Source organism: Rhodococcus sp. NPDC056960, assembly GCF_042674125.1.
Lineage (GTDB): Bacteria > Actinomycetota > Actinomycetes > Mycobacteriales > Mycobacteriaceae > Rhodococcus_F.
Window position 1 is genome coordinate 57,672 of the sequence record NZ_JBHURF010000006.1, and the last position, 57,671, is coordinate 115,342.

Here is a 57,671-nt window from a genome sequence, read left to right on the forward strand (position 1 = left end):
CAATGTCCCGATCGGGTTGTACTTCGCTAGTCGGCATCGGGAACGAGCATTCCGTCGACCGTCGGGCCCGCGTGGACGAATACGAGTTCGTCGGCGCCCCAGGTCATGGTGTGGTCGTCCGCGCTGAAGTCCCAGTCCACGGGCCCGATGTACTTCTCCCGGATCTCGGCCGGAACCCGGCCGCTTTCGAGTGCGTCCGCGAGATCCGCGGCCTCGTTGCTCTCGCTGGCCTCGTATGCGCCCCACGCGAGGATCAGATCGTTGTACGTGAACCCCGGGGTCACTAGGCTCACGCCGATCGGCTGGTCGGTGTGGTTGCCCAGTGCCTGGCGGAAGGCGGCGAACGTGTCGCTCTGCGCACTCGGCTGCCCCTCGACCGCGAAGGCGTAGCAGTGGAGTTGGACGTTCGCCCACTGCTCCGGTTGGGCGATGGTGGCGAAGTCGGTTGCGCAGGTCTCACTGCTGCCGAAGATGGGCTTGTCCCATCCCGCGGTCCGGGCACTCGAGAGGTAGACGCCGGTGATCGGCCCGGCTCCGGCGAGGAACAGCGCGTCCGGCTGCTGCGCGGCGAGCTTGAGCATCGTGGGTGTGACGTCGACCGATGTCGGCGCGACCAGTTCCGAGACCACCGAGATCCCGTGCTCGCTGCCTGCCTTCTCCATCGCGGCCAAGCTCAGTCGTGCACTCGTCGTGTCTGCCCCGATGTACGCGATCTTGTGGTACCCCTCGGCTTGGAAGTGCTCGATGACGCGGGCATTCACTTCCATGAACGTCGTGCCGGAACCGAAGGCATACGGGAACTTCTCGGGATCGTTCGCATCGGTGGCACCCCCGACGTGGATGGTCAGGATCTGGTTCGCGGTGGCGAGGGGCAGAACGGCCATCACCTCCTGGCTCGTCAGGCCCGGCATGAGCATGTCCGGCCTGCCGTCATCGGTCAGGTAGGTCTGTAGCCGTTCGACACCGGTCGCGGCGTCACCGGCGTTGTCCTCGGCGTCCACGACGACGGTGCGGCCGTCGATGCCGCCCTTGTCGTTGATGATGTCAGCGGCGGCTTCGAGCCCCGCGACCTGGAGAGATCCAAGGGAGCTCAGCGGCCCGCTCAGCGGGGCCAGTGCCAGTACGTGGAACGCGGACCCGTCGTTGCCCGCACTCGGACCGGCACTGCAACCGGTCAACACGAGAGCGGTACACGACAGCCCGGCCAGGCCGGTGAGCCATCGGCGGGTGGAAGTGCAATTCATCGATTCCTACTTTCGTTGTGGCCCGGGGCACGACGCTTCGACGAGGGCCTCACGCGAGGCCCACCGCCGACGGCCTCAGACGAGAAAATCCGAAGTGATCCGATCGGGGGTCATCTCCTCGGCCGAACCCGCGAACGTCACCCTCCCTCGATCGAGGACGACCACGTCGTCGGCGATCCCGTCGAGGAGCATGTCGACGAGTTGGTCGACAAGCACGACGGCGAGACCGCGATCCCGGACGGACTTGATCAGGTCCAGGACCTGGGCGAAGGCGACAGGGGACAGGCCTGACGACGGCTCGTCGACGAGCAACACCCGGGGCTGACCGACGATCGCCTGCGCGATGGCGAGCAGTTGCTGCTGCCCACCGCTCAGGTGCCCGGCCACGCGTGCACGCATCTCGTGGAGGAGCGGGAAGTCCTCGAACACGACGTCAAGCAGTCGCCGCCGCTCGACCGACGACACCCGCGGCAGTCCGAGCAGGAGATTCTCGTCGACGCGCAAGTCACCGAAGATCCGCCGGCCCTCCTGAACCAGGCTGATTCCGGAACGGGCCCGCTTCCACGCAGGCGAACCGGACAGATCCTTCCCGTCCAGCACCACTGAACCTGCGCTGAGCGGAAGCGATCCGGCGATCCCGTTGAGCAGCGACGTCTTCCCGGCACCGTTGCGCCCCACGAGGACCGTGACCCTACCGGGCGAGGCGGTCAGTCCGGCGTCCCACACGGCCGTCATGTCGCCGTAGGCGACCTTGACGCCGCTCACCTCGAGTCGCCCACCGCGAATCTCATCGGACATCCTGCGCTCCTTGCGGATCGAACGTCTCAGGCACTGCCACGGTCAGCGGACGACCCAGGTAACTCTCGATCACCTGGGGAGAGTTGCGCACCGCCTCGGGATCACCTGACGCAATGACCTTTCCGAGGTGCATCGCGAACACTGTGTCAGCCAACGACATCACGAAGGGCACGTTGTGTTCGATGAGGACAATGGTTGCGCCGAGTTTCCGGAGCGACTGCAACAGGCGCGTCAGGTCGTTCAGCGCGGTCTCGTCGAGGCCTGCGGCAGGTTCGTCGAGCAGGATCACCTTGGGCGCACCGACCGCGGCACGGAGGACCTCGAGCAGGCGACGCGTGCCCAGGGGAAGCGTGGCCGCTTCCTGGTCCGCGAGGTGATCGAGCCCGACGAGCGCGATCAACGCTTCGGCTCGGTCGGCCTCCTCACGCCGTGCACGTCGGTAGGACGGCAGGCGGAGGATTGCCGCCAAGGGACGGAATCGGCCCGCGCGCAGCATTCCCGAAGCGACGATCTCGCGGACGCTCATCTCGTCGGGAATCGCCGGGGTCTGAAACGCGCGGGATACGCCCGACCGGGCCGCGGCAGCGGCTGTGAGGCGAGAGATGGACGTGCCGTCGACCTCGATCACTCCCGACTCCGGCCGAATGAAGCCCGAGATCGCGTTGAGCAGAGACGTCTTCCCCGCACCGTTGCTGCCGATGATCGCGGTGATACGGCCCGGCTCGGCGACGACACCGGCCCCGTCGAGCGCGGCCACGCCGCCGAAGTGCTTCGTCACGCCGCTCGCCGACAGCGCGCCCCCGCTCAAGTCGGGTAGCACCACGTCGGCGCGCTGCGGCCCGGCGCGCTTCCGGCTTTCCGGCACAGCAGCCAGCATCCGTTTCGTCAGTATCGCCAGGTAGCCCGCGATCCCGTGCGAGAACAGGACGGCCACAATGACCAGGAATGCACCGAAGATCGCCATCGAGTACACCTCGAACGAGGAGATGCGGTCCGGAACGATCACGAGAATCGCAGCACCGATCACCGAACCGTAGATGCTGCGTGTTCCGCCGAGGACCGAGGCCGCCAGAACCGCCAGAAGCATCGACAGGTTGAACGGGGCAGGTGAGATGTATCCGGCGAGGTACGCGTAGAGAACACCGCCCATCGCGGCGGGAATCGAACCCACGACATACGAACTCAGCTTCATCGTGGTGGCCGAGTGGCCCAGAGACTCCACGAGGCGCGGGCTCTCGCGGAATGATCTCAACGCCACGCCGTAGCCGGACAGAATCAGGTTGCGAAAGATGACGAGCCACACTCCTACGACCACGATGGTGGCGGTGTAGAGTTCGCCGGTCGTCAGCGGGACGCCGAGGAAGGTGGGCGGGGATATCAACTTGCCCTCCAGCCCGCCGGTGTAGTCCCGCAGCGCGACCACGACGGACGGCAACAACATGATCAGGAAGAACGACGTCAGACCGAGCGACCACTTGCTGAGCCGCAAACCGGGCAGGCCGGTGACCAGACCGAGCAGGGCGCCCGCAACACAGCCGACGACGAGATTGACTACGAGATCAGTGATCCCGTTGATGCCCAGAATCATCGCGCTGTACGCTCCGGCCGCCATTACGGCGACCTGACCCAGCGCGAGTTCACCGCCGAACCCGAAGCTGAGGTTGATGCCGGCCGTCACGAGGCAATAGACGCCGATCAGGATGATCTGGCGTTCGGACAGCATCGAGAAGCCGAGCGCGGGGAGGAGCAGGACGACGAGCCACAACACGACGGGTACGGTCCAGCCGTACTTGACGATGCGCTCCATGGGTCGATTTCTCCTAGTTCAGACGAGCCGGAGCTGACGTGTCCCGAACAGCCCTGTCGGGCGGATCAGCAGCGTCAGGAGAAGGAGGGCGAACGCGAAGATCAGTGAGTATTCCGCACCGATGTAGCGGGCCGTGTACGCCTGCAGGAGGCCGACGATCAGCCCGCCGACGAGGCATCCGTGGAAGCTGCCGATTCCCCCAACAGCGAATGCGACGAAAGCGTAGACCAGGAGCTGGATCCCGAGGTCGAACGACGAGTGGATTTTCGTGGCGGCCAGGATGCCTAGCGCACTCCCCAGTGCGCCGGCAAGCATCAGCACCTGAGCCCGGCCGCGGGTTCCGTTGATACCCCTGAGCATCGCCGATTTGGCATCGATGGTCACCGCCCGACCCTCGAGCCCCCACCGGCTCCGGCGGGTCAGGGTGTGCAGGGCCAGGATGCCGGCCACCGCGGCGAAGACGAGAACGACGTCGACGACGGCGAGCCGTCCCCCGAGGAGATCGATGCCCCGGTCCAGCCCGAAGACCGAAACCCGGTGCCCGTCGGTTCCGTACGTCGCGAAGGCGATCCCCTCGAGGACGAAGGCGACACCGACCGTGGTGATCAGGATGCCGTCACCGCCCCTGGAGATGACCGGCCTCACGGCGACCAGTTCGGTGACGTAGCCGAGTACGGCGCCAACTACGAGGCAGATCGGCACCAGCAGAACGGCGGGGATCTGAGGTCCCCGGGAAACGAATTCGTACGACACGAACGCTCCGACCATCACCGTCTGCGGCGCAGCGAAATTGAATACCCCGGATTGCGCCATCCCGATGTTGAACAGCGCCGCGACGAGGGCGTACAGAGCGCCGATCGCCAGAGCTGACCACAGCAACGTCACGTGTAATCCTTTCGCCGTGCCCCGTCGGACACGACACATCGTTCCGGGATCGTGGCGTGAGCTCCGCCACAAATTTCGATCCTATTAGTCTCAATACTTTAAGGCAGTGGTAGAGGCATCAAATAAACTTTGCCCCAGCCGATTACACAATCACACTGGTGGGGCCGATCCTGGGATCGGCCCACGACCGCGGTTCAGCCGACAAGGCTCGCCTGCAGCGCGGGATTGAAATCCAACTCGACATCGCCCAGGGCGTCGAACACTCTGTCCGAGTGGAACTCGGTTGTTCCCCAGGCATTGAGCAGGCTCCAGATCCGCATCAGGTACAGGTGGAGATCTGCTTCCATCGTGTACCCGATGGCACCGTGGCACTGCAAGGCCGCCTTGGCTGTTCGGCGGGCAGCCTTGTTCGCCATCACCTTCGCCATCGAACAGACGCGACGGGAGTCGTCGGCGTCCGTCGCCATCGACCAGGCAGCCGCTTCCGCTACCGGGCGGGCCATCTCGACCGCGATGTGCGCATTCGCCATATGATGCTTGACCGCCTGGAACGTTCCGACCGGGGCACCGAATTGTCTCCTGCTCGAGGTGTACTCGACGGTGATCTCGATCGCCCTCGCGGACAGTCCCAGCAGGAAAGAGGCCGTCATCAGCGCCGCGCGGTCCTCCGCGCGCGCGATGTGGGCGGCCACCCCGGGACCCTGCGCGACGATCTCAGCCGTGTCGAGCCGCGACCGGTCGAGGCGTCCGACCGCCCGTGACGAGTCCATCGATTCCTGCGGTTCGATACCGTTCAGATCGACGAGCCGGATGCGATCCGATTCCAGCACGAGCGCGTGCCCGGCGCCGAGGTAGGGAACGACATCCGAGACGGTCGCAGTGAGGCCTCCGCTCATCGCTGTGGAATCCGCGAGCCGGTCCGGAGCCAGTGCGGCGAGCAGCGGCACAGCGACGGCGGCGTGCTCGACGACAGGCCCGGGCACGGCGGCCCGGCCCAACTCCTCGAATGCCGACGTCAACTCCAGTTCGCTACCACCGCCACCGAGTTCCTCCGGCGCGAGCAGCGTCAGCAGGCCGAGCCCGTCGAGCCCGTCCCACAGGGCCGCAGGCGTCCGCCCGGTGGCCCATGCTGCACGGACCACGTCGGGCCGGCACTCCCGTGACACAAAACTTCTCGTCGCCTCCGCGAAGGCGATCTGTTCCTCGGTCGGTGCGAAACGCATGTCAGCTCCTCGGCATTCCAAGTACACGCTCAGCGACGATGTTGCGCTGAATCTCGTTGGTTCCTGCAAAGATCGGTGTCGCCATCGACGTGATGAACCCGTGCCACCACTTTCCGTCGATCTCGGCACCGTCACCGAGCAGGTCGAGCGCCGTCTCGTGCATGTGCACGTCCATCTCCGACCAGAACACCTTGTTGCCGCTCGATTCGGCTCCGACCTTGCCGCCCTCTGCTATCCGGGTGACGGTCTTCATCGAGTTGTATCGGTAGGCCTGGGCCGAGATCCACGCGTCGACGACGTCCCGCTTCAGGGTCGACGAAGGTCCGTCGACGGAGCCGTACAGATCGACGAGATTCTGGGCCGCAGCCATGAACCGGCCGGGCGAGCGCAGGATCAGTCCACGCTCGGAACCCGTCGTCGCCATCGCGACCTTCCAGCCGTTGCCGACCCCGCCGAGCACGTCGGAGTCGGGAACGAAGACGTCATCGAAGAAGATCTCGCCGAAGCCGGTCTCGTTGCCAAGCTTCTGCACCGGACGAACCGTGACGCCGGGTGCGTGCAGATCGATCAACAGGTACGACAGGCCGCGGTGGCGCGTGGACTCGGGATCGGTTCGGACCAGCGCGAAGAGACGGTTGCAGAACGGGGCGCGCGTGCTCCAGGTCTTCTGACCGTTGACCCGCCAGCCGCCGGCCGCCTCGTCCCTGTCCGCCCGTACCCGCACAGCGGCGAGGTCGCTACCCGCCTCGGGTTCCGACCAGCCCTGCGCCCACATGTCCGCGACCCCTGCGATACGGGGCAACAGTTCCGTCTTCTGCGCGTCGGTGCCGAACTCGAACAACGACGGCGCCAGGAGGAACAGCCCGTTCTGTGCCGCCCGGGGGCCCAGGCCCGCCGCGAAGTACTCTTCCTCGAAGATCATCCACTCCCACAGGCCGAGACCGCGGCCGCCGTACTCTTCGGGCCAGGACACCGCAGCCCACCCGGCCTCGAAGAGCGTCCGTTCCCACTCGCGGTTGAGAGCGAAGCCACGCTCGGTATCGGGGGACGGCAACCGTTCGGCCGGACGATTCGTCCGCAGCCAGTCGCGCGCCTCCATCCGGAATTCGTGGTCGGTCGAGGATTCCTCGAGATTCATTTTGCCGCCTTGGATTTGAATTGGTTACAGGTCAGGGATGCGCTCGGGGTTCGACCAGCTCGAACGGGACACCCAGCGTCGACGACGGGTCGAGGCGACGGATCCGCTCCCCGTCCGCGTTCGTCGAGGTGACACCCGTGACACCGCGATCGGCGAGCACCGTCTCCATGTAGTCGAGGTCACCGACTTCGAGGACGATGGCGTGCGGCCCCGGGCCCCACTCGCGATGGAATGCGCCGAGCTCGGAGTCCGCGCGCGGTTGGCACAGTTCGAGCGCCGCACTGAGCGGATTCCCCAACTCGTAGGTCGCGCTGACCCCGTACTCGTGTGTGCTGACCGAGGTGGCCACCAGGCCGAGGTTCGCGTCGAGTGCCCGCACCGCGCCGTCGACGTCGTCGACCAGAAACCTCCGGGCCCTGATCCTGCGCACACCCGGGCCGTCACCGGCACCGTCCTCGGCGGGCACTGCGGGCACACCCGAACTCGATGTGGGCACGACCTCGATCCACAGACCGGCGTCGACGTCGGCGTCGTATCCCAGGGGGTCGTCGGCCGTGACGCCGATCCACACCCGGGGGAAGGCGAAGTCCTCGCTCACCGGGGTGACCCGATGCCGCACGTCGTTCGTCCGGAGGTGCTTGATCACGGCCTCGACGTCGCCCGCGAGTACTGTCGCGTGCGTACGGACCGGGCGGTTGCCCTGGGCGTCGATGCGCTCCTCCACGTAGTCGTGTGGCGCGGTCCGTGGGCGTGCACCGATCAGTTCGATACGGGTCGGCGCCGACCGCAGCGACGGTTGCATCCGCAACCACGCCGCCCGGAAGCCGTGCCCCTCGGGTTCGAGGAAAGCATTCGGCCTCGGTGCGGGCAGGCCCAGTAGTTCCACGAGGGCCGCGGCCGCTCCGTCCGGATCGTCGGTCACGATGTCAGCTGACACGAGTGCGTCGTACACGGACTCGACCTCCTTTCATGTCGGCGTCTCTATATTGAGACAGCTTATGCCATAACTGTTGCAGGCGGAACTCCTCGCGGCAATTCATTCCGGACCGCACCTGCTTACCAGCGGAGAAGAGTTGAGCGGAAAGCGCTCTCGGTAGGCACCATCGCGCACTGGTACCGTCCCGCGCCACCAACTAAGCTGGCGAACATCGAATTTCTACCCAACCGCCGGTGTCGAACATGTGGCGGCTCTGCCGAGCGAGAGCGGCACGCACCTCAGACCTTGCCGATACCAGGAGAGTACGTATGACTCGAACAACGACAGGTAACCGGTCCGGCGACCGGAAGGCTCCCACGAAACGTCCGGTCGGGCGCCCGAAACTACGGATAGACCCAGACGAGGTCGCTGCCGTCGCCATTCGACTCTACGACGAACACGGCTTCGACGCGGTGTCCATCGAGGCCGTCGCTGAAGGGCTGGAGGTGTCCCGCGCGACCCTGTACCGGACCGTGCGATCTCTGGACGAGCTGCACAACATCCTCCTCGAACGCATTCTGTCGACGGTCGAGAACAGTGCAGGCAAGATTCTGAGTGCGCACGACGAGCCGGGAACCGCGCTGATCGCCCTCATCCGTTTCCAGATCGACGCGTCGGTCCGGATGAGGAATTACGTAGGCGTCTACTTCGGCTGGGGACTGTCCCCCGACGTATACGACAAGTGGCGCTCGTGGGCCGGCGGGTACGAGAAACTCTGGACCAAGGCGGTCACGAGCGCAGTCGCAGCCGGCTACCTCGAGAGCGACGACGTCAGGACCACCACGCGGTTGATCCTGGGCATGGTCAACTGGGTGTCCCGCTGGTACAGCTCGGCGAGCGGACCGACACCGGACGACATCGCGAACGCGGCGATCAAACTCGTGCTCCCCAACTGGAGCGGACCAATGCCCGATTCCTCCGCATCCTGACCGCCGGGAACGAGAAGAGGCCCTCGACGCCACCGGATGTCCGGTGGGATCGAGGGCCTCCGCTAGACGGCCGGCTCAGTAGGAATGCGCGCCCGCATCGATACTGATGTGCTCGGAAGTAATCTTCTTCGAGTCGTCCGACACCAGGAAGAGCACCAGGTCCGCGATGTCGTCCACGTCGATTCGGCGGTCCGGCAGGAATGCCGTCGCCATCAGGCCCAGCGGCGGATTGGTCTCCTCCACCTGAGCAATTCGCTGCTGCATGTCACCCGAGCCCATCGGGGTTTCGACAGCGCCCGGATGGATACTGTTCACCCGGATATTGTGCTTGCCCAATTCGGCAGCGAAGGCGCGCGCCATACCGGTGACCGCGTGCTTGCTCGCCGTGTAGGGAACCATGAACGGCTGAATCTTGACCCCGGCGTACGAACTGGTCATGACGATGGAACCGCCACCCGCATCGACGAGGTGCTTGGCACCGGCCATCACGGTGTGCCAGACGCCCGTGACGTTGATGTCCATCGTGTCACGGAACTCCTCGGGCGTCGTCGCATCCCACGTGTTCGGGATGCAGATTCCCGCATTGGCGACGATTCCGTCCAACCGGCCGAATTCCTCCACACCCCGGTCGACGAGCGAGGTCATGAAATCCAGATCGCGAACATCGCCCTGCTCGATCAGCGCCCGCCGCCCGGTGGCCTCGACCAGCGAACGCGTCTCCTTCAGATCCTCGAGCGTCGCCGAATCGTACGGAACACCGGGCAGGTGGTCGGCCACGTCGATGCCGATGACGTCAGCGCCCTCCTGGGCCGCGCGAACCGCGATCGCCCTGCCCTGACCGCGGGCGACGCCGGTCACGAATACCACTTTTCCTTGCAAGCGCTGAGTCATCAACGTACTCCATGATTCTCGGATTCATTATGGTCGGGTAGAAGGACTGGCGAATTACAGGCGCACCGTGCCGAGGCTGACCTCGTCGTCGGACTCGATGGCGATACCGAAGAGCCGCAGCGGAACACCGACGCGCAGTTCGAACTCCTTCGCCTCCCGGACCGCTTCGAAGTCTGCAGGGCTGATGCCGATGCTCTGGATGTCGAGGCCTGCATCCCGAGCCGCCGCGATGGCGGTGCGGGCGTTGTCGAGCAGCACCGCCAGAGAGACATCCTGCGTGATGCCCTGATTCACGACCTGCATTTCACTCACTCCTTGGATCGGTTACGTGTTCGGCTGGTTCAGCCGCTGGAGGTTGGCCACCTCGTCGTCGCTGAGGCACTGATAGCCCGGGCCGTCGGGGGACGTCAGTTCACCGTCCTTGACTTCGAGCGTGAAGTAGCACGGGATGTCTGCCGGGGTGCCCTCTGTGAAATTGAGCGGGATGGAGAAACCGCCGAGCGTTTCATCCTTCAGAGCGTACAGACCTTTTCGCACATCGTCCGGGGTCGACGTCGGACCGACGTTGCCAGCCTTCGCGGCGGCCTCGAACAACTCGAATCCGACCCACACCAGGGAGTTCGGCTGGCTGAACTGACTTGTTCCGCGCAGGTCGGGAAGTTGCTGGTCGACGGCGTCCAGATAGTCCTTGACCGCGGGAATGCTGTCGTCAGTGTAGTTCGCGGCCGGTGAGGACGTCAGCCTGCCCTCGAAGTTCGGATCCTTCAGCCAGTCGTCCGACAGACCGCCGGCAGTGGAGACCGTGGCGGGATGGTAACCCTGCTGCCGGCAGCTCTCCATGACTCGCGACTGCACGGGCGACGTATTCAGAATCTTCAGGACGTCGGCTCCCTGCTCCTTCAACTGAATGCATTGAGCGGTGAAGTTCGGGGAGTTCGCCGAGATCTGCATCGCCTCGAAATCGAGGTCGAACGAATCCGCGATCTTCCCGGCGAGGACTTGGGAGTCCTTGCAGGCCGGCGCCTCACCGCAGTAGAGGAATCCGAGGTTCGTTCGCCCCTGTTCCTTCGCCATCTTGTACACCGCATATTCCTGCACTGCGAGCGAAGGCCCACTGGCGAAGAAGTTCGGGCTCTTCTGGAACGGGGGCGAGAACGACAGCCCGCCGACGATCGGAATACCCTGACCGTCAACGTAGTTCACCCAGGAGTCGACGACCGGACTCGCCTCGCCGACGATGGCCACGACCTTCTCGACCTCGACGAGTTCCTTGACCGCCTGCAGCGATCGCGTCGGATCGAGGCCGTCGTCCTTCACCACGATCTCGACGGGGTGGCCGTTGATGCCTCCCTGGGCGTTGACTGCCTTCCCCCACGCCAGAGCGATCTCGTCGGTCGCGCCGAGGGCGTCCGACTGCGGACCCGAGCAGCTACACACGAATCCGATCCGGATCGGATCGCCGGACGCGGTGCTGACGGGGTCGGTGCCCGAGGACGACGCCCCGCTGCAGGCGGTGACGGCGGCCAGTGCGGCCGCGGTTCCGGCGACAGCCAGAGTCTTCTTCCAATTGCGCATTTTCACTCCTTGTGGGCGCGATGCCCGAGGGTTCGCGGGACGAAAGATTCGAGTGGTAGGTGTGTTGGTTCGAACGCAGGTCACGCGGTGCGTGCGTGCTCGGATATGTCGACGTGGAGATACTGCTGGACCAACTCGTCCTCGTCGATGTCGTCGGGCGATCCGGAGAACGCCACTTCACCCCGATCGAGGAGGTACAGGCGGTCGGCGAACGCCAGTGCGTGGCCGACGTACTGCTCCACCAGCAGCAGCGAGGTGCCCGTCGCAGCCAGTTTTCGCAGGGCCTCGAAGATCTGGTCGACGATCAGCGGGGCGAGCCCCATCGACACCTCGTCGAGGAGGACGACCTTCGGCGAGGTCATGAAACACCGTGTCAGAGCGAGCATCTGCTGCTCGCCGCCCGACATCTTGCCTGCCTCCTGCTCGAGCCTGCGGCCCAGGACGGGAAACGCCTCGAGTGCGATGTCGAGGCAGTCCTGTTTGCTGCCGGCCGGTGCGAACAGGGCCAGGTTCTCGCGGACCGTCAAGCGGGAGAAGATACCGCGACCCTCCGGCACGAGGCACAGCCCAGCCGCGGCCCGGCGATGGGGACGACGCGTCGTGACGTCCGTGCCCGCCACGGTGACGGTTCCTTCTCTGGGCTCGAGGAGCCCGCCGGCGGCGCGCAGCAGCGTGGTCTTGCCTGCGCCGTTGGGCCCGAGCAGTGCCACGACCGTGTTCGGTGGGACCGTGATGTTCACGTTGCGCAGGACCGGCGCTCCGGCGTAGCCCGCCGTGAGGTTGTTCAGTTCCATCGCGGGAACGGTGTCGTCGTTGGTCATGATGCGGGCACACCTTCCGGCAGCGTCATTGTCATGTCGTCGAGCTCGTCTGCGACGGCCTTCTCGAAGTCGTGGTCTTCCCCGAGGTAAGCGCTCTGAACGATCGGGGACTGCATGGCCTCCCGCGCAGTGCCGGAGAAGATGTGCTTACCGAAATCGAGCACGTGGATGTTCTCGCAGACGTCGAGAACCAGGGCCATGTCGTGTTCGACGAGGAGGATGCCGACCCCGCGTTCGTCGACGACGCGACGCAGGATCTCGCCGAACCGTTCGGTCTCCGCCCGGTCCAGGCCGGACGACGGCTCGTCGAGGAGCAGGATTCGGAAATCACCCACCAGGCATCGCGCCAGTTCGACGAGCCTGCGCTGACCGGTCGACAGGGACGCGGCCGGCCTGTCCGCGAGATCGGTCAGCTCGCACAGCGCGAGGGCTTCCTCGGTCCGCGCATCGACGATCCCGTGCTCGCCGCGCTTGGGCAGGATGTGCTTGATCGGGTTGGCACCGGCGAGGGCGGCCTCGAGACCGATTGCGACGTTCTCGCGCACCGTCAGCGAGTCCAGCAGCTGCATCCGCTGGAAGGTGCGTCCGAGACCCAGCCGGGCCCGTGCAGCAGGACCGAGGCGGGAGACATCCTTGCCGTTCAGAAGGACTCTGCCGCGGGCCGGCTGGTTGAGGCCCGAGCAGGCGTTGAACGTGGTGGTCTTGCCCGCACCGTTCGGACCGATCAGGCCGGTGATGGTTCCGGTCGGGGCGGCGAACCCGAGGCCGTCGACGGCGACGATTCCACCGAACTGGACACGGAGATCCTCGACCTTCAACTCCCCGCCGGGGACCCGCTCACGCTCGACCGGCACGACTGCGGCTTTCACCTTCTCGGTGTGCTTGCCCTTCGAACCGAAGATCCGATCGACGACGCGTTGCACTGCGACGGGGGCGCCGCCTGCCGAGCCGGGCTGCATCGCGGCGATGACCGCGAAGACACCGAACAGGAGCTGGAAGACGATGTTGACGGTCTCACCGTGGACGTAGGCCGGAATGAGAGTCATACCGACGGCGGCCATGACTGCGCTCCATGGCATTCCGCCGGCAGCGATCATGATCAGCACGAAGTAGGTCAGCGACAGCATCGGTGGGTAGGAGATCGCCGAGATCGACGTCTGCGCGGCCCCGACGAGTGCGCCGCCGACTCCCGCGAGGAACGCCGACAGGCAGAACACCAGGACCCGGGTCACGTTGACGGAGGCACCACTCGTCGCGAGGGCGGTCGGTGAGTCCGACATGGCCCGCAACAACTTTCCGAGCCGCCCGATGTTGAGCGCCATCACGGCGATTGCGGTGACGACGACCAGTGCGAGGACGACGTAGTAGTAGCCCGAGTCGGACTGTAACCACTCGATACCCGGACGAGGGACGTTCAGGCTCGTGACACTCGCGCCGAACATGAAGCGCTGGCTGTAGAACATCTCCTGCAACAGGACGGCGAAGCCGAACGTCGCAAGGGCGAGATACAGTCCTCCGAGCCGGCTGGCGGGGATGGCGAGGATCGCGCCGACGGGAACCGCGACGAGACCGGCGAGGATCAGCGACACGATCCACGGCAGCCCGCTGTCGAGTCCGATGCGGGAGAACGCGACCGCACCGATGGCCATGAACGCCACGTGGCTGAGCGACACCTGCCCGGCGATGCGGACGAGAAGAACGAGCGACAGGAACACGATGACCAGAGCCAGAGTGGTCGTCCATGCCGTCAGGTAGACGCCGGCGAACGTCGGAACAGCCGCCAGAACCAGGACGAGTGCGATGCCGGCGACGACATGCATGCGCATGGGCGCCGCCCAGACCGGACGCGGACGCGGAACGGTGAAGGCCGGAACCGTCAGGGCGCGCTTCGGGAAGACCAGCAGCACGACGAAGAGGACGAGGAACGGAAGCGCCGCAGGGATTCCGGCGAGAATTCCGTCGGTGAACCATTTGGTGGACAGCGAGGCGAGCACACCGATCACCAGACCGCCGAGGAAGGTGACCCACAGGTTCGAGAAGGCGCCCAACGCGGCCGCACCGAATGCGGAGACGACGAGGAACGTCAGTTGGACGGCGTCGAGCGGCAGCAGCGGCGCGAACAGCACACCACTGACCGCCGTGAACACACCGCCGATGACCCAGGCGATCCGGCGCGTCATCGACGGACTCGTGCCGACGACGTCGAGAAGTTCTGGGTTGTCGACGACCGCGCGCATCGCGATGCCGCGGCGCGTGAATTTGAAATAGACGGACAGTGCGACAGTGGCGAACAGCGCGACGGCGCAGGTGATGACGTCCGCAGTGAGAACCGTCGTGTCCCCGAGCTCGAATGTGCCGGTTCCGAGGAACTTACGCACGATCAGGAGCTGGTCCGTGCCGTAGATCAGCTGGGCCGACGCCCCGATCGCCAGGAGGACACCGACCGTGGCCGCAACCTGCAGGGGCAGGCTCGTCGCCTGGATCCTTCTGGCCAGCAGCTCCATGACCAGGCCCAGCAGCGGGCCGATCACGAAGACGGCGATCGCGGCCGCCATCTGCCACGGCAGTTTCATGGTGACGTGCAGCGAATAGAACGAATACGCGGCAACGGTGGCCAACGCGCCATGGGCGAAGTTGAAGACACCGGAAGTCTTGTAGGTCAGCACGAGACCCACACCGGCCAGGCCGTATACCGCACCGAGCGTCAGCCCGGCAATCACGAACGGCAATAAACTCGACATGCCTCTCCTAGGGGTTCCGAGACCACGCGCCATCGGGTCAGGATTGCCGCCGAAGCTGGGTCAGTGTGACGCGACCCACTCTATGAGCAGCGGTCGGTAATTGCAAGACTTATCGTCGCAAATTAGTTTCCGGAGTATTTCCGCACATCATCCAGCCCCGACTTGATTGAATCGCAACGACTTTACGCGTGAAGTTCGATCGCACGGCGGTGCCGCACCTTGCCTCGCGAGTTCCGCGAGGCCGGCGTTACCAGGCAGATCGTGACACCGGCGCATGACAGATGCCGTGATCCAGTTCTGTTGCTAAACAGCCGATCACGCGACCGGCGGCGCCTCAGCGGCGCGCGCCCGGGCCGATGGTCAGCCCGAGTGCGCGGTGGTCCCAGGTTCCGGCGGTCACTCCGCGCTCACGCAACAGGTGCTTCTGGATGCGGTCGACCTGGTTCTTCGGAAGCGTGGCGACGATCTCGACATACCTCGGTACCGCGAAGTACGGAACATGGTCCCGCATCCACTCGAACAGACCCGCCGGTTCGACCGTCTCGCCGTCCCGCACGACCAGGCATGCCTTGATGTCGTCCTCCCCCAGTTCGGACTGCACGGCGTGTACGGCGGCCTCGACGACGGCGGGATGGCGGCACAGCGCCGCCTCGAGTTCGAGACTCGACACGTTCTCGCCGCGCACCCGGAGCGCATCCTTCTTGCGGTCGACGAAGCGGAGCGCACCGGACTCGCGGATCGTGCCGAAGTCGCCGGTGTGGAACCACAATCCCTCGAAAGCGTCCAGGGTGTCCTGTGGGCGCCCCCAGTATTCGTCGAACATCGCGAATCGGTGCCGTGGACGCACGCAGATCTCACCCACCTCGCCCTGCGCCACCTGCCGACCCTGGTCGTCGAACAGCGCGATCTCCAGGTCTCGCAGCGGCTTGCCGTTGCTGTCCCGGTCACGCTGACCGTACGGGGAGTTCAGGGTCTGGAACACGCATTCGGTCTGGCCGTACGACTCGGTCCAGGGGTCGACACCGAATCGTTCCCGGAATTCCGGGTGATACGTCGACGCCAGTGGCGACACGTTGAACAGCCGGAGCTTGTGCGCCTTGTCGTACCTGCCCGGCGGCGTACCGAGCAGCATCATCCCCATCGCACCCACCGCGTTGGCGACGGTGGCACCGGCCTCTGTGGCCGTCTCGAAGAATCCACCGGCACTGAAAGCCGGGACCACCACGACGGGAATACCGGCGATCAGCGACGGCATGATCGACGCCAGTTGACCGCCCGCGTGGAACAGCGGCAGCGGGGTCAGGAAGACATCGTCCTCGGTCAACCTCATGACCTCTGCGATGGTCTGGCCGGCCCGTGCGTAGTAGCCGTGCGAGAGGACGCACCCCTTCGGCTGCCCGGTTGTGCCGGACGTGTACATGATCGCCATTGTCGATTCAGGGCCCACGTCGACCGAGGGCGCGACCCCGTGCGGCATCTCCCGGTAGAGCACGGCGGGAATGTCGGCCGAGCGGTCGTCCACGTCGTCGAACAGCACGACCACTTCGATCGACGGCACCTCGGGGAGCAGTGGCCGTAGTGCGCGCCAGCCCGGCCCGTCGGTGACGACGATCCTGGCTGCGGAGTCCCGCAGTTGGTGGCCGAGAAACTCGCCCTTCAGGTAGGGATTGAGAGGAACCTGGATGCCGCCCATCTCGGCGATACCGACGAAGAGTTCGAGTAGCTCGTATCGATTCGGCGCCAGCGTGGCGATCCGATCTCCAGGTTGCGCGCCGAGCGCATGCAGCTGACCGGCAAGTTCTGTCGCCCGGGCGTCGATCTCGGCGTAAGTGGGAGCCCACTCGCCGAACTTCGCGAAGACGCCGCCGGGTTTCGACGACACCAATTCCGTCAGAATTTCCGTGACCGGAACGTACCTGATCCCCTGCCAAGACGCCTGCATAAGACCTCCGTGTGCGCTGCGGGCCGATGCCCCGAGGATTACGAAATGCACTATCTCAAAATAGCAAACTGTCGTCAACCTCGGGTTCCACCCCTGCGCCAGGGTGCCCCGTCCTGGGATTGGAGTCGAACTTCGCATGATCTCGTATCGTGGACCCGATATCCGATGCGATGTGGAGGCACGATGCCGGGGAAAAATGCGAGGACGACCGAGGCTGTCGCCGAAGCAGACGGCGGGAAACGCCCGGTGGGGCGGCCACGGCGCGTCATCGACCTGGATGTCGTCGCGGACGTCGCGGCCAAGTTGTACGCCGAGAAGGGCTACGACGCGGTGTCCATCGAGTCCGTGGCGGAAGAACTCGGCCTGTCACGCGCAACCCTCTACCGAACCGTCCGCTCGATGGACGACCTACACACGCTGCTGTTCGAACGCAGCGCCCGCAACGTCGAGGTCGAGGCCCGCAAGCTGCTGAGGAAGATCAAGGACCCCCGCGAAGCGCTCATCGCTCTCATCGCGTTCCAGGTGGACGCCTCCATCCGCATGCGCGAGTACGCGGGTGTGTACTTCGGGATCGGCCTGCCGGCCGAAACCTACGAGAGATGGCGCAAATGGGCCAGTGGGTACGAACGACTGTGGACGAGAACGGTCGAACGCGCCATCGAGGGCGGCCACCTGCGCGCCGACGATCCCCTCGTGGCCACCAGACTCATTCTTGGAATGGTCAACTGGGTGTCCCGGTGGTACAGCAGCCGCGAGAAGTACACGAGCGAATCGATCGCACAGGAGGCCGTACGCCTGATCGTCCTTCCGGACCCGGGTGCCGAGGCCGATGCGCCGACTCGACGGACGAAGCCGACCGGTTGAGAGACGGCCGGTACCACTGACGGCAGAAAGCGGTGCCCCGTCGCCGGGGCACCGCTCCGTCTGGATGTTCAGTAACCGAGAGCCGACGTGCCGATGGCCCCGGCCGCCGCGGCGACGGTGTCGCGCTGTGAACCCGCAACCATGAGCGACACGAGGTCGAACACCACGGTGGCCGCTGCGACACAGGTGATCTCGGCGTGATCGTAGGCCGGGGCCACCTCGACGACGTCTGCGCCGACGACGTTGAGCCCGGTCAGCTGACGCAGCATCCGGAGCAGTTCGCGGGATGACAGTCCGCCGGCTTCCGGGGTGCCGGTTCCGGGGGCGAACGCCGGGTCGAGGACGTCGATGTCGATCGACACGTAGACCGGAACGTCACCGACGCGCCGACGCACCACGTCGACGGCCGCCTCGATGCCCATCACGTCCAGATCGCCGGCGCGGATGATCCGGAATCCCATCCGAGCGTCGTCGTTCAGGTCGGCCTGGTCGTAGATCGGACCGCGGATTCCGACGTGAATGGAGTGGTCCTCGACCAGAAGACCCTCTTCGAACGCGCGCCGGAAGATCGTCCCGTGCGTCACCGGTGCGTTGAAGTAGGTGTCCCAGGTGTCGAGGTGAGCGTCGAAATGTACCAGGGCAATCGGTCCGTGCTTGGCGTGCAGCGCCCGCAGATTCGGCAGCGCGATCGTGTGGTCGCCGCCGATCGAGACGATCTTGCGGTCGCCGCCACCGAGGATCTTGGACGCGTGCGCCTCGATCTGCCGGCAGGCCTCCCCGAGGTCGTACGGCGTCACCGTCACGTCTCCGGCGTCGACGACCTGCACTTCTTCGAGCGGTGCGACACCGAGTTCGACGTGATAACCGGGGCGGAGTGCACGCGCCGCCTGCCGGACGGCCATGGGGCCGAACCGGGCGCCGGGCCGGTACGACGTGCCGCCGTCGAAGGGGACACCGAGGATCGCGATGTCGTAGTCGTCTACCTCGTGGATGTCGGCGATGCGGGCGAACGTGCCCTTGCCGGCGTAGCGGGGAACCTGGGTTGCGGGCAGTGCACCGACGAGGGTTTCTCTGGGCTGGGGCATGGCTGTCTCTCCTGTATTCGGGAAGGGTGTTGTCAGGTCAGGAACGGGTCACGGGCGCCGGCCCGGGATCGGCGGATTTCGCTACTCCCGACTCGGTTTTCGACGCGGTGTCCGTGAGCGACACGCCGCGGGTCTCGGGCGCGAGGAAGATGGAGGCGACGAGTCCGACCAGGGTGACGACCGCGCCGATCATCAACGCCCCACTGGCCCCGAACGTCACCAGCGCCATCGGCATCAGATAAGTGCCTGCGGCAGAGCCGATGCGGCTGATCGCCGTGCCCATACCGACCGCGGTGGCCCGTACCTCGGTGGGGAACAACTCGTTCGGGTAAACCACCTCGAGGAAGCTCGAGGCACCGGAGCTGATGGCGAACACCGCGAGTGCGAGGAAGAAGATCTTCGCCGAGACGTCGGGGATCAGCGCGGGCACGGCGAGGGCGACGACGATGATCGCGAACGACCCGATCAGCAACTTTCGACGCCCGATCTTCTCGACGAGCCACAGACCGGGTATGCCGCCGACCACGAACAGGATCGCGATGAGAAGCGAGCCGCCGTACAGGTTGGCGTCGCCGTACAGCCCGAAGGACTCGAGAAGGTCGGGGGCGAATGTGTACACCGCGAACAGCGGGATCACCTGGGCCGTCCAGAAGATCGCCACGAAGATGGTGCGTCGCAGGTAGGGCTTCTGGAACACCCGGAAGAAGGACGTGCTGACGACGGGTTCCTCGGGAAGGTCGGCGACGCCGTACTGCTCGCCGAAGACGAGTTTGATGGACGCGTCCGCCTCCGCCATCCGCCCCTTGCTCATCAGCCAGCGGGGAGACTCCGGAGTACCCAACCGGGCGAGCAGCGTGATGATCGCGAAGATCGCCGGGCTCGCCAGCAGGAAGCGCCACGCGTCGGGTCCGAGGCCCCTCGCGAAGAAGCCGACCACGTACGCGGCCGCCGCGCCGACGGCCCACACCACGAACATGGCGCCCAGCAGTCGACCACGTTGCCGTTTCGGCAGGAACTCGGCGAGCAGCGACGTGGCGATCGGATAGTCGGCGCCGATGGCCACACCCAGCAGGAACCGCAGCAGGATGACCTGCCAGGCCTCACCGCAGAACGCGGAGAGAACGGAGAACACGGCGAGCGCGACGAGGTCGGCGATGTACATGACGTGCCGGCCGATCTTGTCCGTCACGTACCCGAACACACCGCCGCCGACGAAGATTCCGACCAGGCTGGCCGCTCCGATGAGACCGATCTCGGTGGCGCTGAGGTCCATGGCCGGTTCGAGGGTGATCAGCGCGACGCCGATGATCGACAACGCGAAGCCGTCGATGAACGGCCCGCCGGAGGAGAACGCTGTCAGCTTCTTGTGGAAGGAGGTCAACGGTGCATCGTCTATCAGATGACCGGTATTAGTCATTGGGGCTCCTGGACTGGATGAAGTGCGGGTGCTGCCGTTTGTGACGTCCAACACAGACTGCCTGGCCGTTCCGGCGGAGCGCGAGTAGCCAATGTGCAAAACCAATGGTTACGCTTTATTCGATCGCACAAACCCGATTGGGCATTGACGCAGAGGAGGTTCCGTGGCTGTCACCGTCGGGGAACTCGTGGAGATCCCGCACCTGCGCCTGGAGGTGTATTCCGGGGCGTCCGGACTCGGTCGCGAAGTCACCTGGACCCACACCTCCGACCTCCCCGAACCGTGGCGATGGGTCACCGGCGGCGAATTCCTGATGACCAACGGCATGTCGTTCCCGAAGTCGGCGAAGGACCAGGCCGACCTGGTACGGCACCTCGCGGACGCCGGGGTTGCCGGGCTCGGCATCGGCGAGAACATGTACTGCCCGCGCCTGACGGCAGCGTTCACGCGGACCAGCGACGAACTGGGCTTCCCGGTCCTGTGGATCCGGTACCCCCTCCCCTTCGTCGCCATCTCCCGGTCGGTGGCCGAAGCCACCCTCGTCGACCAGTCGCATCGCCTCGCTCGCACCGTCCGGATCTACGACCTGATCCGCAGGCACACCGCCCGCGGCGCCGCGCCCGCCGCGCTTCTGTCCGCACTCGCACGCGAACTGGGCTGCGAGATCCAGGTGTGCGACCGCGCCACCGGGGAGCCCTGGTTTCCGGGCACGACCCCGCTGGACCCGAAAATCAGCGACGCCGTCGTGGCGTTGTCCGAGGCGTCGAAGAACGTGACGGGCGGCGCGTACGGACTTCCGTCGGTCGACGACCGGGCGGCAATGCTCACCGACATCCCCCGCCACGCAGGCGCCGCACTCGTCACGCTCAGCGACCCGAGGGTCGGTGTCGACCCGATCCAGCTTCAGCACGCTGCCACCGTCGTCGCCATCGAACTGTCGCAGACACAGTTGATGCTCGAGCACGAACGCCGTTACGGTTCGGGGCTTCTCACTCAGATGCTCGAGGGCCGCATGGACATTGCCGGGGTCACCGCCCAGCTCGCCGATCTCGGCCTGAAACCCGAGTCCGCCGTGTTGGTGGCGGCGCGCAGCGAGGAGAAAGAACGGATGCTCGAACTCCACAATTCGCTGTGGCGGCACGCGCTTCCGTACCTTTGCCTGCTGCGTATGGGTACCGCGCACGTCCTGGTGCCGGACGGCCCGGACACCGACTCGGTACTGTCCCGCGCGCTGGGCCCGACCGCCCGCATCGGCATCAGCCGAACCATCGGTTCCCTCGCGCGTTTTCAGGATTCGGCCCGGGAGGCCGCGTGGGCCCTGTCGATCGCCGAGCGACGCGAGACGGTGGTCTCCCGGTACGGTAGTGCCGTCCCGTGGGTCGGGCTGTCGAGCGTGGCCGACGCGCAATCCCTGGTGGACACGATCCTGCGCCCGGTCCTGGACTACGACGAGCAGCACAGTTCGAGACTCGTCGAAACGCTCGACGCGTTCCTGCAGAACCAGCGGTCGTGGCAGCAGACCGCGCAGGCGATGCACATTCACCGGCAGACCGTCATGTATCGCATCCGCAAGGTCGAGGCGCTGACGTCCCGCGATCTGGCGGACACCAATTCACTGTCCGAACTCTGGCTCGCCGTGCGCGCCGCGGAACTGCTCTACACCCGCGACAGCGACTGGTCGGAGTCCAAGCCGGCGCCGTGACCGCCTCCCGTCGGTCAATACATACGTACGTATGGCTTGCGCGTCTAGCCGAGCCGGACCCGCACCGGCACCGATTCCCACGACCGCAGCGTGTTGTTGAGGTGCCGGCGCACCGGCCCAGCGATCTCCAGCGACTCCACCCGGGATGCCAGCGCCGTCAGCAGTGCCTCCGATTCGAGGCGGGCGACGTGCTGGCCGACGCACTGGTGGATCCCCATTCCGTATCCGACGTGCCCGGAGGGGTTGCGGTCGAGATCGAAGGCGTCCGGGTTCTCCCATCGCCTGGGGTCGCGGTTCGCGGCGCCGAGGAACATCAGGATCTTCTTGCCGTCCGGGATGACGGTCCCGCCGATCTCGGTGTCGTGCGTGGCGGTGCGGAAGAACGTCTGCACCGGCGACTCCCACCGGACCGCCTCGTCGAACGCCGTCCGGGCCAGCGTGCGGTTGTCCCGCAGCCGCGCCCACTGCTCCGGGTGCCGTGCGAACGCGTAGAGCACGGCCGCGAGCCCGTTGACGGTGGTGTCCACACCGGCCGTCAGCAGCGAACGCACTACCAGCGGGGCCTGCTCGTACGTGATGTCGCCGCGGTCCGCGGCCGCCCAGATCTGCGCGCCGAAGCCGTCGCCGGTGAGTGCGTCGCGGGCACACTGTTCGTTCACCCAGCCCGACAGCTTGGCCACCCGCGGCGCCCCCTTCTCCACCAGACCGTTGGCCGGACCGAACGCATTGAACGCGTGGTCCCCGTACGGCAGCAGGTTCTCCCGTCCGGTGCCGGAGATGCCGACAGCGTCCGGGAAGACCCTCAGAGGGAATGCGGCGGCGAGGTCGGTGACGGCGTCGAATTCAGTTGCGGTCGAAAGCAACTGGTCGACGAGGATGTCTGCATCTCGAATCCACGACGCCCTCAGCTTCTGCAGTGCGCGCGGACCCAGAATCTTGCTCAGCACCGCCCGCGGAGCGTCGTGGTGCGGCGGGTCGGCCTCGAGCAGGATGCTCGGGGGACGCCACGGGGTCTCGTATCGGAAGTTGCTCAGACCGACCCCGGCGGCGGATTGGAACGACTGCCAGTCGGTCAGCGCGGCATGGACCTGCTCGTAGCGGCCCATCGCGAACACGCCGTACCGCTGCAGGTACACGACGGGGCCGGCGTCCCGCAGGTCGGCCTGGAACTGCAGCGGGTCTTCGAGGACGTCGAGGGCGAACGGGTCGGCGTCACTGACGGGCAGGGTTGGAGCGGGGGCGAACGTCGTCACGGGAGATCCCTTCGGGGTGAGTGTCAGAGGTCGAGCACGAGACGGTCGGAACACGACCGCGAGACGCAGATGAGCATGCAGTCACCTGCAGATCGCTCGTCGTCGTCGAGGACGGAATCGCGGTGGTCGGGGGCGCCGGCAAGGACGGTGGTCTCGCAGGTCCCGCACGTGCCCTCGCGGCACGACGACAGGACGTTCACGCCCGCCGCCTGCACCGCGTCGAGCACGGTGGCGCCGGGACTCACCGTCACCGCGAGTCCGGAGCGCGCGAGTTCCACCTCGAACGGTTCGTCGCGCAGCGGTGCACCGCGATCCTTCGGCACGAAGCGTTCGGTCCTCAGTTGTCCGACGGTCCAGTGCTCGCAATACTTTTCGACGGCAGCAAGCAGCGGACCGGGTCCGCACACGTAGACCTTCGCCTCGGCGGCGGCCGCGGCGGCGAGATATGCGGGCAGGTCGAGATGGCCCTGCTCGTCCCGGGGCACGACGACCACCCGGTCGCCGTAGGCGGCGAGTTCGTCCCGGAACGCCATGGACGTCCGGGTGCGGCCGCCGTACAGGAGTTGCCAGTCGATTCCCATCAGTTCCGCCTGGCGCATCATCGGCAGCAGCGGGGTGATTCCGATGCCGCCGGCGACGAACAGGTACGTCGGCGCGGGGACGAGCGGAAAGTTGTTGCGCGGGCCGCCGACCCCGACGAGATCACCCTCGGCGAGTTTGTCGTGGACGTACGCCGACCCGCCACGGCCGGCGGGTTCCCGCAGCACCCCGACCCGGTAGGTGTGCGCATCCCAACGGTCGCCGCACAGCGAGTACTGGCGGGTCAGCCCGTTCGGGAGCATCAGATCGATGTGGGCTCCAGGGGCCCAGTCCGGTAGCCGGCGGCCGTCCGGGCGACTCAAGGTCAGCGCTACGACACCTTCCGCGACAACCTCTTTGGCGACAACTCGCAGCGCCGCGTCCGCTGGCGCACCGGAAGAAACCAGGTTCTGTGGCATCTCGACTCCTCGATCTCGCGTTTGTTCGAGGATCTTCCGAGCAGGGCCGAGCCGCCAGACCATTTTCAATAGTTGAAAATCAGGACGTGACGTCGACCCGGCGTATCGTGAGTGCGTCGACGCCGCTGTGGTCGGCCAGTTCGACGGCGGGGACTGCGCGCCGGACCCGGCCGACCCACCCTCCGAACGGAGTCCGAAGATGGAGCCACCGACCGAACCCGACAGCTCCACCAACGCGTCCGAGCACAAACGCGGCACGATGAAGGCCGTCGTCCAGGACGTCTACGGCCCGCCCGAGATCCTCGAACTGCGCGATGTCGCGATACCCGTTCCCGCAGCCGACCAGGTGCTGGTCCGAGTGCACGCGGCAGGCGTCGATCGCGGCGTCGCGCACCTCGTGACGGGACTCCCGTACCCGTTGCGCCTCGCCGGGTACGGCCTCCGCCGGCCCAAGGCCGCCGTTCCCGGGATGGACCTCGCCGGGCGCGTCGAGGCGGTCGGCCCCGACGTCACCGGATTCCGGACCGGCGACGAAGTCTTCGGCATCGGCACCGGGACGTTCGCGGAGTACGCGTGCGCGCCCGCGGCCAAACTCGCACACAAGCCCGCCGATCTGACGTTCGTGCAGGCCGCGGCGATTGCGATCTCCGGGCTCACGGCCCTGCAGGCGGCACGTGACCACGGCCGGGTCGCAGCGGGGCAGGCGGTGTTGATCCTCGGCGCCTCCGGCGGTGTGGGCACGTTCGCCGTGCAGGTGGCGAAGGCGTTCGGCGCGGAGGTCACCGGCGTGTGCAGCACCGCGAAGGTCGACCTGGTCCGGTCGATCGGCGCCGACCACGTCGTCGATTACACCCGCGAAGACGTCACCCGACTCGGACGAAGATACGACGTCGTCCTCGACATCGGCGGCAACACGTCCCTGTCGCGGCTGCGTCGGGTCCTCACGCCGCGCGGGAGACTCGTCATCGTCGGAGGTGAAACGGACGGACGGTGGCTGGGCGGCACGGATCGCCAACTTCGCGCGCTCGCGCTGTCCCCCTTCTCGCGTCGGACGCTGTGCGCGTTCGTCTCGAAGGAGGACGGCGCCGACCTGCGCGTGCTCCGCGACCTCGTCGAGTCGGGCGATATCACACCGGTCATCGACCGGACGTACCCGCTGGGCGAGGCCGTCACGGCCCTCCGTCGCCTCGTCGACGGGCAGGCGCGCGGAAAGGTCGTGATCTCCGTGTCTACCGACTGAGTCAGGAGGTGTGTGCCCGCCGGCTGATGTCCTTGTCGACCGCCGTGGCGATGTCGTGGACGAGCCGGGAGTGCCAGTGTTTGTGGGCCTCGAGATCCGCGGTGAGGGCGTGGCAGTCCGGGCATTCCAGGGGGCTGGTGTGCGATGTGCTTTCCATGGCGTTGCGCTTTCCGAGAGAAGTGGTTCCGATTCCACCGTGGCACGGGCGGGTCGGATAGTCCACCGCACCGGAGCGGGCCTACTTCGACGTGCTCGCCATCACCCGGGTGATGCCCTTCGCGGCCGCCTGCAGCGCGGGGATCTGCGCGTACGCCTTCTCGTCGTTCGGCACGACCACCGACAGCGCGGCGACCACCCGGCCCGTGCCGTCCCGCACCGGAACCGCGACGCCGGTGGTGTCCGGGTACAGGTGACCGGCACACAGGATGAAGCCGTGCCTGCGCACGTCGGCCAGCACGCCGCGCAGTTGCCGGGCGGTGCGAATCGTCTTGTCGGTAAACACCTTCAACGGCTCCCCCAGGATCCGCTCCTGAAGCTCCGGCGAGGCGTGCGCCAGCAGGACCAGCCCGGACGACGACACGTGCAGCGGCATCCGACCGGCGATGCGCGTGTAGTTGACCACCGAACCGGGTGCCGTGAGCCGCTCGACGAACAACACCTCGTCACCTTCGAGGACACCGAGCTGAGTGTGCTGCCCGACGACGGCGTGCAGGTCCTCCATGAACGGCATCGCCGCCTCCCGGAGCCCGAGGGTCGGCGACGCCCGCGACGCGACCTCCCACAGCCGCACCCCGATCCGCACCTTCCGATTCTCCCGCTCGAGCCAGCCGCATCCGACGAGTTCGTCGATCAGCCGCGACGTGGTCGAGATGTGGAGACCGGACCGTCGCGCGATCTCGGACACGGTCAGCAGCGAATCGTCCGAGCGGAACGATTCGACGATCCGCACGGTCCGGGCCAGGACGGACTCGCCGGTGTGCACACGCGCCATCCCTTCAGTGTGCACACCCGGTAACGCTCAGCGCAGGTCGCGCCGCCGGAACGCCGTCACGCCAACCACGATCAGCGCGGCCGTGATCAGCAGCAGCCACAGAATCGGGGTGGCCGTGAACTGCCCGCCCGGCAGTTTCGGAGCGTGGCTGAACGGCTCGAGGTCGAGTACCGCCTGCGGGAATTGCACGATCGACCCGACCATGAAGATCAGCAGGAACGCGACGAGCACTCCCCAGGCCACGGGCGTGAATCGCGGGATCAGCCCGAACAGGAGGACCGTCACGCCGGCGAGCATCCAGATCCCGGGAAGTTGCACGAGCGCCGCCCCGACCACGTCGGGCAGTGCCCCACCCACGTCGCCCGTGGACGTGCCGTAGGTGAATCCGGCGGCCACCCCGGCCACCACCATCGCGACGGCCGGACCCACGAACGCGAACAGGATGTGGCTGGACGCCCAGCGGACACGGCCGACCGAACCGGCCGTCACGGGTTCGAGGCGCTGGGCGTTCTCCTCCGAATGCAGACGCAGCGAGGCGGAGATCGCGTAGGCCGCGGCGGCGATCGCGAGCATGGTGAACGCGTACCCGATGAACGATTCCTCCAGCGACTGCGAACCACCCATCCGCAGGATGATGTCCCGGATCGTCTGGCTGTCGCCGACCTGCCCGCCGATCCCCTTGGCGGCGCTGCCGATGAGCAGACCGTACAACCCGAGGCCGGCCGTCCAGGCGGCGAGCGTGCCGCGGTGCATCCGCCAGGCAAGCCCGAACGTGCCGCCGAGTGCCGGCGATGCGGTGGTGGGTCCGGGGCGTTCGGCGATCAGTCCGGCCCCGACATCCCGTCGGCGCAGGAGCGCATACGCCACCCAGGTGAGGACGACTGCCGTGACGAGACTGGGGACGACGACCCACCACCGTTCGTCGGCGTACGGACGGATCTGCAGGGCCCAGCCGAGCGGCGAGAACCACGACAGGGTGCCGGAGCCGGCGTCACCGACGGCGCGCACGGCGAAGGCGACGCCGAGCACCGTCAGTGCGATGCCGCGAGCGACGCGGGCGCCGGTACTCACCTGCGCCGCGACGGCGGCCACCGCCGTGAACACGAGTCCCGAGCAGGCCAGGGACGTGCCGAACGCCACCGAACCACCCACCGGAAGGTCGCGGCCGAGCAGCGCTGCCGCACAGAGCATCCCGGTGACGACGGAGGCGCCGCCCGCCAGGATCAGTGCCGCCGTCAACCCTGCGTACCGTCCGACGGACGTGGAGTCGAGGAGCTCGGCCCGGCCGGTCTCCTCCTCCGCGCGGGTGTGCCGGATGACCGTGAGGATCACCACCAGCCCGATCAGCGTGTAGTAGATGCCGGCCTTCCAGACCCCGACCGACCCGAGACTGGAGTTGAAGATCGGCCCGTACATCGCGATCTGCGCCGGACTCGCCGCCGTCGTCGCCGCGAAGTCGGCCAACTGGGCGTCGGAGGTGTAGATGTCGGCGATGCTCGCCACGTACAGGGCCGGCGCGAACGCGAAGATCAGGATCCACAGTGGCAGCGCGATCCGGTCCCGGCGCAGGACCAACCGCAGAAAGTGCAGTGTCCCCGTGAAATCCGAGGAGGACACCGGCGCCGACTCGACCGGCCGGTACCGGGATACCGTGGCGGTGCTCATGCCCGCACCTTCTCCGCCGTTCCGGACGACGCCGTCGTGCCGTCGTCGATCTCGTAGTGCCGCAGGAAGAGTTCTTCGAGTGTCGGCGGCTTGCTGACGAGGCTCCGCACCCCGGCGTCGCCGAGCACCCGGATGAGCTCGCCGAGATGTTCGCTGTCGACCTGGCAGTGCAGCGTCGACCCGTCGAGATGGACGTCCTCGACACCCTCGATGCGGCCGAGATCGCCGGGGTCACCGAGGAGTTCGGCGGTGATCGACGTGCGGCTGAGGTGTCGCATCGACGCGAGCGTGCCCGATTCGACCGTCCGTCCCGCCCTGATGATGGTGACGCGTTCGCACAGCGCCTCCACCTCGGACAGGATGTGACTGGACAACAGCACCGTCACCCCGCGGCCGCGGGCCTCGGCGACGCATTCCCGGAAGACCTGTTCCATCAACGGGTCCAGGCCCGAGGTGGGTTCGTCGAGCAGGAGCAGGCGAGCGTTCGACGAGAACGCCGACACCAACGCCACCTTCTGACGATTACCCTTCGAATACGCGCGCCCCTTCTTCCGAGTGTCGAGGTCGAAACGCGCGATCAGCTCCTGTTTGCGGGTCTCGTCGAGCCCGCCGCGCATCCGAGCGAGGAGATCGATGGTCTCGCCCCCGGACAAAGACGGCCACAGCGTGACGTCGCCGGGCACATACGCCATCTCGAGGTGCAGGGCGACGGCGTCGCGCCAGGGATCGCGACCGAACACGGTGGCCTCACCGCTGTCGGCGCGGAGGCTGCCGAGGAGGACGCGGATCGTGGTGGATTTTCCGGCGCCGTTCGGCCCGAGGAACCCGTGCACCTCACCTTCACCGACCTCGAGGTCGAGTCCGTCCAGCGCCCGGGTTCGTCCGAACGTCTTCACCAGGTTGCGCACTTCGATGATCGCACTCATAGCTACTCCTAGTTCGGGGAGTCTTTGAATTCTGCGGGTGCGGCAACCGCCTGTGCGGCACCGTCTTCGGTGGCCAGGTACGCCTCGAGCGTCGACGAATCCGGCAGCAGGCCTTCGGTGTACATCTCGAGGGCGGGCAGCGTGACGTCGGTGGCGAGGTCGCGGATGGCGGTCGCGTAGTCGAGCGGAGTTTCCTTGTCGGCACGCATCTGCAGATACAGAAGCAGCGCGCCGACGTTGTAGAGGGTGAGATAACGTGCCCGCGCCTGCGGGTTACGACTGGCCCGCACACGCCCCGCCGCGACCCCCACTTCGAGGTACTCCGCGGTGTCTTCGACCATGTGCTCGAAGAGCGATTCGCCGAGACCTCCGCCGGCCTGGAAACTACGCACGATGTACGCGACGAGCGGCGCGTACTGCTCGATGTCGGCGAGCGCCTGCATGGTGCCGGCCGGTCCGGGCGTCGAGATCGCCTCCGCCTTCTGCTCGCGGATGATGCGCAGGACGTGCTCGTCGCATTCCGAGCGCAGACCGTCCTTCGAACCGAAATGGTGGATCACCAGGCCCGGCGACACCCCGGCGGCGGTGGCGATCGCCCGCACACCGGTACCGAAACCGTGATTGCCGAACACCGTGATCGCCGCGTCGCGCACCCGGGCGCGGGTGGTCAGGTCGGGTTGCGGGATCTCGGAGCCGGCAGAGGTTGAACGCATGTTTAATAGACTAAACATGCGTTCAACCGGTGCGCAAGAGGTGCGGCGTCAAGATTTCGTCAAGGCCGGGGCGCCGTCACCGGCGCCCGCGAAGACGACCGTCGGTCGGGGGTACCGGTTGCGGGCGCAGGCTTCGTCCAGACCGTCGTCGACGGCGTCGCGGATGTCGGTGCGATCTGCATCCAGCAGCACCAATTCGGTCAGGATCACGCCGTAATCGCGTCGCACCTGTTCCATCAAGCCGATCACGTCGTCGATACGGTCGGCGACGGACCGCGAATCATCGGACCCTGACGAGACGCTGCAGCGGAACCCCACCAACCGCAGCAGTGGCTGGTCCATCACCGCACGCACCGCGTCCTCGATGCCCGGGCCCACCTCGGACACGTCGAGCACCGTGTTCTCGCGCGCCTGTTCGTGAACGAACGGGTGCGGCAGATGCATCGTCATCGGAACCTCCTCGATCCGGGGAATCAGTTCCAGATCTACCCCCACTTCGTGAGATTCCGGCCGATCTTGACGCCGAAATGACTCCCCCGCCCGCAATCCTGACGCGGTGTTGGCGGATATCGCCCGTCAGTCGGGGCCGCCGAGTTCGTCGGCGAAGAACGCCGGCACCCGCTCGACACCCTCCTGCCGCCTGTGCTCGGTCAGCGTCGAGTGCTCCGCGCCCGGAAACTCCCAGCTAGGCAGGCTGGGCCAACATCTTCTAGGCGCTTCCCCGAGGCATGTTCGAATCTCATCACCGACGTCGACGACTTGCACGTATTCCCGCGCCACATGGCTGTTCTGATCACCGAACTGTGCTCGCCGGGTGGCTTACCAGGTGTAGAAGCCCTGCCCCGTCTTGCGGCCGAGGTGTCCGGCAGCAATCTTCTCCCGCAGAATCGCGGGCGGCTCGAACCGCGCACCGACTTCGCGGGAGAGGTGTTCGGCGATCGCTAACCGCACGTCCAGGCCTACGACGTCCGTGGTCCGCAGAGGTCCCATGGGGTGCTTATAACCCAATGTCATCGCGGTGTCGATGTCCTCTGCTGATGCCACTCCGTCCTCGAGCATCCGCATCGCCTCGAGCGCGATCGCCACACCAAGCCGCGACGACGCGAACCCGGGAGAGTCCGTGACGGTGATTGCGGTCTTGCCCAGTGCGGCAACCCATCCCTGGGCGTCGGTCACCAAATCTGCGTCGGTCTTCGCACCCACCACGATCTCCACCAACTCGCTCGCGGGTACCGGGTTGAAGAAATGCAGCCCCAGGAACCGCTCGGGTCGAGCCAGCCCGGTCGCCAGCTGATCGACCGACAAGGAACTGGTGTTGGTGGCCAGCAACGCCTCCGAGGCGAACTCCTCGATACGGGTCAGCACCCGGGTCTTGAGTTCGACGACCTCCGGCACCGCTTCTACCACCAACCCGCATCCAGCCAGTGCCGCCGGGTCTGCCGCGACCGTCAACCGGCTTCGCAATTGATCGACCGATTCCGCGAGTGTGCCTCGCTCAGCCGCTTTCGCCATGTTGGTACCGATTCGGTCTTCGGCAGCTGCGACAGCCGTGTCGTCGGCCTCGATCACCGTCACTGAGGCGCCGGCCGACAGGAATGCATGCGCGATACCCGCTCCCATTCGACCTCCGCCGTACACACCGACATTCGTTGGCAAATTCATCAGTTCTCCAATCCGGATGAAACGTTTTCAAGGACAACCGCCAATGCCTGGCCGACGCCGATACAGATGGCCGCCACTCCCCACCTCTGCCGGTCCCGGACCAGGCGGTGAGTCAGAGTGCCGAGAATTCGGGCACCGGAGGCACCCAGCGGGTGGCCAATGGCGATCGCTCCACCCCAGGTATTGACGATACCGAGGTCGATCTTCCATGCGTCGATGCAGGCCAGCGATTGCACTGCGAAGGCCTCGTTGAGTTCGACGGCCCCCACTTCATCCCAGGAAATTCCTGCCCGGGACAAGGCCAGGTTGGCGGCCTCGACCGGCGCGAATCCGAAGTTCTGCGGATCGAGTGCGTATGCTCCGCGCCCGGCGATCCGGGCTAGCGGTGCCGACCCGATCCGATCGGACGCGTCGCCCGATCCCACCAATAGCGCGGATGCGCCGTCGTTGAGTGGGCTTGCGTTCCCCGCTGTGATCGTTCCGGATTGCCGGAATGACGGCTTCAATCCCGCCAGTTTCTCCGGGGTGCAGTCCGGCCGGATGCCCTCGTCCTGGGTCAGGTCGACGCCTGGAACAGCGACTACGAGATCGTCGTACCGCCTCGCTTTCCAGGCAGTGTCGGCGAGAATGTGTGAACGGACTGCGAACTCGTCCTGCCGCTTCCGGGAAATCGCGAATTTGTCGGCTAGCTGCTCGTTGCATTCCCCCAACGACACTGTCCATTCGGCCGGCATCTTCGGGTTGACCAGGCGCCATCCGAGGGTGGTCGAGACGGCGGCGGTGTCACCGGCGGGGAAGGCGCGAGATGGTTTCGGCATCACCTATGGGGCTCGGGTCATCGACTCGACGCCGCCGACCAGCACGATGTCCGCGTCCCCTGATTCCACCGTACGTGACGCGATCATCGCTGCGTCCAGTGACGACCCGCACAGCCGGTTCACGGTCGTCGCCGGAACACTGGCTGGCAATCCGGCGAGCAACGCCGCCATTCGGCCGACGTTGCGGTTCTCTTCACCGGCACCGTTAGCGTTGCCCCAGACGATGTCGCCGATTTCTGACGGATCCAAGGTGGGCGTTTTCGACAGCAAACCTGACATGACCGCCGCTGCCAGATCGTCCGGACGGGCATCGGCCAGTGCTCCACCGAAACGCGCGAACGGTGTGCGGGCGGCGGCGAAGAGGTATGCGCCAGTCATTGAAAATCCTTTGCGACGGGTTGGTATCTCACGGCCCGCTGGAATGCAGTGACGTAGACATTCGATTTCGGAAAGTCGAATTGGACTGCGCCGCATCGCATTGTGACTGTCACCGGATGCTTCATTCTTCCGGCCTGATCATCAACCGAGATAGTATGGTTCGGATTCGAGAGATCCCGGTCCCAGATGCCGAGGTACGCGATCATCGAGTAATCGAGTTCGGCCAGTCGCAGAGACAGCGAGCTCCCCGAACGTCCCCTTATAGGGGCGTCGAGCAACGTGGGCATCAGCCGAGCCCCGTGGTGACGACTACCTTGCCTTTGACTTTACCGTCTTTGACGTATTGCAGAGCGTCGGCAACCTTGTCGAGTGGAAACGTAATGTCCACGGCAGCATTGATTTTTCCTTGATCGAACAGCCCGAAGATCTCGGCGAGTGTCGACCGTATCAATTCGGGGTTGCGGTCGTGGTAGTCGCTGCTCTGCAGACCCACCACACTGATGTTCTTCACCAGGACATGGCCGGGTTTGATGGGGCTTTGGCTACCGGAAGCGAACCCTACGATCACGATTCGACCTTCCCACGCGGTCGCGCGGATGATCTGGGTCAGGAAGTCGCCGCCGAGCATGTCGAGTACGACGTCGACGCCGTTGCCGTCGGTGGCAGCGAGGAGGTCATCGCGCAGTGTCTCCACAGTGGAGGTCAGCACGAGGTCGGCGCCCTGCCGCCGCGCGAGCTCACCCTTGGTGCCGTCTTGGGCGAGCGCTATGACACGCGCACCGCGTGCCTTTGCCAACTGCACTGCGGCCGAACCGACTCCGCCGCCTGCGCCTGTGACGAGGACCGTCTCGCCCGGTTGCACGTGGCCGCGGCGGAACAGGCCGAGATGCGCAGTAGACGCTACGAGCCCGAAGGCCGCCGCATCCTCGTAGCTCATGCTGTCCGGGAGTACCGCTGCCGACGCCTCGGGCACCACGACTTGCTCGGCGTAGCCGCCGAACTCGACCAGTGTCAGGACTCGCTGCCCGACGGTGTTGCGGTCAACGCCCTCACCGACCGCGATGACGCGGCCCGCGGCCTCCTTTCCGGGGACGAACGGCCGCGGTGGGAGGTTTTGGTAGGTGCCTTCGACTACGAGGATGTCGGGGAAGTTGATGCTGACCGCACCGACCTCGATTACCACCTCGCCGGGGCCGGGAACCAGATCGGGAACATCCTCGATCACCAGGCTGGACGGAGGTCCGAACTCAGTGACTAGTGCCGCACGCATGGCAGGCTCCTTTCGCGATGAGCGAGCAGTGGATGGTATGCGGTGGCAGAGCCCTCGAAGTCCCCGGCCCCGGACCTGGGTCGAAGACGAGCTGTCGGGCTCGGTATTGATCAGCCTTTGCAGTGTGCATCGATACCGCGGGCGGGGGTCAGCGCGGTCCACTTCGGCTTCGGCGGCTACCATCGCGCTCACACGATCATCTCCCGAAGCTTGAACTTCTGGATCTTGCCACTGGGCGTCATCGGCAGCTCCGGGAGTGCGACAACGCGCTCCGGTAGGTAGTGCTTGGAGAGGCCCTGGGACAGTAAGTAATCCCCCAGAGTTGCCACGGTCGGCTCGGGACTGCCGGCCTTGACGACGAGGACGGCGCACACCCGCTCACCGAGCCGATCGTCGGGCATGCCGACAACGGCGACGTTCAGCACGTCGGGATGGTCGAAAATGATCGACTCGACGTCCGTGACCGGGATGTTCTCGCCACCGCGGATAATGATGTCCTTGGTTCGTCCCCGCAGGGACAACCAGCCGTGCTCGTCGAGGCTGGCCCGATCGCCGGTCTTGAACCACAATCCTGGCGCGAAGGCATCGACGGTCGCGTCCGGTCGATCGTAGTATCCGTAGATCACCGACGGACCACGGACGAGTAGATCACCGACCTCGCCCACCGCGACGTCCTCGCCGTTCTCATCGACGACCCGCGCCTCCGAACCTGCGAACACGGAGCCGTCTGTGCTCTGGACCGTGTCGGGTTCCTTTGGCGTACACGAGACGATGATGCTGCACTCTGTCATTCCCCAGGCCGGACAGATGTAGGCGCCGAGTGCCTCTTGCGCCTGCGCCGGCAGACCCCGCGGCACTGACGAGCCTGCGATGACAAGACATTTCAATGGGCAGGACGGGTCCCCTGCAAGGTCGGTGCGAACCATGTCTTGCAGGAAGGCTGGTGCTCCGAAGAACGTGGTCACCCCTTCCTGTCGTATCACCTGCACACCCCACTTCGGGTCCCAGCGATCGACGTGCACGCCCGTCCCGCCCAGCACGACCGTGAAGAGAATGCCCCACACGAAGCCCGTGTGGTGGCCGACTGGTGATGCCACCAGTTGGACCATCGGATCCCCGTACGCGATCGGACCTACGTGTGCCGCCTGCTGTCGGGCCGAGTAAATCAGAGTGTTATGGCTGTGCATCGCACCCTTCGGCTCTCCGGTGGTGCCGGAGGTGAAGCCGAGGTAGCAGACCCTGCTGGGCTCCGGGTCCGGGAACTGGCGGGTGGGCACGGCGGCATGGCTGGACCACAGCGACTCGCCATCCAGGAGGTCTGAATCGTCCTCGTCGATGACGATCACGTGTTCGAGGGTGGGGATCTGTGCACGGAGCGTGCGGGAGAGTCCGAGGTGGTCGTTGCTGCGCCAGCGGCGCGGGACGACCAGTACCTTGGCCTTGCTCCGCCGCAGGATCGCCGCGGCCTGCATCTCGCCGTAGGCGACCGGGATACCTGCATAAATCGCGCCGATCTCGTTGATCCCGAACACCATCTCGGGGTATTCCACCCAGTTCGGCAGCATCAGCACGACTGCGTCACCGACACCGACACCGAGCGAGGCGAAGACGCTGGCGGCGTGGTGCGCGTTCTGGTCGAACTGCCGATAGGTACGGATGACCCGATCACCCTCGCTACGTCGGCCGATCAGAGCGAGCCGGTCTGGGTCGGTCTCGGCGATGTCGGTCAGCAGCGACCGGATCGAGCGGTTCTCCCACCAACCCTCGGCTCGCCAGGCCGCGGCGGTCTCGTCGTCGATGGGAGTGACCTGGCCGTCGAGGACGTCGGCGAGTGGGCGGTGGGTCAGTGGAGTCATGCCGCCTTCTTCCTCAGAGCAGTGGGCACAGGCGCGAGGTGTACGAGGGTGCGTGCGGTCGCGACGGCTGCCCCCTGGGTGTCGACTGCGGCACGCAACGAGACCGCGTCGCGGAGACGACGCTCGGCGCCGTACTCGGCGAGGTAGCCGTAGCCACCGTGAGCCTGCAGTGCTGCAGCGGCGACGTCGATTGCGCCGTCGCACGCCTCGCGGACTACAGCAAGTGTCTGCACGTCGTCATCGGCGGCGGCCAACACAGAACCCAGGGTGATCACGGATCGGGTCGCTTGCCCGAGAAGTGACTGTCGGACGGTAGGTATCTCTGTGAGCGCGGCACCGAACTGTCGCCGGCCGGACGCGTAGCCCGCCGCGTCATCAGCGGCCGCCCCGGCGATTCCGGCCGCGACCGCGGCGGCGCCGAGACGCAGCCGCGTCCGAGCCCCGGCGACGTCGACACCAAACAGTTCGTGGACATCACCACCGGCTGCCTGAACGTCGAGGGAGCGGGTGAAGGCGCCGCCGAGTCCGGTACGACGGAGCGGAGTTGGGATCATGGCCGTGGGCGCGATCAATACGGCGGCGCCGTCCTCGACCAGCACGAGGACATGGGGATTCTCGGCAGCGGTATCCACCCGGTCGACGGAGCCGGTCAGTGTGTCGCCACTCCATGCCAGGCGCACATGGGGCGAGCTGGCATCGACGACCGCGACCGCCGCCGTCCCGGTGTGCACCTGGGCGACTAGGTCGGTGAAACGGTCATCGCCTGTCAGGATGCAGACGGCCGCATGTGCTTGCACTGACGCCCAGCCCAGCGCAGGCCAGGCGCGACCGAGCCGCTCGAGAGCGACGACGGTCAATTCCCGCCCGGCCCCGCCGCCACCGGCGGACTCGGCAGTGCCCACGGTCCATATCCCGAGCTCGGCCAGCTCGGCGACCAGGCCCGCCACCACCGCCGTGTCGTCCTCGAGGACGAGTTCGTGTGCGGCGACGAAGGAGTCGAGCATGGCCCGCACATCGTTCCCGTCCCCTCCAAGGACGGGACCCCACCAGCCTTTGGACCAGCTCACGACCAGAAACTTTCAGGCTTGGGCTGACGGCGCTCGCCAAATGAGGCACTGACCTCGTGAGCCTCCTGCGTCTGCAGGTACAAGGTGAGCTGCTGGTCGTGGGCCATCCTGGCCTGACCGGAGACACCGTTGTGGCGGGCGGAGAACGCACCCTTCAGACCGCCGATGGCCAGCGGGCTGCGGGTGGTGATCTCGCGTGCGACCTCGGCCGCGCGAGCCTGGAGCTCGGAGGAAGCCACGACCTCGTTGACCAGGCCCATCTCGCGGGCCTGCTCGGCGGTGTACTTCTTGTTCAGGTACCACATCTCCTTGGCGCGTTTACGGCCAATGGTGTCCTCGAGGTACCAGCTGCCATACCCGGCGTCGAAGCTGCCCACCATGGGGCCGACCTGCCGGAAAACGGCGTTCTCCGAGGCGATGGTCAGGTCGCAGACAGTGTGCAGGACGTTGCCGCCACCGACCGCAAAGCCATTGACCGCAGCGATCACCGGCTTGGGAATGGTGTCGATCGCCTGGTAGACATCGATAATCGGCAACACCTGGGACTGATCGAGTGAGGTGACCGGGTCGTGCTCACCGCCAATGCAGAAGAACTTCTCACCCGCACCGGTCAGTACCGCCGCGCGCAGTTGCGGGTCGAGACGGAACTTCTGCAGCGCGTCGAACAGTTCGAGGCAACTCTGGTGGCGGAACTTGTTGCCTGCATCGGGCCGGTTGATCGTGATGGTCAGTACCGGACCGTCGATGGTGGTGAGGATGTCGTCGTAGCTCATGTCAGTAGCTCCCGTCGGTGGGCTGTTGGGTGCGGAACCCGTGTCCGCTCTTGCTGCCGAGGCGGCCGGACGCGACCATCTGGCGAAGCAACGGTGGCGGCGCGTACCGCGCGTCCGAGGTAGCTTCGTACGCTGCCACGGTCGCGTAGAGGTGGACGTCGAGGCCGATTGTGTCGAGCATCTTCAGGGGCCCGGCCTTGTACCCGAGGCCGAGCTCGAGGGCGACGTCGATGTCCTCGGCGGTGGCCAGACCGTCGTCGTACTCCTGGATGACGTCGTTGAGGTAGGGCAGCAGCATGGAGTTGATCAGGAAACCGGGGCGGTCCTCGACCACGACCGCGACCTTGTCGGCGAGAGCGTCGACGAGTGCGACGAGCTGCTCGATCAGGTCTTCGCCGGTCTCCATTGCGCGTACCACTTCGACCATGCGAGTTTCCGGTGCCGGGTTGAAGAAGTGCAGGCCGGCGACACGGGCCGGGTTCGACAACCCGGCCGCGAGGTCGGTCACCGACAGGGCCGAGGTGTTGGTCAAGATGGGCGTCTGGTCACCGATGACAGCTGCTACCTCGGCCAGCACACTCTTCTTCACCTCAATGTTTTCGGTGACGGATTCGAGGACCACATCTACACCGGCCAAGTCGGCTACCGAGGTGGTCCCGGTGATCCGGCCGAGGATCGTTGTCTTGTCTTCGGTCGCGCCAGCGCCCTCTAGGCGTGTGCCGATCGTGGCGAGGCCCGTATCGATGCGCTGCTGGTCGGTTTCGAGAACGATCACGGTGCGACCGGAGGCGGCGAAGATCTGGGCGATACCGGCGCCCATGGTGCCGAAGCCGAGGAGACCGATCGTTCGGAAGTCGGTAGATGCCTTGCTCATGGCTGCTCGCTCCTCAGGACCCGAAGAGTCGGGTGTCGTCGTACTCGTAGAATCCGCGGCCGGTCTTACGTCCGAGATCGCCTGCAGCGACCATGCGTTCGACCATCGGCGGTGGGAAGAACTTCGGATCGCGCAACTGTTCATACAGTCGGCTCGCGACCTGCTGATGAATGTCCATGCCCACGATGTCGAGCAGCCGGAACGGCCCCATTGGGTGGCCGAGGGAACCCAGCACGGCTGCGTCGATCGACTCCTTGGTTCCCCGACCGGCTTCGAGTGCACGGATGCAGGAGTTCTCCCACGGGATCAGGAACCTGTTGACGATGAACCCGGGCCGGTCCTTGGTGACCACGCTGGTCTTGCCCAGAGATCCGAGGAATTCGACGGTCGCCTTGTGCGCCCAGTCGGCGGTGTGCCTACCGTCGGCGACCTCGACGAGTTTCATCAAGGGCGCGGGGTTGCAGTAGTGGGTCCCCACAACGCGCTCGGGCAGCCGCGAACCGGACGCGATGCCGGTGACCGACAGGGTCGAGGTGTTGGTGTGGAACAGAGTCGATTCCGAGACGATCTCGTCGAGGCGGCCGAAGGTGTCCTTCTTGAGCTCGAGGTCCTCGAAGACGGCCTCGACGATCACGTCGCACGGTGCGAGGTCGGTGAGGTCGGTGGTACCGACCAGGCTGTTTTTGGCGGACCGGCCGGCCTCTGCGTCGAGCTTGCCCAGCTTAATGCTCTTGTCGAAGAAGCCGAGAACGGTGTCGATTCCGCGTTGCAGATTAATTTCGTTGATGTCGAAGAGGATCGTCTGGTGGCCTGCACGGGCCATCACGGTCGCGATCCCGGAACCCATCGTGCCGGCGCCGAGGACGGCGACGGTCTTGCTGTCGTTACTCACTGGTTGTCCTCCGGTCGGTTTCAACGGACGCTCTGTCCGCCATCGATGACGATGACCTCGCCAGTCATGAAGTTCGAGTCGCCGCCCGCGAGCAGCAGCAACCACGGTTTGAGTTCGTCGGGCTCACCCAGCCGGCGCGCGGGGATGGCACGCACCACGCTGGCCAAGGCGTCGGCGTCATCACGCATCTCGGCGTTAAGGGCTGTGGCGAAGTACCCGGGTGCGATGGCATTGACCTGGATGCCGTACCGCGCCCACTCGATCGCCATCGAGCGGGTGAAGGCGATGACCCCGGCCTTGGAGGCGGAATAGGCCGCGTGGTTGGCGACGCCCTGCAGCGCGAAGTTGGAGGCGATGTTGACCACCTTGCCCGATTTCTGGGCAAGCAGGTGCCGCCCGACAACTTTGGTTGCGAGGTAGGTACCGCGCAAGTTCGTGGCGACGACCCGGTCCCATTCCTCCGCCGACTGCTCGACAAGCGGGGTCGTTGCGACGATCCCGGAGTTGTTGACCAGGATGTCCGCCCGGCCGAAGGTCTCGATGGTGGCCTCCACCATCCGCTCCACCGACGCCTCCTCGGTGATGTCGGTCGGACACGCCAGGGCTTGGCCACCGGCCGCCTTCACCTCCTCGACGAAGCTGTCGAGTTCGGTGCCGGTGCGGGCGGCCACGGTGACCGCAGCACCCGCCTCGACCAACGCGTGCGCCATCGATCGGCCCAGCCCACGACCGGCGCCCGTCACGATCGCGACCTTGCCTTCCAGTGATGTCATGCCAGTTCCTTCATCCCGCGGGTGGTCTCGCGGCCAATGAGCAGCCGCTGAATTTCGTTGGTACCGTCGTAGATTTGTGTGACCTTGGCGTCACGCAGGCAACGCTCGACACCGAGGTCGGCGAGATCGCCGTACGGGCCGAGGATGCGTGCCGCCTCGACCGACGCCTGGAATCCCAGGTCTGTGCAGGACTGCTTCATCACGCCGATCTGCCCCGGTGTGATGCGGGGATCGGTGTCGACCTGACGGGCGACGGCGTGCAGCAGCAAGCGGCCCTGCAGGATGCGGCCCCGCAGGTCTGCGAGAGCGAAGGTGTGCTCGTCGGAGAGCCGGGTGCCGTGCAACCGGGTGAGGGCGGACAGGGTCCGGGCGTAGGCGGCGCGAGCGAGGCCGACGCCTTGTGCGGCGGCGCTGATCCGTGACTTGACAACCGAACTCATCACCACCGACCAGCCGCATCCCTCGGCTCCGAGGAGATTGTCTCGCGGGATCGCGACGTGGTCGAAGAACAGTTCAGCGGTGCTCGAGCCGTGCATCCCCATCTTGTGGAACGGCTGGCCGTGGCCGACCCCGCCCCAGCCACCGTCGACGACGAACGCAGTGATGCCGTCGCGGCCACGGGTTCGATCCACTGTGGCGAAGCAGATGATGACGTCGGCGCGGTCACCGGTGGTGATGAAGGTCTTCTGACCACTGAGCGACCACCCCTCGTCGGTGGGTGTTGCGGTGGTCGTCAGGCTCGAGACGTCCGACCCGGCGTCCGGTTCGGTGATCCCGAGCGAACCGTAGCGTGACCCGTCGAGCAGACCGGGAATGTAGCGGCGCTGGAGTTCGTCGGTTCCCGCAAGCAGAATCGGATACGCAGCATGCATCTGCGTCATGAAGACCAGACTCGTCGCGGCACAGCCGGCGGTAATGTCCTCCATCGCAACCGCATAGGCAACATTCGAGTCACCGGTGCCACCAAGATGTTCGGGGAAGATCAGCCCGCACAGGCCCGCCGCCGCGAGCGCCTGGACGCTCTCGTGCGCGAATTCGTGGGTATTGTCCAGATGGGCGGCACGCGGCGCGACCTCACGGGCCACGACGTCACGCGTCTGTGCACGCACCTGTAGTTCGCGGTCGGTGAGCGCTGCGTCCGACGCCGGCTCGTCCAGCAAGTCGTGCAGTGCCAGATATGCCTTCGGGTCGGTATCGATTTCGAGTGGCTCGACACTCATCGGTGTGCCTCCGAATTCGCGAAGTTCGCGGGCCGGCGCTCGAGAAACGCGCCGATACCCTCGGTGGATTCGTCACCGGCCACGGCCAGTGCCGCCAAGCCGGTCTCGACGCCGAGCCCGGAATCGAGTGGTGCGTCACGACCAACCTCGAGCGCATGTAGGATGGCGCGGACCGCCAACGGTCCCTGTGCTGCGACCCTCTCGGCGAGGGCGGTCGCAGTGGCCATCAACTGATCGGGTTCGACCGGCGGGATAGGGGTCAGTCCGAGCGCGTAGGCGCGGTCCGCGTCGAGTCGGCTGCCGGTGAGCATCAAATGCGCGGCCACCCGCTGCCCCACCGTCCGAGGCAACCGCTGGGTGCCACCGTATCCGGGGATCAGACCCAATCCGGATTCGGGGAGTCCCAGTGACGCTTTCGTCGAGAGCACCGGGAAGGTCGAGGTAAGAATCAGCTCGAAGCCGCCGCCGAGTGCGAGTCCGTTGACCGCAGCGATGATCGGGATCGGTGCCTGTTCTATGGTGCGGAAGATGTGCTGGCCCGCGGCCATGACTTCCCTGGCCCTGTCCGGGCCCATTCCCGCGAGTTCCTTCAGGTCCGCTCCCGCGCTGAAGGCCTTCTCCCCGCTGCCGGTGAGCACGACCGCGCGCACTGCAGGTTCGGCGGCCGAGTAGGTGACGGCGTCCAGTAGAGCGGCGATCACGTCGGTGTTGAGGGCGTTGAAGGCTTCGGGCCTGTTGATCGTCACTGTCGTGACCGAGCCTGCGTGCTCTACCTTGACCACACTCATGAGACCGCTTCTTCTTCGCGTACAGCAGTCGACGGCTCGGTGACAGCGCCACCGAGGAGCAAACCGGCTACTTCGTCGTGGCTGTAACCGAGATCGAGCAGGACCTCGCGGGTGTCGGCGCCGAGATCGGGGAAGCGTTCGTTGCGCGGCGGTCCGGATGCGAGCCGGAAGGGGCTGCGCACCGTCACCAGTTCGCCCGCCGAGCCCGGTACCGGCATCACGGCACCTCGCGCCACGACCTGCGGGTCCTTCACAACCTCCGACAGTGTCTGTACAAGGGCCGCGGGAACGTCGGCCTCACCGAGGATGCGGAGCCAGTCGGTGGCTGTCCGGGTGGTGAGCCGCCTTGCGATGATTGCGGTGATCCGTCCTCGGTGCTCGCGGCGGCCGGCGTTGTCGGCGAGTGATGTATCTGTTGCGAGTTCGGGGAGGTCGAGGGCGGTGCAAAAGCGTTGCCACATAGCATTATTGCCGACCGCGACGACGATGGTTCGGTCGGCGGTGTCGAAAGGCTGGTAGACCGCGAGGACGGAGTCTGTGCCGCCGCTGGGGGCCGGTTCCGGCTCCCCGGCGTGGTAGGCCGCGATGCGGGGCGCCATGAGCGCGAGGTCGGTGTCGAGCAGGGAGACGTCGATGATCTCGCCTTCCCCGGTGCGGGCCTGGCGGACCGCGGCAGCGTTGATCGCGATCGCCGCGCACATTCCGGTGACCACGTCGGACAGCGCGGTCGAGACGCGTTGGGGACTGCCGCCTTTTTCTCCGGTGACCGACATGAGTCCCGAGCGCGCTTGAGCCACGAGGTCGTATCCCGGCAGGTCGCTGTCCGGGCCGTTCAGGCCGAAGCCGGACAATGCGCAGTAGATCAGCCGCGGGTTGCGCTGACGGAGGGTCTCGCCGTCGATTCCCAAGCGAACAAGCTTGGCCGGGTTCGTGTTCTGGAGAAAAACGTCCGCGGTGTCGAGCAGCCGCAGCAGCACCTGCCGCCCGCATACAGAGCCCAGATCGACAACCACTGACTTTTTGTTCCGGTTTGCCGAGGCGAACCACGCCGAGGCGCCGTCGACGAACGGCGGTCCCCAGCTGCGGGCATCGTCGCCGTAGCCCGGCCGCTCCACTTTGACGACTGTGGCACCGAGATCGGCGAGATACATCGCCGCGGTGGGACCGGCGTACGACGTGGTCATGTCGACGACTCGTAGGCCCGTGAGCGGCCCCTCGGTCTGGACGTGTCTGGTCATCGTCGTCCTTCGAATCTCGTTAGTACAGTGGTTAGTTGGATGCAGTCCGCCGCCCTTCACTGGCGACTTCGATCACGCTGTCCCCAGGCGATAGCCTGCGGAATCCGGGTCTTCACGCCCGATGCCGGCCCGTCAGCGGCGCTCACGTCGCGAGCGCGACATCCGTGTCGCGCTCGCGACGCTGTGAACAGTGCCACTGTAGATGACAATAAACACTATGCGCAAGGTCATACATTTAGCAGTTCCCGATTCGACTTCGCACTGTCGCCAACGTTTGCACAGCGATCGGTATGGCCGCGGACCGGACACCACGCAGAAACCCGACGTGCTAAATGCCTCTCGGAGCCCAATCCCACGCCCGGAGGACATCCCATTTTCGACCCTGCCGCGGCCGCGAAGAAGACCGCCAGCCGTCTCACCACTACATCACGCGAGGTGTCGATTTACGAGGTCGAGCCGACAAGTCGCTTCTCTTTTCCGCAACCGCGACATGGGGCCGTGGCCGTCGCCCGAAGTCAGCTCGACTCGGTCCACGCGCGAGGGCCGTTGAACATATTCACCGGTGAGTCCGCGGTGTTCGCCTGTGCGAGCGGACATGTTTCCCGGAGACCACTCCGCGGAATCCGGTACGCATCACAATCTCTGAACTCGTTGACCTACTCCGAGTCCGAACGCACCCCCTTACTCGACTGACTGCTCAGTACTGATGGCAAGGGAAATCGACGAGAGTAGTTCGGGAGAAATCGAATAGGGCGTGTAGAACCAATAACGATCTGCGATACCGGAGTAGCGTCTCGCGATCTCGGTGCCGGCACGATCAGATTCGGCGACAATAGCGAACGTTTCGAGCACTTCGTCGTCGATAAGGCTTGCCATCTTGGTCCATCGGTCGTCGTCTCCCGATCGCGACAGAATATTGAGCTGCCTACCTAGGGCATCCCAGCCGTGACGCTCGAGGACGGGCATGTATGAAGGCGTGCTTGCGTAGAACGCAATGCGCGCCCGGATCGCCTGCTTTTGCTTGTTCGAGTTCTTTCTCGTCCCGGCCAGTGGCGAGAAACCCCCGACAGCTGACCTCGAAGCCGTCACGTGCGCGGGTGCGGGAAGACAGACCCCGCTCGACAGCGGGTAGAACTACGTCACGGAGATAGTCCGGAGTGGAAAACGCGTGCACCAGGACGCCGTCCGCGCTCCGGCCGGCGGCCTCTAGCATGCCTGCCCCGACGCCGGCCATGATGATCGGTGGAAGACCGTGACCATGCGGCTCGGGCCGAAACATCGGCGTCATAAGGGTGTGGCGGTAGTAGGAACCCTCGAAGTGCAGTCGATCCCCCGTTTCCCATGCAGTCAAGATCGCCTTCACTGCGTCGATGAACTCCTCGAGCCGAGCCATCGGATCAGCCCATTGCATAGAGAAACGGCGTTCGATATGCGATCTCACCTGAGTTCCCAAGCCGAGAGCGAATCGTCCGCGCGAGTACGTCTGCAGATCGTGGGCAACGTTCGCAATCGTCATGGGATTACGCGCGAACGCCACGGCGACAGCACATCCGAGTTGGACCCGTTGAGTGTGCTGGGCGGCAACCATCAGCGGGAGGAACGGATCGTGGGCCGTTTCCGACGTCCAGATGCCCGCGTAGCCTTCCAGCTCCAGTCGCCGCGCGGTCTGAGCCATTGCCTCGACATCGTCCACATCCAGGCGGGCGTCGACCTTCACAATCCGTCCCCTTTGTGTCGTAACGGAGTGGCTAGGAATTCTTCGAAATTCGTTCGTACAGTGATTGGTTGGAGTCGCGGTCCGCCGCCGGATTCCTCGGCAGCGGCGGACCGCGAAGTCGCAGGTGCCCGCTGGTGGACAGACGACGGGGCGGACTCCTCACACACCACCGGTAGCCGCACGGCCTGGAGGCGATCCATCCCCGCCAATGCGCATGAGAGTGGAACGTCGCTATGCGGGGAGCACTTCTCCCACCCGTGCCGACCGTAGATGAGGTTGACCATGCGGCGCAAGGTCAAACATTTAGCGGGCAGTAACCGAAGCGCCCCCGTGCAGACGCAAATGAGAATCCGAACAGTGAGTCACTCCTTTCCGAATCCACCCCGGGAGCCGCCTCGCCCCCGTGGCCGCAAGTCGCGAAGCCCCAGGAAGGGGGCGTGCGATGTCCACAGCACGGCGAATCCGCCAGCCCCAGGGGTTGTGACACCCAACACGTAATGTCAGACTATTAGCGGAATGGCAATGATCTACGTCGAGCGAATGGTGGTGATGTGGCACATGGTGGCGCAGGAGGATCTCGCAGCGGTCTTCGGTCGGCACGTCGCGGAGGCGACCTACCGGTCCCTCCCGGAGGAGGCGATCCGATCCGCGAAGTACAGCACCCTCGACACGCTGGGCGTGATCCTGGGCGCGAGCGGTCTCATGGACGTCATGCCGGGCATCGTCGAACTCACCAGGGATTGGGGCGGTAAGCCGGAAAGCACGCTATTCGGCTTCGGCGGAAAGCTCCCCGCTGTCTCCGCCGCCTTCGTCAACGGCTCCATGGGCCATGGCCTCGATTACGACGACCATCTGCCCGAGGGACATCACCCGAGTGTGACGGTGCTACCGGCATTGCTCGCCGTGGCCGAACGCAAGGGTGGGGTGACGGGCGAGGACTTCATCACCGCCCTGGCAGTGGGTCAGGATCTGTTCGCGCGGCTCCGCAAGAACGTTGCGTGGAAGCAGGACTGGTTCCTCACCCCGGTCGTGGGGACACTGGCCTCGGCGGCGGCGTGCGCCAAGCTGCTCGACCTGGATGCCTGGCGCGTCACCGACGCGATCGGCATCGCCTGCACGCAGGCCGCCAGCACGATGCAGACCGCCTATGGCACCGGTGGTGACCTGCGCGGGATGTACGGCGGCTTCGCCGCGAAGGCGGCGGTGCTCTCGGCGCTGTTGGCCGAGAAGGGGGTCAAGGCCACATCGACCCCGCTGGAGGGTGACGCCGCCTTTCTGCCGGTTTACTTCGGGGAATGGGACCGTGACGCGATGGTCGCGGGACTCGGCACCGATTTCCACGGCGCGTCCATTCTCTACAAGTTGTGGCCGAGCTGCGGTGTCACTCATGCGTACATCGACACCGCGCTCCGGTTGATGGGCGGGCCCGGTCGCACCGACGAGATCGAGAAGATCGAGGTTTTCGGTGGCGATTTCGCGAAACAGCTGAGCGAGCCGGCGGAGTTCCGCCGACGACCCCCGACCTCGAACGACGCCAAGTTCAGCATTCCATTCACGGTCTCGCTCGCATTGCTGAAGGGGACGGTGGGAGTCGGCGACTTCTCACCGCAGCGCCGCGCGGATCCGCTCGTCTATGAAGTCGCGTCGAAGGTCGTGTTCGTGGACGATCCCAAGTACAACTGGGGCAAGGAGCTCCCCGCGGGGGCTGTTCGACTCGTCCTCGAGGACGGTCGCGAGCTCTACGGCGAGGCCAAGCACGACGAGACTCCCGGCGCTGCCCACAACCCCCTCGATTGGTCACAGCTGGTGACGAAGTTCGAGGACTGTACCGCGCACGCCGTCCGATCCTTCGAGGACACCGAGATCAAGCAGCTCGTTTCCACCATCGATCAGCTCGAGGCCGTCGCCGACGTCGCGGTTCTCACGAGCCAGCTCGGCTGACCCGGGAGGATACCCATGGACAAGCTGCTGACCTCACTGGTCGACTTCATTGAAGCGACCGATTTCGACACCTTGACGTCCGGCGCCGTCCGCGCCGTCGTGCGCCATACGATCGATACCGTCGGATGCGGCGCGGGTGGCTACTCGAGTGCGCCCGCAGGCATTGCGCGCGAGGTCGCCCGCGGTATCGGCGGGCCTCTCGTGGCGTCGGTCTACGGCGAGTCGGAGAAATGCCTCGTCGACCAGGTTGCCTTCGCCAACGCCACAGCCGACCGCTATCTCGACTTCAACGACTTCGGGGTCTCGGGCCACCCGAGTGACATGATCCCCGCCCTGCTCGCGATGACCGAGTCGGTGGGGGGGACGGGCGCCGACGCGGTTACCGCGATCTACCTTGCCTACGAAATCGCGACCCGGCTGGCCGAGGCGGTGCCTCCTGATGGCGGTTGGGATCAAGGGGTGTATTGCTCGCTCGGCGTTGCGGCCAGTCAGGCCAAGATCCTCGGGCTGCCGCGCGAGAAGATCGGGCACGCCCTCGCCCTCGCCGTTGTCCCCAGTATCCCGTTGCGGGCGACCCGGTTCGGCGAGCTGTCGGAGTGGAAGGCCGCGGCCACCGGCCACGCCGCCATGACGGCGACATTCGCCGTGCGCCTCGCTGCGTCCGGGATGAGTGGGCCTTCCGAACCGTTCGAGGGCAAGGATGGGCTGCTCGAACGCGTCTGGCCCACCTTCGATCTCACGCTGACACCAGCGGACCCGTCGGCGATCGAGCGAGCCAGCCTCAAACGGCATCCAGCCTGCTACTGGGGTCAGGTTCCCGTCGACTTGGTCATCGAGTTGCGCGGCCGTGCCGTCCTCTCCGACATTGTTGCGATCGACGTGGCGACCTGCATGAACGCGTGGCGCTCGATCGGGGGCGGCCGAGGCGACGCCGCGGAGAAGTGGCGTCCACCGACCCGAGAAACCGCAGATCACAGCATGCCGTACCTGATGGCGGCCGTCTTCGTCGACGGTGAACTGTCGGACGAGGCGTTCACGTCCGAGCGGCTGACCGATCCTGAACTGCTCTCCGTCATCGACCGCATCAGTGTGGTCGAACGTGTCGACCTGACGGATCGAGCGACCCGGGACAGTTGCCCGACCGAACTCACCGTGATCATGGCGGACGGTTCGATGTTATCGGCGGCCGCAGATGTGCCTCGCGGTCATCCGGCGAACCCGATGAGCGATGGGGACGTTCGCGCCAAGTTCGAGGCCCTGGCCCTGCGTGCCCTCGCTCCCGACCAGGTAGGCGCCCTTGGGTCACTGCTTGCGCGGCTGCCCGAACTCGAGTCACTCGATGCGGTGACGACCCTGTTCCGCGCGTTCGGACGCCGGTGACCCTTGACACAATCCTCAAAGACAGCTCTAATGTCAGACATACGACTAAATGTCAGTCAAATTCCTACTTGTAAATGAAGGGCAACGGTGACGGAATCATGAAGCCGATCGCGTCCGTGGTGGGAATCGGGGCCCTGCCGGTCGGCAAGCACCTCGACAAACTCGAGCACGAAATGATGGCCCAGGCGTTGGTCGCAGCGATCACCGACGCCGGGCTGACCAAGAAGGACATCGATGCGCTGATCTTCTCCACTCCGCGCCCCTATGCGGACCAGCGGTACTTCGGCACGTTCATGGCCGGATACCTCGAGATGGCGGTGGGCGACATCCTGATGGAGGTCCTCGGCAACGGGCTGACCGGATCCATCGCCTTCGATGTCGCACTCGAGCGCGTCGCCTCGGGCAAGGCCAAGGTCGCTGTCGCGCTCGGGGTCAACAAGGAACTGCACGTCCCCACCGGTGAGCACATGACCTGGTCGATGCGGGCGGTCGGCGACGTGGACTTCCACGTCCCGTTCGGCGTCACCCCCATCGCCTGGTATGCGTTCAACGCGGTGCGCTACATGCACGAATACGGGCTCACCCGTGAGGAACTCGCGTCGATCCCGGTGAAGAATCGGTTTCACGCCTCGATGAACCCGCTCGCGCAGATGCGCAAGCCGATCACCGTCGAGGACGTCATCGGCGCCCGGGACATCGTCAAGCCGCTCGGTCTGCTGGACGTGCCGCCACGGTCCGACGGTGCGGTGGCAATCGTGATCGCAGATCCAGATTTTGCGCGCTCCCTGGGTACCCGTTACGTCGACGTCGTCTCGCGCGGCTTCCATCACGAGGGCATCCACCAGGTGTCGAGCCGACCGCGCCCACTGACATGGTTCGAGTCGGCGGAGATCGCATCGGGCAAGGCGTACGACGAGGCCGGCATCTCGGTGAACGACATCGACTTCGCCGAGGTCTACGCCCCCTGCTCCATCGTCGAGTTGATCCTGAGCGAGTCGATCGGACTGTTCCCCAAGGGCACCGGCGGCGCCGCCGCGGCCAGCGGTGCGACCACCATCGGCGGCCAGGTGCCGATCTCACCCTCCGGTGGCTGCGCCAGCCGCGGACACCCGCCGCACGTGACCCCGCTCTACAACGTCTACGAGGCGGTGCAGCAACTGCGTGGAGAGGCAGGAGAGCGTCAGGTTGCTGGAGCCGGAATCGGCTCCGTCACCGGCGAACTCGGCGACTACAACGCCACGATGATGCACATCCTCGCTGGCCACGGCGCGTGAACGGAGAGAGACTGATGCCCATCCAAACGACGGGGACCACGCTGGCTTATCCGCCGCGGGTCACCCCCTTTACCGAACCGTTCTGGCAGGGTCTGAACGACGGAGTCCTTCGGACCACGAGGTGCCGGGAGTGCTCCCACATGACCTTCCCACCCAAGCCCATCTGCCCGGAGTGCTGGAAGTCCGAACTGGACTGGGTGGATTTGAGCGGCCGGGGCACCCTATACAGCTACACCGAAGTCTCCGCGGCCCCGGCAACTTTCGCCGACGAGGCACCGTACGTTCTGTGCCTGGTCGATCTCGACGAGGGCGTGCGCTGCCTGAGCAGGATTCTCGCGCCATGGGACGCCCTCCGCCCCGACATGCGAGTGAGGATGAAGGTCCGCGAGACGAAACCGGTGCGGCTGTTCGACTTCGAAATCGACGAGACCGAGGAGGCCCGGTGACCGAGACAACCTCAGACTTGGCCGAGCAGCTGGCCACACACGCCGTGCGCCAGAGCTACCCCAACCTGGATGCGGCCACGATCGAGGCGGCCCTCGAGGTCCTCTTCGACACACTGGCCTGTGCACTCGGCGGACTGCACTCCCCCGGTGTTCCCCAGGCACGCACCGCACTCTCCGCTTGGGGCACCGGTAACGCCACCATCTGGGGCACCGCGGACACCGCACCAGCGCCATTCGCCGCCGTGGCCAATGGAGGTGCCCTGCACGCACTCGACTACGACGACACCGACGACGCGGTGCCGCTCCACGCTGCCAGCGTGGTCCTGCCGGCACTGCTCGCGGACCTGGAAGAAAATCGGCCCGACTGCGGCGGCCAGGAGTTCCTGACCGCGCTGGTCGTGGGCCTCGACGGCGCCATGCGGGTCGGCCGCGCCGGTGGCCCCAAGGGTAGTCGCGGCTGGAACTACAGCGTCGTCAGCGGCGGTGTCGGAGCCGCGCTGGCGATCGCCCGCCTCCGCCAGTGGGACGCCGGCCAGGCAGTGAGCCTGCTCGGACACCAGCTCGCCCAGACCTCCGGCAGTCTGCAGTCGATCATCGACGGCACCCTCGCCAAGCGTTTCCAGCCCGCCGTCGTCGCCAAAGACGTCCTCTTCGGTGCAGCGCTGGCCGGAGCCGGCATCGACGGCCCGCGCAACGTCTTCGACGGCCGCGCCGGTTTCATCAACCTCTATCAGGACGGCACGTTCGACCGCGACGTCCTACTCGAGGGCGCCGACCGAGCCGGCTATCTGACCGATCTCAGCCTCAAGCCCTACCCTGCGTGCCGCTTCACGCATGCTCCCATCGACCTGACGCTGCGGATCCGCGAGTCCGGGATCACACCGGATGCCGTCGAACACATCACGTTCGAGACGAGCGGCCAGGCGTTCAACATGGTGGGACGCACCTTCGATCCCGCTACGGCCAACATCGTGGACGCACAGTTCTGCATCGGCTACACCGCCAGCGTCGCACTACACCGCGGCGCCGTCCTCATCGGCGACTTCGCCGACGACGCACTGCGCGACCCGGTCGTCGGCGGGTTCGCCGCCGGGCGCATCACCGTCCGGCCCACCGAAGACGTCGACTTCCTGGCCATGGCGCCGGTGACAGCGCAGGTCCGGCTCCAGGACGGCAGCGAGCAGACCTTCGTCGGTAAGACCATCTCGGGAAGTCCGGATCATCGTCTGACCGTCGACCAGTTGAAAGCCAAGGCGGCCGACTGCTTCCAGCACGGCGGGGCGGCGGTGGCCGTCGACGAGCTGTGGGACACCGTCCAGGCACTGGCACACGATGCCCCCGTCGCCGGGCTTCTCGAACTCCTCGCACGACCGTCGAAAGGACCGGCCACCCGATGAACGATCACACCCCTGTGCGTGAAGGTGTACTCGACGGCGTGAAGGTCGTCGAACTCTGCCACCTCATCGCAGGACCCTACTGCGGAATGCTGCTGGCCGATGAGGGTGCCGACGTGATCAAGGTCGAGCCGCCCCAGGGCGAACTCACCCGCAGTCGCGAGCCGATCCGCACCACAGATCAAGGCTCCATGTCGGGGTACTTCGCCTCACTCAACCGGCGCAAGCGCAGCATCACCCTCGACCTCAAGTCCGAATCCGGTTCCGCGCTCCTCGACCGGCTACTGGCCGATGCGGACGTGTTCGTCACGAACATGCGTGGCGGAGCATTGGGGCGCCTCGGAATCCACCCGGCGGATCTTCAGGAGCGCTACCCGAACCTGATCGTTGTCAGCATGAGCGGATTCGGCCTGTTCGACGCCGGCCTCGACGCCAACCGCGCCGGCCTGGCGATGGTCGCCGAAGCACTGTCCGGCACCACCGGGCTCACCCGTGACCGTGAAGGGCGACCGACCTGGTGCGGGTTCGCCCTCGGCGACATCGTCACCGGGATGACCGCTCACTCGTCGGTGCTGCTCGGGCTGCGCGAGCGCGAGCAAACCGGCCGCGGCCGCATGATCGACCTGTCGCTGACCGAGTGCACACTGCCACTGGCGACCGTGGCCCTCGCTCGCGTGCAGTCCAGCGACGCGCACCTGTCGAAGGCCGCCGGAGCAAACGACTTCCACGGTGTCCCCTACGGGACGTTCGCAGCCGCGGACGGCTACTACAACATCGGAGTCAACCGCGACGACTTCTGGGCGCGCCTGTGCCGCGCGATGGGGCGGCACGAACTCGCCGACGACCCGCGCTACGCGACCTACATCGGACGCGCCCACCGGCAACGGGAAGTCGAGGAACTGCTCGAAGCGTGGAGTACACAGTTGACCCGGGCGCAGGTCGTCGACGCCCTGACCGAAGTGGACGTCCCCGTGGCGCCGGTCCTGACGATGAGCGAGGTGCTCGACAACCAACACTTCGCCGACCGAGGCACCTTCGTCGAGGTGGACGACGCCATCGGAGGCTCGCTGCGGCAGCCGGATGACCCCACGGGGTTCGCGGTGCCGACTCCGGCCCGCGTGCCGCGCCTGGGTGAGCACCGCGACGCCATCCTCAATGAAATCGGCGTGCACGAGTCCCAGATCGAGTCGCTGGCCGAACGCGGGGCATTCGGCCCGACGCCCCACGTCAACGCCACCACATAGACCAGCCCACGGGCTATACAAGAAAGGTTCGAAAACCATCATGACTGCTGACAACGCCACTAGCGAGACAAGGGCGACCCTGGACGACGTGCTCCAGGCCGCCAAGGCGGTCACCTCCCGCTTCGACAACGACTACTACCGCGAGGTCGACGAGAAGGAAGCCTTCCCCGAGGAGTTCGCGAAGGCGGCGGAGACGGCGGGCCTGCATTCGGTGATGATCCCGGAGGAGTACGGCGGCTGGGGCCTGGGTGTGACCGAAGCGTCGGTCATCACCGAGGAGATCAACCGCTCCGGTGGTGCCGGCGCCGCCATCCACGCGGCGATGTTCGCGATGGGGATCGTGGTGAACCACGGCTCGGAGGAACTCAAGAAGAAATGGCTCCCGCAGATCACCAGCGGTGACGTCCGCCTGACCACCTTCGCCCTGACCGAACCGAACGCCGGCACCGATACCTCCAAGCTGGCGACGACTGCCCGCCTGGACGGCGACGAATGGGTCCTCAACGGCCAGAAGGTGTTCATCTCCCGTGCCGCCTACACCGACCTCATGGTGATCATGGCCCGCACGAGCCCGTCGCCCGACCCGAAGAAGCCCGGTCTCGGCATCTCCTGCTTCCTGATCGACATCCGCGACGTCGACCCCGCGCGGCTGGCGATGCGCAAGATCCCGCTGATGTTCAACCATCACACCTACGAATTGTTCATCGACAATCTCCGGGTGCCGGCCGACTCGCTGATCGGCGAGGAGGGTATCGGTTTCAAGTACCTCTTCGATGGGCTCAACGCGGAGCGGATCGTCATCGCCGCCGAGTGCATCGGTGACGGCAAGTGGTTCATCGAGCGGGCAGTGAAGTACGCCAACGATCGGGTGCTGTTCGGCAAGCCGATCGGCGCGAACCAGGCCATCCAGCACCCGATCGCCAACGGCTACGCCCACTTGGAGGCGGCCGATGCGATGCGTTGGAAGGCTGCCGCCGCCTACGACGCCGGCGCAGACAACGCCCCCGAGCTCGCCAATATTGCCAAATACCTTGCTGCGGAGGCCTCGTGGGACCTGGCGCAGACGTGCATGCAGACCTACGGCGGCTATGGTCTTGCCAGGGAATACGACATCGAACGGAAGTTCCGCGACAACCGCGTCTTCCAGGTCGCCCCCGTCTCACCGAACATGGTCCTCAACTACCTCAGCCACAAGGTGCTGGGGATGCCGAAGTCCTACTGAGGAGCCGACATGGAAGGGCTCTATTTCGAGGACTACAACGAAGGCCAGCGGATCGAGACACCGCGGCGCACCGTCACCGACTACGACATCTCGGCGTTTGTGAACCTGTGTGGATTTCTCACACCGACCTTCATCGACCTGGAGTACGTCAACCGGCCCGAGCACTACTCGGGCCGGATCGCCCCCGGCATGCTCACCTTGTCGTTCGCTGAGGGACTGATCCTCGCGTCAGGCATCACTGCCGGCACCGGGCTCGCCCTTCTCGAACTCACCCCGACCTGGAAGGCGCCGGTATACGCCGGCGACACCATCCAGACACACATTCATGTGGTCTCCAAGCGGCTGACCTCGCGCGGTGACCGGGGGGTGGTGAAGACGGAGAACGTCGTCGTGAACTCCAAGGGCGAGACGGTGGCGACATACACGTCCGCCCGCATGATCAAGAGCAAGACCTTCGGACCGAAGCTCGAGGAGGAAAGCTGATGGGCAACGCGATAAAGCCGGCCTTCTACTTCGAGGACTTCGAGGTCGGCGACACCTTCACCACCCCCAGCCGGACCGTCGGCCTTGCGGAGGTCGCGACCTTCGCCGGTCTCTCCGGCGATTACAACCCCATTCACACCGACGCGGAGTTCGCCTCGAAGAGCCAGTTCGGCGAGCGCATCGCGCACGGCGTGCTGGGCATGAGCATCCTGACCGGGCTCGTGACGCGTCTCGGTGTCTTCGAGGCCGGCACCATCGCCCTGCTCGGCATCGAGGAATGGCGGTTCAAGGGTCCGGTCTTCGACGGCGACACGATCCACGTCAAGGTCCTCATCGAGGACACGAAGATCACCAGCGACGGCAAGCGGGGCGTGCTTCGCCGGCGATATCAGTTGGTCAACCAGCGCGACGAGGTCATCCAGGAAGGTGTCATGCCTTTGCTGATGAAATGCCGGCCGGAGTGACCGGTTCGCCGCTGATCTCGGTCCCCGGCCTCGACTCCGAGCAGCGGTGGGAGTCGGCGTACTGCACGCCGGGTCGCACCGAGCGCGTTCGAGTGGCGGGGACCGAGATCGCGGTGAGCTGCTGGGAAGGGGGGTCCGATCGGACCCGTCCCGACGTGGTGCTCATCCACGGGGGCGCGGCACAGCGCCAGTGGTGGGATCACCTGGCCCCGTTCCTGTACGGAGCGGGTCGGGTGGTCGCGCTCGACCTGTCGGGCCACGGTGACAGCGAGCACCGGGATCAGTACACCCTGGATGCGTGGTCCGAGGAGGTCGCCGGTGTTGCGGAGTTATTCTGCGGTCCCACACCGTTGCTGGTCGGGCACAGCATGGGCGGTCTCGTTGCCGTGAATGCGGCCCAACGGCAGACGGACCGGTTCGGGGCCGTCCTGGCACTCGACAGCCCCCTCCGACGTTCGTCCCACAGCTACGCGGAGCGGCGCACGAAGATCGCTTCTCGGCCCGTGAGATCGTTCGCCTCACAGACGGAGGCGCTCGAGGGCTACAAAACCTTTCCGCCGGTCACCGAGGCGCCTGCGCGGGTGATGAACCACATCGCCCGGGCCGCGATGAGGCGTGCGGGGGACCGATGGGCGCTCAAATTCGATCCGCGCATTTATCTTCGCCCTCAAGTGCTCGACGACTTCGTGCTCACTGCGCAGATTCCCACCTGGTGGGTGCAGGCTGAGAACGGCTTCGTCGATGAGGTGATGGCGCAGCGGATTCGTGACTCGCTCGGTCCCGCCGGTGCCCTCATGCGGGTTCCCGGCGCGAGCCACCACCTAATTCTCGAACAGCCCCTGGCAGCTACGTGGGTCATCAATCTCTTCGTTCAGCAGCCGCGGCGCGCGGCCGGATGACCGGGCCACAGGCGGCCGTCGGTACCCGCCCGCGCTGGGTGTCGCGTCTCGAGCGTCCCTGGTTCGCCCGTTTGATGGTGGTGACGTTCGTTGCCCAGTTCATCAGCTCGGCGATCCGGCCGCTGATCACCTACGAGAGTCTGGCGGCGGGGGCGGGCGCGGTGCAGGTCGGCGTCATCACCGCCGCGTTCTCGGTGCTGGCTCTGTTCGCTGCGATTCCGTTGGGGAAAGCGGTCGACCGGCGTGGGGAGACCGGATTCCTCGTACTCGGTGGGATCCTGGTGTGCTCGACCCTGCTGTCTTTGCTCGCCCCGACGAGCCTGCTCCTGCTCGGGGTGTGCAGTGCGTTCCTCGGTCTGGGCCATCTCGTTCTGGTGGTGGCGTCGCAGACACTGATCGCCAAAGGTAGCCAGCCCGAACGGCGCGAGACCAGATTCGCCACGCTGACAACGGTGAACGCAGTAGCCCAGATCGTCGCTCCTGCCATGACCGGTTTCCTGGTCGGGGAGGTGGCCAGCAGCCACGACGAGCTGGCCACCCATGTTCCGAACAGTCACATCGTGCTTACCATTGCCGCCGGCATGGCCGTGGTCGCGACGTTGTCGGCCGTCAGCCTTCAGTTGCGGCCCGGAGCCTTGGTAAAGCGCGCTGCCCCGGACACTCGGCCCGGCCGAGGAAGCTTCGCGACCGTGATGCGGCTACCTGCTGTTCCAGCGGCGATGCTAGCCAGCCTCACCGTGTTGACGTCGATCGACCTGCTGGGTGCCTACCTGCCGGTCTACGGACAGCAGCACGGCCTCTCGGCGCGCACCGTAGGACTGTTGCTGGCGACCGAGGGAGTCGCTGCCATGGTGGTGCGGATCTGGATGCTCCGGCTCATCGCTCGATTCACCCGCCGCCGTCTGCTGGTCGGCACGATGACCCTGGCGGCGATCAGCCTTGCCGGCGTTCCTGTGCTCGGTCTACTCGACAGACCCGAACCGGCGCTGTTCGCCGTCATGATGTTGGCGGGCCTCGGGCTGGGCATCGGACAACCCGCAACGATGGCGTGGGTGGCGGCACGGACGCCGGTCCATCTCCGGGGGACGGCTGTGAGTATCCGGCTCAGCGGTAACCGCCTCGGCCAGGTCGTGGTGCCGATCTCTGCCGGCGCCCTCGCTGGAGGAATCGGCCTGGCTGCAGCATTTTGGTGGCCGGCGGTACTGCTCCTCATCTCGGCCGGTCTCATCCTGCGAACGCCCCGGGAAGGCGGGTCGGACCATCCCGTGCCCGAATCGCGCCGCTCACCCGGTATCGAGCCCGGTAAAATGTCAGACTAATGAAGAGTTCGCGGTTTGCATTCCTGGAGGTTATATGTCAAACAGTACCAGCGGCGGAGATGCCCGCTCCTCCCCGCCGATCCTCGGACGGAAAGTGCTGCGCCCCCGAGAGCAGGTCGAAGACGCACTACGCCAGGCCGTCCTCGACGGCCAACTCCGCACCGGAGACCGACTTCCCCCCGAGACGGAACTGGCCCGCCAGTTCAGCGTCAGCCGCTCCACCATTCGCGAAGCACTCTCCGCCCTCGAGACCCAGGGACTGATCCGCAAGACCCCCGGGGCCGGTGGAGGCAGTTTCGTCCAAGCCGTCGATCACACCTCCCTCGGACAAATCCTCCAGGAATCGATGCACAATCTCCTGCGGCTGGGCAGTGTCAGTTTCCATGAGGTCGCCATGGCTCGCCAGCACCTCGAGATACCGGCAGCAGCACTGGCCGCCGAACACCGCACCACCG

53 protein-coding genes and 1 pseudogene (2 of these 54 cut by a window edge) are annotated in these 57,671 nt (G+C 65.9%); 16 read left to right on the forward strand and 38 right to left on the reverse strand.

Translation table 11 applies throughout. From position 1 onward, the window contains the following. The 8 genes from ACFTWF_RS10960 to ACFTWF_RS10995 all read right to left on the reverse strand — a co-directional run. On the reverse strand, positions 1-37 hold the start of the coding sequence (locus ACFTWF_RS10960; protein WP_378461220.1) for a PaaI family thioesterase. It extends 572 nt beyond the left edge of the window; only the first 37 of its 609 coding nucleotides appear in the window; the start codon lies at positions 35-37; its stop codon lies off the left edge, out of view. Beyond that, a complete protein-coding gene (locus ACFTWF_RS10965) occupies positions 27-1,244 on the reverse strand; it encodes an ABC transporter substrate-binding protein (protein WP_378461221.1) in 1,218 nt (405 codons plus the stop codon). The genes ACFTWF_RS10960 and ACFTWF_RS10965 overlap by 11 nt, the downstream gene beginning before the upstream one ends. A gap of 75 nt (positions 1,245-1,319) precedes the next feature. Then, on the reverse strand, positions 1,320-2,042 hold the full coding sequence (locus ACFTWF_RS10970; RefSeq protein ID WP_378461222.1) for an ABC transporter ATP-binding protein: 723 nt from the start codon (positions 2,040-2,042) through the stop codon (positions 1,320-1,322). Continuing rightward, positions 2,032-3,849 carry an ATP-binding cassette domain-containing protein gene (locus ACFTWF_RS10975; RefSeq protein ID WP_378461223.1) on the reverse strand — a complete coding sequence of 606 codons (1,818 nt, stop codon included), beginning with the start codon at positions 3,847-3,849 and terminating at the stop codon, positions 2,032-2,034. Before ACFTWF_RS10975 ends, ACFTWF_RS10970 begins: the two co-directional genes overlap by 11 nt. 18 nt (positions 3,850-3,867) lie before the next feature. Further along, the gene (locus ACFTWF_RS10980; RefSeq protein ID WP_378461224.1) at positions 3,868-4,734 is read right to left on the reverse strand and encodes a branched-chain amino acid ABC transporter permease; all 867 of its coding nucleotides are present in this window, start codon (positions 4,732-4,734) and stop codon (positions 3,868-3,870) included. Between the two features lie 194 nt (positions 4,735-4,928). Further along, a complete protein-coding gene (locus ACFTWF_RS10985) occupies positions 4,929-5,957 on the reverse strand; it encodes an acyl-CoA dehydrogenase family protein (protein ID WP_378461225.1) in 1,029 nt (342 codons plus the stop codon). 1 nt (position 5,958) lies between these two features. Then, complete coding sequence (locus ACFTWF_RS10990; protein WP_378461226.1) at positions 5,959-7,095, reverse strand: acyl-CoA dehydrogenase family protein; 1,137 nt, start codon at positions 7,093-7,095, stop codon at positions 5,959-5,961. Positions 7,096-7,126: 31 nt separating this feature from the next. Beyond that, the gene (locus tag ACFTWF_RS10995) at positions 7,127-8,047 is read right to left on the reverse strand and encodes a hypothetical protein (protein ID WP_378461227.1); all 921 of its coding nucleotides are present in this window, start codon (positions 8,045-8,047) and stop codon (positions 7,127-7,129) included. Between the two features lie 293 nt (positions 8,048-8,340). On the opposite strand from ACFTWF_RS10995, the gene ACFTWF_RS11000 reads away from it, so the two are divergent. Next, positions 8,341-9,000 (forward strand): TetR/AcrR family transcriptional regulator, encoded by a 660-nt coding sequence (locus ACFTWF_RS11000; protein WP_378461228.1) that lies wholly within the window; start codon positions 8,341-8,343, stop codon positions 8,998-9,000. Positions 9,001-9,075: 75 nt separating this feature from the next. Here the strand turns inward: ACFTWF_RS11000 and ACFTWF_RS11005 are convergent, their stop codons facing one another. From ACFTWF_RS11005 to ACFTWF_RS11030, 6 genes are all read right to left on the reverse strand, one after another. Beyond that, positions 9,076-9,891, reverse strand: coding sequence for a mycofactocin-coupled SDR family oxidoreductase (locus tag ACFTWF_RS11005; protein ID WP_378461229.1), 816 nt, complete (start codon positions 9,889-9,891; stop codon positions 9,076-9,078). A 54-nt stretch (positions 9,892-9,945) separates the two neighbouring features. Continuing rightward, positions 9,946-10,194, reverse strand: coding sequence for a hypothetical protein (locus ACFTWF_RS11010; RefSeq protein ID WP_378461230.1), 249 nt, complete (start codon positions 10,192-10,194; stop codon positions 9,946-9,948). Positions 10,195-10,215: 21 nt separating this feature from the next. Next, positions 10,216-11,466 carry an ABC transporter substrate-binding protein gene (locus ACFTWF_RS11015; RefSeq protein WP_378461231.1) on the reverse strand — a complete coding sequence of 417 codons (1,251 nt, stop codon included), beginning with the start codon at positions 11,464-11,466 and terminating at the stop codon, positions 10,216-10,218. 80 nt (positions 11,467-11,546) lie between these two features. Next, a complete protein-coding gene (locus ACFTWF_RS11020) occupies positions 11,547-12,287 on the reverse strand; it encodes an ABC transporter ATP-binding protein (protein WP_378461232.1) in 741 nt (246 codons plus the stop codon). After that, positions 12,284-15,028, reverse strand: a complete 2,745-nt coding sequence (locus ACFTWF_RS11025) for an ATP-binding cassette domain-containing protein (RefSeq protein WP_378461233.1) — start codon at positions 15,026-15,028, stop codon at positions 12,284-12,286. Before ACFTWF_RS11025 ends, ACFTWF_RS11020 begins: the two co-directional genes overlap by 4 nt. A 334-nt stretch (positions 15,029-15,362) precedes the next feature. Next, positions 15,363-16,970: an AMP-binding protein gene (locus ACFTWF_RS11030; protein ID WP_378461234.1), complete on the reverse strand. Its 1,608-nt coding sequence runs from the start codon at positions 16,968-16,970 to the stop codon at positions 15,363-15,365. A gap of 183 nt (positions 16,971-17,153) precedes the next feature. Between ACFTWF_RS11030 and ACFTWF_RS11035 the strand changes: the two genes are divergently transcribed. Continuing rightward, positions 17,154-17,834 (forward strand): TetR/AcrR family transcriptional regulator, encoded by a 681-nt coding sequence (locus ACFTWF_RS11035; protein WP_378461235.1) that lies wholly within the window; start codon positions 17,154-17,156, stop codon positions 17,832-17,834. 68 nt (positions 17,835-17,902) lie between these two features. Here ACFTWF_RS11035 and speB read toward each other — a convergent pair whose 3' ends face one another. Together speB and ACFTWF_RS11045 are read right to left on the reverse strand one after the other, a co-directional pair. Beyond that, a complete protein-coding gene (speB, locus tag ACFTWF_RS11040; protein ID WP_378461236.1) occupies positions 17,903-18,919 on the reverse strand; it encodes an agmatinase in 1,017 nt (338 codons plus the stop codon). 37 nt (positions 18,920-18,956) lie between these two features. After that, on the reverse strand, positions 18,957-20,336 hold the full coding sequence (locus tag ACFTWF_RS11045; protein ID WP_378461237.1) for an MFS transporter: 1,380 nt from the start codon (positions 20,334-20,336) through the stop codon (positions 18,957-18,959). A gap of 163 nt (positions 20,337-20,499) precedes the next feature. Between ACFTWF_RS11045 and ACFTWF_RS11050 the strand changes: the two genes are divergently transcribed. Then, positions 20,500-22,038 carry a PucR family transcriptional regulator gene (locus ACFTWF_RS11050; RefSeq protein ID WP_378461238.1) on the forward strand — a complete coding sequence of 513 codons (1,539 nt, stop codon included), beginning with the start codon at positions 20,500-20,502 and terminating at the stop codon, positions 22,036-22,038. A gap of 44 nt (positions 22,039-22,082) precedes the next feature. On the opposite strand, the gene ACFTWF_RS11055 is transcribed toward ACFTWF_RS11050, so the two are convergent. Further along, on the reverse strand, positions 22,083-23,291 hold the full coding sequence (locus tag ACFTWF_RS11055) for a cytochrome P450 (RefSeq protein ID WP_378461239.1): 1,209 nt from the start codon (positions 23,289-23,291) through the stop codon (positions 22,083-22,085). Positions 23,292-23,314: 23 nt separating this feature from the next. Next, complete coding sequence (locus ACFTWF_RS11060; protein WP_378461240.1) at positions 23,315-24,289, reverse strand: PDR/VanB family oxidoreductase; 975 nt, start codon at positions 24,287-24,289, stop codon at positions 23,315-23,317. A 199-nt stretch (positions 24,290-24,488) separates the two neighbouring features. On the opposite strand from ACFTWF_RS11060, the gene ACFTWF_RS11065 reads away from it, so the two are divergent. Beyond that, a complete protein-coding gene (locus tag ACFTWF_RS11065; RefSeq protein ID WP_378461241.1) occupies positions 24,489-25,529 on the forward strand; it encodes an NAD(P)-dependent alcohol dehydrogenase in 1,041 nt (346 codons plus the stop codon). Position 25,530: 1 nt separating this feature from the next. On the opposite strand, the gene ACFTWF_RS11070 is transcribed toward ACFTWF_RS11065, so the two are convergent. The 20 genes and pseudogenes from ACFTWF_RS11070 to ACFTWF_RS11165 all read right to left on the reverse strand — a co-directional run bounded on the left by ACFTWF_RS11070 (position 25,531) and on the right by ACFTWF_RS11165 (position 45,150). Continuing rightward, a complete protein-coding gene (locus tag ACFTWF_RS11070) occupies positions 25,531-25,686 on the reverse strand; it encodes a hypothetical protein (RefSeq protein WP_378461242.1) in 156 nt (51 codons plus the stop codon). Positions 25,687-25,767: 81 nt separating this feature from the next. After that, the gene (locus ACFTWF_RS11075) at positions 25,768-26,520 is read right to left on the reverse strand and encodes an IclR family transcriptional regulator (RefSeq protein WP_378461243.1); all 753 of its coding nucleotides are present in this window, start codon (positions 26,518-26,520) and stop codon (positions 25,768-25,770) included. Positions 26,521-26,547: 27 nt separating this feature from the next. Beyond that, a complete protein-coding gene (locus ACFTWF_RS11080) occupies positions 26,548-28,185 on the reverse strand; it encodes an ABC transporter permease (RefSeq protein WP_378461244.1) in 1,638 nt (545 codons plus the stop codon). Next, complete coding sequence (locus tag ACFTWF_RS11085; protein ID WP_378461245.1) at positions 28,182-29,111, reverse strand: ATP-binding cassette domain-containing protein; 930 nt, start codon at positions 29,109-29,111, stop codon at positions 28,182-28,184. Before ACFTWF_RS11085 ends, ACFTWF_RS11080 begins: the two co-directional genes overlap by 4 nt. Positions 29,112-29,119: 8 nt before the next feature. Next, positions 29,120-29,824 (reverse strand): TetR family transcriptional regulator, encoded by a 705-nt coding sequence (locus tag ACFTWF_RS11090; RefSeq protein ID WP_378461246.1) that lies wholly within the window; start codon positions 29,822-29,824, stop codon positions 29,120-29,122. 48 nt (positions 29,825-29,872) lie between these two features. After that, positions 29,873-30,274: a decarboxylase gene (locus ACFTWF_RS11095; RefSeq protein WP_378461247.1), complete on the reverse strand. Its 402-nt coding sequence runs from the start codon at positions 30,272-30,274 to the stop codon at positions 29,873-29,875. 369 nt (positions 30,275-30,643) lie between these two features. Next, a complete protein-coding gene (locus ACFTWF_RS11100; RefSeq protein ID WP_378461248.1) occupies positions 30,644-31,486 on the reverse strand; it encodes a 3-hydroxyacyl-CoA dehydrogenase family protein in 843 nt (280 codons plus the stop codon). Next, positions 31,486-32,778, reverse strand: a pseudogene (locus ACFTWF_RS11105) (thiolase family protein). Before ACFTWF_RS11105 ends, ACFTWF_RS11100 begins: the two are co-directional and overlap by 1 nt. A gap of 190 nt (positions 32,779-32,968) precedes the next feature. Beyond that, positions 32,969-33,952 (reverse strand): NADPH:quinone oxidoreductase family protein, encoded by a 984-nt coding sequence (locus ACFTWF_RS11110; RefSeq protein ID WP_378461249.1) that lies wholly within the window; start codon positions 33,950-33,952, stop codon positions 32,969-32,971. 188 nt (positions 33,953-34,140) lie between these two features. Next, complete coding sequence (locus tag ACFTWF_RS11115) at positions 34,141-35,808, reverse strand: AMP-binding protein (RefSeq protein WP_378461250.1); 1,668 nt, start codon at positions 35,806-35,808, stop codon at positions 34,141-34,143. Beyond that, entirely contained in the window at positions 35,805-36,875 is a 1,071-nt protein-coding gene (locus ACFTWF_RS11120; protein WP_378461251.1) for an acyl-CoA dehydrogenase family protein, read from the reverse strand. Before ACFTWF_RS11120 ends, ACFTWF_RS11115 begins: the two co-directional genes overlap by 4 nt. Then, a complete protein-coding gene (locus tag ACFTWF_RS11125) occupies positions 36,872-37,648 on the reverse strand; it encodes an enoyl-CoA hydratase-related protein (protein WP_378461252.1) in 777 nt (258 codons plus the stop codon). The genes ACFTWF_RS11120 and ACFTWF_RS11125 overlap by 4 nt, the downstream gene beginning before the upstream one ends. 1 nt (position 37,649) lies before the next feature. Next, on the reverse strand, positions 37,650-38,522 hold the full coding sequence (locus tag ACFTWF_RS11130) for a 3-hydroxyacyl-CoA dehydrogenase family protein (RefSeq protein ID WP_378461253.1): 873 nt from the start codon (positions 38,520-38,522) through the stop codon (positions 37,650-37,652). Between the two features lie 13 nt (positions 38,523-38,535). Next, positions 38,536-39,414, reverse strand: a complete 879-nt coding sequence (locus ACFTWF_RS11135; protein ID WP_378461254.1) for a 3-hydroxyacyl-CoA dehydrogenase family protein — start codon at positions 39,412-39,414, stop codon at positions 38,536-38,538. A 20-nt stretch (positions 39,415-39,434) separates the two neighbouring features. Then, the gene (locus ACFTWF_RS11140) at positions 39,435-40,187 is read right to left on the reverse strand and encodes an SDR family NAD(P)-dependent oxidoreductase (RefSeq protein WP_378461255.1); all 753 of its coding nucleotides are present in this window, start codon (positions 40,185-40,187) and stop codon (positions 39,435-39,437) included. Then, entirely contained in the window at positions 40,184-41,407 is a 1,224-nt protein-coding gene (locus ACFTWF_RS11145) for an acyl-CoA dehydrogenase family protein (RefSeq protein ID WP_378461256.1), read from the reverse strand. The genes ACFTWF_RS11140 and ACFTWF_RS11145 overlap by 4 nt, the downstream gene beginning before the upstream one ends. After that, positions 41,404-42,195 (reverse strand): enoyl-CoA hydratase/isomerase family protein, encoded by a 792-nt coding sequence (locus ACFTWF_RS11150; RefSeq protein WP_378461257.1) that lies wholly within the window; start codon positions 42,193-42,195, stop codon positions 41,404-41,406. Before ACFTWF_RS11150 ends, ACFTWF_RS11145 begins: the two co-directional genes overlap by 4 nt. Continuing rightward, entirely contained in the window at positions 42,192-43,433 is a 1,242-nt protein-coding gene (locus ACFTWF_RS11155; RefSeq protein WP_378461258.1) for a CaiB/BaiF CoA transferase family protein, read from the reverse strand. Before ACFTWF_RS11155 ends, ACFTWF_RS11150 begins: the two co-directional genes overlap by 4 nt. Before the next feature lie 681 nt (positions 43,434-44,114). After that, complete coding sequence (locus ACFTWF_RS11160; protein WP_378461259.1) at positions 44,115-44,309, reverse strand: hypothetical protein; 195 nt, start codon at positions 44,307-44,309, stop codon at positions 44,115-44,117. Between the two features lie 49 nt (positions 44,310-44,358). Then, positions 44,359-45,150, reverse strand: coding sequence for a TIGR03617 family F420-dependent LLM class oxidoreductase (locus tag ACFTWF_RS11165; RefSeq protein WP_378461260.1), 792 nt, complete (start codon positions 45,148-45,150; stop codon positions 44,359-44,361). 522 nt (positions 45,151-45,672) lie between these two features. On the opposite strand from ACFTWF_RS11165, the gene ACFTWF_RS11170 reads away from it, so the two are divergent. The 12 genes from ACFTWF_RS11170 to ACFTWF_RS11225 all read left to right on the forward strand — a co-directional run. After that, positions 45,673-47,091 (forward strand): MmgE/PrpD family protein, encoded by a 1,419-nt coding sequence (locus ACFTWF_RS11170; RefSeq protein WP_378461261.1) that lies wholly within the window; start codon positions 45,673-45,675, stop codon positions 47,089-47,091. 15 nt (positions 47,092-47,106) lie between these two features. Then, a complete protein-coding gene (locus ACFTWF_RS11175; RefSeq protein ID WP_378461262.1) occupies positions 47,107-48,471 on the forward strand; it encodes an MmgE/PrpD family protein in 1,365 nt (454 codons plus the stop codon). A gap of 98 nt (positions 48,472-48,569) precedes the next feature. Next, positions 48,570-49,745, forward strand: coding sequence for a thiolase family protein (locus ACFTWF_RS11180; RefSeq protein ID WP_378461263.1), 1,176 nt, complete (start codon positions 48,570-48,572; stop codon positions 49,743-49,745). Between the two features lie 14 nt (positions 49,746-49,759). Beyond that, positions 49,760-50,191 carry a Zn-ribbon domain-containing OB-fold protein gene (locus ACFTWF_RS11185; protein WP_378461264.1) on the forward strand — a complete coding sequence of 144 codons (432 nt, stop codon included), beginning with the start codon at positions 49,760-49,762 and terminating at the stop codon, positions 50,189-50,191. After that, complete coding sequence (locus ACFTWF_RS11190) at positions 50,188-51,588, forward strand: MmgE/PrpD family protein (RefSeq protein WP_378461265.1); 1,401 nt, start codon at positions 50,188-50,190, stop codon at positions 51,586-51,588. The genes ACFTWF_RS11185 and ACFTWF_RS11190 overlap by 4 nt, the downstream gene beginning before the upstream one ends. Then, positions 51,585-52,829, forward strand: a complete 1,245-nt coding sequence (locus tag ACFTWF_RS11195) for a CaiB/BaiF CoA transferase family protein (RefSeq protein WP_378461266.1) — start codon at positions 51,585-51,587, stop codon at positions 52,827-52,829. The genes ACFTWF_RS11190 and ACFTWF_RS11195 overlap by 4 nt, the downstream gene beginning before the upstream one ends. A gap of 40 nt (positions 52,830-52,869) precedes the next feature. Beyond that, entirely contained in the window at positions 52,870-54,051 is a 1,182-nt protein-coding gene (locus ACFTWF_RS11200; RefSeq protein WP_378461267.1) for an acyl-CoA dehydrogenase family protein, read from the forward strand. 9 nt (positions 54,052-54,060) lie between these two features. Further along, positions 54,061-54,534 carry a MaoC family dehydratase gene (locus ACFTWF_RS11205; protein ID WP_378461268.1) on the forward strand — a complete coding sequence of 158 codons (474 nt, stop codon included), beginning with the start codon at positions 54,061-54,063 and terminating at the stop codon, positions 54,532-54,534. Then, positions 54,534-54,998, forward strand: coding sequence for a MaoC/PaaZ C-terminal domain-containing protein (locus ACFTWF_RS11210; RefSeq protein ID WP_378461269.1), 465 nt, complete (start codon positions 54,534-54,536; stop codon positions 54,996-54,998). The genes ACFTWF_RS11205 and ACFTWF_RS11210 overlap by 1 nt, the downstream gene beginning before the upstream one ends. After that, on the forward strand, positions 54,995-55,897 hold the full coding sequence (locus ACFTWF_RS11215) for an alpha/beta fold hydrolase (RefSeq protein ID WP_378461270.1): 903 nt from the start codon (positions 54,995-54,997) through the stop codon (positions 55,895-55,897). The genes ACFTWF_RS11210 and ACFTWF_RS11215 overlap by 4 nt, the downstream gene beginning before the upstream one ends. Continuing rightward, positions 55,894-57,216, forward strand: coding sequence for an MFS transporter (locus ACFTWF_RS11220; RefSeq protein ID WP_378461271.1), 1,323 nt, complete (start codon positions 55,894-55,896; stop codon positions 57,214-57,216). Before ACFTWF_RS11215 ends, ACFTWF_RS11220 begins: the two co-directional genes overlap by 4 nt. Before the next feature lie 34 nt (positions 57,217-57,250). Continuing rightward, positions 57,251-57,671: the 5' portion of a FadR/GntR family transcriptional regulator gene (locus ACFTWF_RS11225; RefSeq protein ID WP_378461272.1), read on the forward strand. It continues 350 nt past the right edge of the window; only the first 421 of its 771 coding nucleotides appear in the window; it begins with the start codon at positions 57,251-57,253; the stop codon falls past the right edge of the window.

Bases quoted from the DNA above. Each gene is read 5' to 3' on its own strand.
- ACFTWF_RS11200 (WP_378461267.1), top strand. From the start codon at position 52,870: ATGACTGCTGACAACGCCACTAGCGAGACAAGGGCGACCCTGGACGAC.
- ACFTWF_RS11140 (WP_378461255.1), bottom strand. From the start codon at position 40,187: ATGACATCACTGGAAGGCAAGGTCGCGATCGTGACGGGCGCCGGTCGT.
- ACFTWF_RS11130 (WP_378461253.1), bottom strand. From the start codon at position 38,522: ATGAGCAAGGCATCTACCGACTTCCGAACGATCGGTCTCCTCGGCTTC.
- ACFTWF_RS11005 (WP_378461229.1), bottom strand. From the start codon at position 9,891: ATGACTCAGCGCTTGCAAGGAAAAGTGGTATTCGTGACCGGCGTCGCC.
- ACFTWF_RS10985 (WP_378461225.1), bottom strand. From the start codon at position 5,957: ATGCGTTTCGCACCGACCGAGGAACAGATCGCCTTCGCGGAGGCGACG.
- ACFTWF_RS11060 (WP_378461240.1), bottom strand. From the start codon at position 24,289: ATGCCACAGAACCTGGTTTCTTCCGGTGCGCCAGCGGACGCGGCGCTG.
- ACFTWF_RS11025 (WP_378461233.1), bottom strand. From the start codon at position 15,028: ATGTCGAGTTTATTGCCGTTCGTGATTGCCGGGCTGACGCTCGGTGCG.
- ACFTWF_RS11020 (WP_378461232.1), bottom strand. From the start codon at position 12,287: ATGACCAACGACGACACCGTTCCCGCGATGGAACTGAACAACCTCACG.
- ACFTWF_RS10975 (WP_378461223.1), bottom strand. From the start codon at position 3,849: ATGGAGCGCATCGTCAAGTACGGCTGGACCGTACCCGTCGTGTTGTGG.
- ACFTWF_RS11150 (WP_378461257.1), bottom strand. From the start codon at position 42,195: ATGAGTGTGGTCAAGGTAGAGCACGCAGGCTCGGTCACGACAGTGACG.
- ACFTWF_RS11220 (WP_378461271.1), top strand. From the start codon at position 55,894: ATGACCGGGCCACAGGCGGCCGTCGGTACCCGCCCGCGCTGGGTGTCG.
- ACFTWF_RS11095 (WP_378461247.1), bottom strand. From the start codon at position 30,274: ATGACGATGCATCTGCCGCACCCGTTCGTTCACGAACAGGCGCGCGAG.
- ACFTWF_RS11110 (WP_378461249.1), bottom strand. From the start codon at position 33,952: ATGCGTGCGGCACTAGTCACTGAGTTCGGACCTCCGTCCAGCCTGGTG.
- ACFTWF_RS11175 (WP_378461262.1), top strand. From the start codon at position 47,107: ATGGACAAGCTGCTGACCTCACTGGTCGACTTCATTGAAGCGACCGAT.
- ACFTWF_RS11065 (WP_378461241.1), top strand. From the start codon at position 24,489: ATGGAGCCACCGACCGAACCCGACAGCTCCACCAACGCGTCCGAGCAC.
- ACFTWF_RS11210 (WP_378461269.1), top strand. From the start codon at position 54,534: ATGGGCAACGCGATAAAGCCGGCCTTCTACTTCGAGGACTTCGAGGTC.
- ACFTWF_RS11180 (WP_378461263.1), top strand. From the start codon at position 48,570: ATGAAGCCGATCGCGTCCGTGGTGGGAATCGGGGCCCTGCCGGTCGGC.
- ACFTWF_RS11145 (WP_378461256.1), bottom strand. From the start codon at position 41,407: ATGAGTGTCGAGCCACTCGAAATCGATACCGACCCGAAGGCATATCTG.
- ACFTWF_RS11035 (WP_378461235.1), top strand. From the start codon at position 17,154: ATGCCGGGGAAAAATGCGAGGACGACCGAGGCTGTCGCCGAAGCAGAC.
- ACFTWF_RS11100 (WP_378461248.1), bottom strand. From the start codon at position 31,486: ATGAATTTGCCAACGAATGTCGGTGTGTACGGCGGAGGTCGAATGGGA.
- ACFTWF_RS11015 (WP_378461231.1), bottom strand. From the start codon at position 11,466: ATGCGCAATTGGAAGAAGACTCTGGCTGTCGCCGGAACCGCGGCCGCA.
- ACFTWF_RS11205 (WP_378461268.1), top strand. From the start codon at position 54,061: ATGGAAGGGCTCTATTTCGAGGACTACAACGAAGGCCAGCGGATCGAG.
- ACFTWF_RS11115 (WP_378461250.1), bottom strand. From the start codon at position 35,808: ATGACTCCACTGACCCACCGCCCACTCGCCGACGTCCTCGACGGCCAG.
- ACFTWF_RS11090 (WP_378461246.1), bottom strand. From the start codon at position 29,824: ATGCGTTCAACCTCTGCCGGCTCCGAGATCCCGCAACCCGACCTGACC.
- ACFTWF_RS11195 (WP_378461266.1), top strand. From the start codon at position 51,585: ATGAACGATCACACCCCTGTGCGTGAAGGTGTACTCGACGGCGTGAAG.
- ACFTWF_RS11075 (WP_378461243.1), bottom strand. From the start codon at position 26,520: ATGGCGCGTGTGCACACCGGCGAGTCCGTCCTGGCCCGGACCGTGCGG.
- ACFTWF_RS11010 (WP_378461230.1), bottom strand. From the start codon at position 10,194: ATGCAGGTCGTGAATCAGGGCATCACGCAGGATGTCTCTCTGGCGGTG.
- ACFTWF_RS11045 (WP_378461237.1), bottom strand. From the start codon at position 20,336: ATGACTAATACCGGTCATCTGATAGACGATGCACCGTTGACCTCCTTC.
- ACFTWF_RS11160 (WP_378461259.1), bottom strand. From the start codon at position 44,309: ATGGCAAGCCTTATCGACGACGAAGTGCTCGAAACGTTCGCTATTGTC.
- ACFTWF_RS10970 (WP_378461222.1), bottom strand. From the start codon at position 2,042: ATGTCCGATGAGATTCGCGGTGGGCGACTCGAGGTGAGCGGCGTCAAG.
- ACFTWF_RS11080 (WP_378461244.1), bottom strand. From the start codon at position 28,185: ATGAGCACCGCCACGGTATCCCGGTACCGGCCGGTCGAGTCGGCGCCG.
- ACFTWF_RS11170 (WP_378461261.1), top strand. From the start codon at position 45,673: ATGATCTACGTCGAGCGAATGGTGGTGATGTGGCACATGGTGGCGCAG.
- ACFTWF_RS11085 (WP_378461245.1), bottom strand. From the start codon at position 29,111: ATGAGTGCGATCATCGAAGTGCGCAACCTGGTGAAGACGTTCGGACGA.
- ACFTWF_RS11125 (WP_378461252.1), bottom strand. From the start codon at position 37,648: ATGAGCTACGACGACATCCTCACCACCATCGACGGTCCGGTACTGACC.
- speB (WP_378461236.1), bottom strand. From the start codon at position 18,919: ATGCCCCAGCCCAGAGAAACCCTCGTCGGTGCACTGCCCGCAACCCAG.
- ACFTWF_RS11000 (WP_378461228.1), top strand. From the start codon at position 8,341: ATGACTCGAACAACGACAGGTAACCGGTCCGGCGACCGGAAGGCTCCC.
- ACFTWF_RS10965 (WP_378461221.1), bottom strand. From the start codon at position 1,244: ATGAATTGCACTTCCACCCGCCGATGGCTCACCGGCCTGGCCGGGCTG.
- ACFTWF_RS11185 (WP_378461264.1), top strand. From the start codon at position 49,760: ATGCCCATCCAAACGACGGGGACCACGCTGGCTTATCCGCCGCGGGTC.
- ACFTWF_RS11155 (WP_378461258.1), bottom strand. From the start codon at position 43,433: ATGACCAGACACGTCCAGACCGAGGGGCCGCTCACGGGCCTACGAGTC.
- ACFTWF_RS11030 (WP_378461234.1), bottom strand. From the start codon at position 16,970: ATGCAGGCGTCTTGGCAGGGGATCAGGTACGTTCCGGTCACGGAAATT.
- ACFTWF_RS11070 (WP_378461242.1), bottom strand. From the start codon at position 25,686: ATGGAAAGCACATCGCACACCAGCCCCCTGGAATGCCCGGACTGCCAC.
- ACFTWF_RS10990 (WP_378461226.1), bottom strand. From the start codon at position 7,095: ATGAATCTCGAGGAATCCTCGACCGACCACGAATTCCGGATGGAGGCG.